The organism is Geobacillus sp. TFV-3, assembly GCF_009901865.1.
Classification (GTDB): Bacteria; Bacillota; Bacilli; order Bacillales; family Anoxybacillaceae; genus Geobacillus; species Geobacillus thermoleovorans_A.
The window spans coordinates 2,429,305-2,486,975 of the sequence record NZ_MPSP01000001.1; the positions used below are offsets into that span (position 1 = coordinate 2,429,305).

Annotated in this window: 52 protein-coding genes, 3 pseudogenes and 1 riboswitch (2 of these 56 only partly in view); of the genes and pseudogenes, 18 read left to right on the top strand and 37 right to left on the bottom strand. The window is 53.0% G+C overall.

The window, feature by feature from the left end; genetic code table 11:
- Positions 1 to 405: the 5' portion of a magnesium/cobalt transporter CorA gene (gene corA, locus BJQ97_RS12240; RefSeq protein ID WP_044736108.1), read on the bottom strand. It extends 594 nt beyond the left edge of the window; 405 of the gene's 999 nt are visible here — the first part of the coding sequence; the start codon lies at positions 403 to 405; its stop codon lies off the left edge, out of view.
- 189 nt (positions 406 to 594) lie between these two features.
- Between corA and BJQ97_RS12245 the strand changes: the two genes are divergently transcribed.
- Positions 595 to 822 (top strand): IDEAL domain-containing protein, encoded by a 228-nt coding sequence (locus BJQ97_RS12245; protein ID WP_044743265.1) that lies wholly within the window; start codon positions 595 to 597, stop codon positions 820 to 822.
- Between the two features lie 153 nt (positions 823 to 975).
- On the top strand, positions 976 to 2,133 hold the full coding sequence (locus BJQ97_RS12250) for an aminotransferase A (protein WP_160156791.1): 1,158 nt from the start codon (positions 976 to 978) through the stop codon (positions 2,131 to 2,133).
- Between the two features lie 238 nt (positions 2,134 to 2,371).
- Here the strand turns inward: BJQ97_RS12250 and BJQ97_RS12255 are convergent, their stop codons facing one another.
- The 13 genes and pseudogenes from BJQ97_RS12255 to BJQ97_RS12315 all read right to left on the bottom strand — a co-directional run bounded on the left by BJQ97_RS12255 (position 2,372) and on the right by BJQ97_RS12315 (position 18,544).
- A complete protein-coding gene (locus tag BJQ97_RS12255) occupies positions 2,372 to 3,346 on the bottom strand; it encodes a quinone oxidoreductase family protein (protein WP_160156792.1) in 975 nt (324 codons plus the stop codon).
- Positions 3,343 to 4,125 (bottom strand): 2-phosphosulfolactate phosphatase, encoded by a 783-nt coding sequence (locus BJQ97_RS12260; RefSeq protein WP_160156793.1) that lies wholly within the window; start codon positions 4,123 to 4,125, stop codon positions 3,343 to 3,345. The genes BJQ97_RS12255 and BJQ97_RS12260 overlap by 4 nt, the downstream gene beginning before the upstream one ends.
- 9 nt (positions 4,126 to 4,134) lie before the next feature.
- Entirely contained in the window at positions 4,135 to 5,193 is a 1,059-nt protein-coding gene (locus BJQ97_RS12265; protein WP_160156794.1) for a phosphotransferase family protein, read from the bottom strand.
- A gap of 102 nt (positions 5,194 to 5,295) precedes the next feature.
- Positions 5,296 to 5,880, bottom strand: coding sequence for a TetR/AcrR family transcriptional regulator (locus BJQ97_RS12270; protein ID WP_483867021.1), 585 nt, complete (start codon positions 5,878 to 5,880; stop codon positions 5,296 to 5,298).
- 91 nt (positions 5,881 to 5,971) lie between these two features.
- On the bottom strand, positions 5,972 to 7,591 hold the full coding sequence (locus tag BJQ97_RS12275) for a long-chain-fatty-acid--CoA ligase (protein WP_160156795.1): 1,620 nt from the start codon (positions 7,589 to 7,591) through the stop codon (positions 5,972 to 5,974).
- A 26-nt stretch (positions 7,592 to 7,617) separates the two neighbouring features.
- Entirely contained in the window at positions 7,618 to 8,400 is a 783-nt protein-coding gene (locus BJQ97_RS12280) for an SDR family oxidoreductase (protein ID WP_160157611.1), read from the bottom strand.
- 20 nt (positions 8,401 to 8,420) lie between these two features.
- Complete coding sequence (locus BJQ97_RS12285) at positions 8,421 to 9,632, bottom strand: acyl-CoA dehydrogenase (RefSeq protein WP_160156796.1); 1,212 nt, start codon at positions 9,630 to 9,632, stop codon at positions 8,421 to 8,423.
- Between the two features lie 189 nt (positions 9,633 to 9,821).
- Positions 9,822 to 10,712, bottom strand: a pseudogene (locus BJQ97_RS12290) (NAD(P)-dependent oxidoreductase); the annotation flags it as partial.
- 2 nt (positions 10,713 to 10,714) lie between these two features.
- Positions 10,715 to 11,500: an SDR family oxidoreductase gene (locus BJQ97_RS12295; protein WP_160156798.1), complete on the bottom strand. Its 786-nt coding sequence runs from the start codon at positions 11,498 to 11,500 to the stop codon at positions 10,715 to 10,717.
- Positions 11,501 to 11,601: 101 nt separating this feature from the next.
- The gene (locus BJQ97_RS12300; protein WP_160156799.1) at positions 11,602 to 11,820 is read right to left on the bottom strand and encodes a hypothetical protein; all 219 of its coding nucleotides are present in this window, start codon (positions 11,818 to 11,820) and stop codon (positions 11,602 to 11,604) included.
- A 119-nt stretch (positions 11,821 to 11,939) separates the two neighbouring features.
- A complete protein-coding gene (odhB, locus tag BJQ97_RS12305) occupies positions 11,940 to 13,202 on the bottom strand; it encodes a 2-oxoglutarate dehydrogenase complex dihydrolipoyllysine-residue succinyltransferase (RefSeq protein WP_160156800.1) in 1,263 nt (420 codons plus the stop codon).
- A gap of 31 nt (positions 13,203 to 13,233) precedes the next feature.
- Positions 13,234 to 16,086: a 2-oxoglutarate dehydrogenase E1 component gene (locus BJQ97_RS12310; protein WP_160156801.1), complete on the bottom strand. Its 2,853-nt coding sequence runs from the start codon at positions 16,084 to 16,086 to the stop codon at positions 13,234 to 13,236.
- A 481-nt stretch (positions 16,087 to 16,567) separates the two neighbouring features.
- Positions 16,568 to 18,544 (bottom strand): methyl-accepting chemotaxis protein, encoded by a 1,977-nt coding sequence (locus tag BJQ97_RS12315; protein ID WP_160156802.1) that lies wholly within the window; start codon positions 18,542 to 18,544, stop codon positions 16,568 to 16,570.
- Positions 18,545 to 18,694: 150 nt separating this feature from the next.
- Between BJQ97_RS12315 and BJQ97_RS12320 the strand changes: the two are divergent.
- Positions 18,695 to 18,877, top strand: a pseudogene (locus tag BJQ97_RS12320) (YbxH family protein); the annotation flags it as partial.
- Between the two features lie 181 nt (positions 18,878 to 19,058).
- Positions 19,059 to 19,739, top strand: a complete 681-nt coding sequence (locus tag BJQ97_RS12325) for a GNAT family N-acetyltransferase (RefSeq protein WP_160156803.1) — start codon at positions 19,059 to 19,061, stop codon at positions 19,737 to 19,739.
- Positions 19,740 to 19,801: 62 nt separating this feature from the next.
- Here the strand turns inward: BJQ97_RS12325 and ptsP are convergent, their stop codons facing one another.
- The 4 genes from ptsP to glcT all read right to left on the bottom strand — a co-directional run bounded on the left by ptsP (position 19,802) and on the right by glcT (position 25,001).
- Entirely contained in the window at positions 19,802 to 21,523 is a 1,722-nt protein-coding gene (gene ptsP, locus BJQ97_RS12330; RefSeq protein ID WP_160156804.1) for a phosphoenolpyruvate--protein phosphotransferase, read from the bottom strand.
- The gene (locus BJQ97_RS12335) at positions 21,523 to 21,789 is read right to left on the bottom strand and encodes a phosphocarrier protein HPr (protein ID WP_011230496.1); all 267 of its coding nucleotides are present in this window, start codon (positions 21,787 to 21,789) and stop codon (positions 21,523 to 21,525) included. The genes ptsP and BJQ97_RS12335 overlap by 1 nt, the downstream gene beginning before the upstream one ends.
- Before the next feature lie 103 nt (positions 21,790 to 21,892).
- A complete protein-coding gene (gene ptsG / locus BJQ97_RS12340) occupies positions 21,893 to 23,911 on the bottom strand; it encodes a glucose-specific PTS transporter subunit IIBC (RefSeq protein ID WP_160156805.1) in 2,019 nt (672 codons plus the stop codon).
- A 232-nt stretch (positions 23,912 to 24,143) separates the two neighbouring features.
- Complete coding sequence (gene glcT, locus BJQ97_RS12345; protein WP_160156806.1) at positions 24,144 to 25,001, bottom strand: glucose PTS transporter transcription antiterminator GlcT; 858 nt, start codon at positions 24,999 to 25,001, stop codon at positions 24,144 to 24,146.
- A gap of 376 nt (positions 25,002 to 25,377) precedes the next feature.
- On the opposite strand from glcT, the gene BJQ97_RS17965 reads away from it, so the two are divergent.
- Positions 25,378 to 25,506: a hypothetical protein gene (locus tag BJQ97_RS17965; protein WP_268892804.1), complete on the top strand. Its 129-nt coding sequence runs from the start codon at positions 25,378 to 25,380 to the stop codon at positions 25,504 to 25,506.
- Between the two features lie 315 nt (positions 25,507 to 25,821).
- Here BJQ97_RS17965 and BJQ97_RS12355 read toward each other — a convergent pair whose 3' ends face one another.
- From BJQ97_RS12355 to BJQ97_RS12375, 5 genes are all read right to left on the bottom strand, one after another.
- Positions 25,822 to 26,970: a cation:proton antiporter gene (locus tag BJQ97_RS12355; protein WP_160156807.1), complete on the bottom strand. Its 1,149-nt coding sequence runs from the start codon at positions 26,968 to 26,970 to the stop codon at positions 25,822 to 25,824.
- Positions 26,971 to 27,130: 160 nt separating this feature from the next.
- Positions 27,131 to 28,396: an ATP-binding protein gene (locus BJQ97_RS12360; protein ID WP_160156808.1), complete on the bottom strand. Its 1,266-nt coding sequence runs from the start codon at positions 28,394 to 28,396 to the stop codon at positions 27,131 to 27,133.
- Between the two features lie 57 nt (positions 28,397 to 28,453).
- Positions 28,454 to 28,699 (bottom strand): YueH family protein, encoded by a 246-nt coding sequence (locus tag BJQ97_RS12365; RefSeq protein WP_160156809.1) that lies wholly within the window; start codon positions 28,697 to 28,699, stop codon positions 28,454 to 28,456.
- A 66-nt stretch (positions 28,700 to 28,765) separates the two neighbouring features.
- Complete coding sequence (locus BJQ97_RS12370; RefSeq protein ID WP_160156810.1) at positions 28,766 to 29,515, bottom strand: SDR family NAD(P)-dependent oxidoreductase; 750 nt, start codon at positions 29,513 to 29,515, stop codon at positions 28,766 to 28,768.
- Positions 29,516 to 29,784: 269 nt separating this feature from the next.
- Positions 29,785 to 30,456 (bottom strand): hypothetical protein, encoded by a 672-nt coding sequence (locus tag BJQ97_RS12375; protein WP_160156811.1) that lies wholly within the window; start codon positions 30,454 to 30,456, stop codon positions 29,785 to 29,787.
- A gap of 171 nt (positions 30,457 to 30,627) precedes the next feature.
- Between BJQ97_RS12375 and BJQ97_RS12380 the strand changes: the two genes are divergently transcribed.
- From BJQ97_RS12380 to BJQ97_RS12390, 3 genes are all read left to right on the top strand, one after another.
- Entirely contained in the window at positions 30,628 to 30,822 is a 195-nt protein-coding gene (locus BJQ97_RS12380) for an abortive phage infection protein (RefSeq protein WP_160156812.1), read from the top strand.
- A 199-nt stretch (positions 30,823 to 31,021) separates the two neighbouring features.
- Positions 31,022 to 31,606, top strand: coding sequence for a cell wall hydrolase (locus tag BJQ97_RS12385; protein WP_160156813.1), 585 nt, complete (start codon positions 31,022 to 31,024; stop codon positions 31,604 to 31,606).
- Positions 31,607 to 31,810: 204 nt separating this feature from the next.
- Positions 31,811 to 31,993 (top strand): YkvS family protein, encoded by a 183-nt coding sequence (locus BJQ97_RS12390; RefSeq protein ID WP_160156814.1) that lies wholly within the window; start codon positions 31,811 to 31,813, stop codon positions 31,991 to 31,993.
- A gap of 29 nt (positions 31,994 to 32,022) precedes the next feature.
- Here BJQ97_RS12390 and BJQ97_RS12395 read toward each other — a convergent pair whose 3' ends face one another.
- From BJQ97_RS12395 to BJQ97_RS12430, 8 genes are all read right to left on the bottom strand, one after another.
- The gene (locus BJQ97_RS12395) at positions 32,023 to 32,706 is read right to left on the bottom strand and encodes an NAD-dependent epimerase/dehydratase family protein (protein WP_160156815.1); all 684 of its coding nucleotides are present in this window, start codon (positions 32,704 to 32,706) and stop codon (positions 32,023 to 32,025) included.
- A 53-nt stretch (positions 32,707 to 32,759) separates the two neighbouring features.
- On the bottom strand, positions 32,760 to 33,257 hold the full coding sequence (gene queF / locus BJQ97_RS12400) for a preQ(1) synthase (protein WP_025948364.1): 498 nt from the start codon (positions 33,255 to 33,257) through the stop codon (positions 32,760 to 32,762).
- A gap of 51 nt (positions 33,258 to 33,308) precedes the next feature.
- Positions 33,309 to 34,043 carry a 7-carboxy-7-deazaguanine synthase QueE gene (gene queE, locus BJQ97_RS12405; RefSeq protein WP_160156816.1) on the bottom strand — a complete coding sequence of 245 codons (735 nt, stop codon included), beginning with the start codon at positions 34,041 to 34,043 and terminating at the stop codon, positions 33,309 to 33,311.
- Positions 34,043 to 34,480: a 6-carboxytetrahydropterin synthase QueD gene (gene queD / locus BJQ97_RS12410; protein WP_160156817.1), complete on the bottom strand. Its 438-nt coding sequence runs from the start codon at positions 34,478 to 34,480 to the stop codon at positions 34,043 to 34,045. Before queD ends, queE begins: the two co-directional genes overlap by 1 nt.
- On the bottom strand, positions 34,477 to 35,142 hold the full coding sequence (gene queC, locus BJQ97_RS12415) for a 7-cyano-7-deazaguanine synthase QueC (protein ID WP_201451734.1): 666 nt from the start codon (positions 35,140 to 35,142) through the stop codon (positions 34,477 to 34,479). The genes queD and queC overlap by 4 nt, the downstream gene beginning before the upstream one ends.
- Positions 35,143 to 35,320: 178 nt before the next feature.
- Positions 35,321 to 36,433 carry a GerAB/ArcD/ProY family transporter gene (locus tag BJQ97_RS12420; RefSeq protein ID WP_160156818.1) on the bottom strand — a complete coding sequence of 371 codons (1,113 nt, stop codon included), beginning with the start codon at positions 36,431 to 36,433 and terminating at the stop codon, positions 35,321 to 35,323.
- Between the two features lie 26 nt (positions 36,434 to 36,459).
- Positions 36,460 to 37,545 carry a Ger(x)C family spore germination protein gene (locus BJQ97_RS12425; protein ID WP_160156819.1) on the bottom strand — a complete coding sequence of 362 codons (1,086 nt, stop codon included), beginning with the start codon at positions 37,543 to 37,545 and terminating at the stop codon, positions 36,460 to 36,462.
- An 11-nt stretch (positions 37,546 to 37,556) separates the two neighbouring features.
- Positions 37,557 to 39,071: a spore germination protein gene (locus BJQ97_RS12430; RefSeq protein ID WP_160156820.1), complete on the bottom strand. Its 1,515-nt coding sequence runs from the start codon at positions 39,069 to 39,071 to the stop codon at positions 37,557 to 37,559.
- Between the two features lie 141 nt (positions 39,072 to 39,212).
- On the opposite strand from BJQ97_RS12430, the gene BJQ97_RS12435 reads away from it, so the two are divergent.
- Positions 39,213 to 40,823: a methyl-accepting chemotaxis protein gene (locus BJQ97_RS12435; protein WP_160156821.1), complete on the top strand. Its 1,611-nt coding sequence runs from the start codon at positions 39,213 to 39,215 to the stop codon at positions 40,821 to 40,823.
- Positions 40,824 to 40,884: 61 nt separating this feature from the next.
- Here BJQ97_RS12435 and BJQ97_RS12440 read toward each other — a convergent pair whose 3' ends face one another.
- Together BJQ97_RS12440 and BJQ97_RS12445 are read right to left on the bottom strand one after the other, a co-directional pair.
- Positions 40,885 to 41,925 carry a YkvI family membrane protein gene (locus BJQ97_RS12440; protein ID WP_160156822.1) on the bottom strand — a complete coding sequence of 347 codons (1,041 nt, stop codon included), beginning with the start codon at positions 41,923 to 41,925 and terminating at the stop codon, positions 40,885 to 40,887.
- A gap of 110 nt (positions 41,926 to 42,035) precedes the next feature.
- On the bottom strand, positions 42,036 to 42,776 hold the full coding sequence (locus tag BJQ97_RS12445) for a FixH family protein (RefSeq protein ID WP_160156823.1): 741 nt from the start codon (positions 42,774 to 42,776) through the stop codon (positions 42,036 to 42,038).
- Positions 42,777 to 43,048: 272 nt separating this feature from the next.
- Here BJQ97_RS12445 and BJQ97_RS12450 point away from each other — a divergent pair, with 272 nt between their 5' ends.
- The 7 genes from BJQ97_RS12450 to hepT all read left to right on the top strand — a co-directional run bounded on the left by BJQ97_RS12450 (position 43,049) and on the right by hepT (position 50,066).
- The gene (locus BJQ97_RS12450; RefSeq protein WP_160156824.1) at positions 43,049 to 45,187 is read left to right on the top strand and encodes an ATP-dependent Clp protease ATP-binding subunit; all 2,139 of its coding nucleotides are present in this window, start codon (positions 43,049 to 43,051) and stop codon (positions 45,185 to 45,187) included.
- 174 nt (positions 45,188 to 45,361) lie between these two features.
- Positions 45,362 to 46,867 carry an IS21 family transposase gene (istA, locus tag BJQ97_RS12455; protein WP_160155207.1) on the top strand — a complete coding sequence of 502 codons (1,506 nt, stop codon included), beginning with the start codon at positions 45,362 to 45,364 and terminating at the stop codon, positions 46,865 to 46,867.
- Entirely contained in the window at positions 46,864 to 47,616 is a 753-nt protein-coding gene (gene istB, locus BJQ97_RS12460; protein WP_021322668.1) for an IS21-like element helper ATPase IstB, read from the top strand. The genes istA and istB overlap by 4 nt, the downstream gene beginning before the upstream one ends.
- A 284-nt stretch (positions 47,617 to 47,900) precedes the next feature.
- Positions 47,901 to 48,410, top strand: coding sequence for a hypothetical protein (locus BJQ97_RS12465; RefSeq protein WP_236567257.1), 510 nt, complete (start codon positions 47,901 to 47,903; stop codon positions 48,408 to 48,410).
- A 20-nt stretch (positions 48,411 to 48,430) separates the two neighbouring features.
- Complete coding sequence (locus BJQ97_RS12470) at positions 48,431 to 49,027, top strand: hypothetical protein (RefSeq protein ID WP_236567258.1); 597 nt, start codon at positions 48,431 to 48,433, stop codon at positions 49,025 to 49,027.
- 234 nt (positions 49,028 to 49,261) lie between these two features.
- A complete protein-coding gene (mntA, locus tag BJQ97_RS12475; protein WP_201451735.1) occupies positions 49,262 to 49,657 on the top strand; it encodes a type VII toxin-antitoxin system MntA family adenylyltransferase antitoxin in 396 nt (131 codons plus the stop codon).
- Positions 49,647 to 50,066: a type VII toxin-antitoxin system HepT family RNase toxin gene (gene hepT / locus BJQ97_RS12480; protein WP_160156826.1), complete on the top strand. Its 420-nt coding sequence runs from the start codon at positions 49,647 to 49,649 to the stop codon at positions 50,064 to 50,066. Before mntA ends, hepT begins: the two co-directional genes overlap by 11 nt.
- Before the next feature lie 27 nt (positions 50,067 to 50,093).
- Here hepT and BJQ97_RS12485 read toward each other — a convergent pair.
- The 4 genes and pseudogenes from BJQ97_RS12485 to BJQ97_RS12500 form a co-directional block, all read right to left on the bottom strand.
- Positions 50,094 to 50,309: pseudogene (locus tag BJQ97_RS12485) on the bottom strand (TetR/AcrR family transcriptional regulator); the annotation flags it as partial.
- A 163-nt stretch (positions 50,310 to 50,472) separates the two neighbouring features.
- Positions 50,473 to 51,528: an RNA-guided endonuclease TnpB family protein gene (locus tag BJQ97_RS12490; protein ID WP_160156827.1), complete on the bottom strand. Its 1,056-nt coding sequence runs from the start codon at positions 51,526 to 51,528 to the stop codon at positions 50,473 to 50,475.
- A gap of 177 nt (positions 51,529 to 51,705) precedes the next feature.
- Positions 51,706 to 52,056: a GNAT family N-acetyltransferase gene (locus BJQ97_RS12495; protein WP_236567259.1), complete on the bottom strand. Its 351-nt coding sequence runs from the start codon at positions 52,054 to 52,056 to the stop codon at positions 51,706 to 51,708.
- A gap of 97 nt (positions 52,057 to 52,153) precedes the next feature.
- On the bottom strand, positions 52,154 to 53,848 hold the full coding sequence (locus BJQ97_RS12500; RefSeq protein ID WP_160156828.1) for a M3 family oligoendopeptidase: 1,695 nt from the start codon (positions 53,846 to 53,848) through the stop codon (positions 52,154 to 52,156).
- A 301-nt stretch (positions 53,849 to 54,149) separates the two neighbouring features.
- Positions 54,150 to 54,330, top strand: a riboswitch (Lysine riboswitch).
- A gap of 97 nt (positions 54,331 to 54,427) precedes the next feature.
- Here BJQ97_RS12500 and BJQ97_RS12505 point away from each other — a divergent pair.
- Complete coding sequence (locus BJQ97_RS12505; RefSeq protein WP_160156829.1) at positions 54,428 to 55,852, top strand: amino acid permease; 1,425 nt, start codon at positions 54,428 to 54,430, stop codon at positions 55,850 to 55,852.
- A 123-nt stretch (positions 55,853 to 55,975) separates the two neighbouring features.
- Positions 55,976 to 57,671, top strand: the 5' portion of a protein-coding gene (locus BJQ97_RS12510; protein WP_160156830.1) for a S9 family peptidase. It continues 326 nt past the right edge of the window; only the first 1,696 of its 2,022 coding nucleotides appear in the window; the start codon lies at positions 55,976 to 55,978; its stop codon lies off the right edge, out of view.

Sequence of the window (57,671 nt, forward strand, 5' to 3'; positions counted from 1 at the left end):
CATGACGTGAAACGGCCCCTGCTGAATATCTTCTTCATGCTTCAACCGCTCCCACACCTCGTCGACGGCATGAATCGGCGACTTATGAAACGAAACGATGAAGTTTTGCCCGACAAACAAATCGACTTCCTCAGCCTCCAGCGTCATCCCGGCAATGGCATGAAGCACAACAAACAAGTAGCGGTCATAAAAATCGAGCTTCGGCCGCTGCACATATTCGAGACAGTCTTCAATCGCCAGTGGGTGAAAACGGAAAAAGGAGGCGAGCAGCGCCGATTCCTCATCCGTCGGCTCATGAAAGTCAACCCAATACCATGAGACGTCCGGGCTGTTGACAAGCGTTAAGTCAACATCATACAAAATCTCAAATTCTTTTGTCACGACACACGTGCGAATCATCGCCATCACCTTCGCCTTGTTCTCCTCTTATCATAACCGAAAAACTGTTAAGTCCCAACAAAAAACGGGTATAAAAATCATGTAGAGAAAAAATTGACAAAAAATATTTATCTAAATTTTCTTTACATTAGCATCAAAAACGACGATAATATAAGAAAGGGAACTGTTTCGTTCCCATATGGGAGGGACTGAATCATGTACGAAAAACAATACCCGAATGAAGGCGCCGTTTTGTTCAACCAACCGGAAGAAAAAAGCAGCTACGGGCCGATGGCCGAACAAGTGCTGAAAGAAGCGATCTTCCAGTTTCAAAGAAAAAAGCTGATGGAACAAATTGATGAAGCGCTCGCGGCCGGCAACAAGCCGTTGTTTTTCAAGCTTTCCGCCCAATATAACGACCTGTTGAAACAATACGGCGCGTAAAAGGAGCGAACGAAGTTGGAAAGTGAATCGTCAATGACCAAGTGAGCCTCATTTCCGTTTGTGGGAACCATCCGGACGGAAAGGGGCTCATTTTTGTTTTTTCGTTTTCCACGCCAATGGTACAATAGAAATAAAAAAGAAAGGTGGACAACCGTGAAACACCTCATTCAACCACGCGTTCAAGCCATTCAGTTATCAGGCATCCGCCAATTTTTCAACCTTGTCGCCGACCGCCCAGGGCTCATTTCACTTACGATCGGCCAGCCTGATTTCCCAACGCCCGATCATGTCAAAGCAGCCGCTCAGGAGGCAATCGCCGCCGATTTCACGACATATACAGCGAACGCCGGCCTGTTGGAACTGCGCCAGGCGGCTTGCCAATTCGTCGCTGACAAGTACGGCCTTTGCTACACGCCGGACGAAGTCATCGCCACCGTCGGCGCCAGCCAAGCGCTTGATGTTGCGTTTCGCACGATTTTGGAGGAAGGGACGGAAGTGCTTCTTCCCGCGCCAGTCTATCCTGGCTATGAACCGCTCATCCGCCTGTGCGGAGCGAAACCGGTGTACATCGACACAAGACAAAATGGTTTCCGTCTGTCGGCTGAGCTTATTGCGCCTTATATCACGGACAATACGCGCTGCCTCGTTCTTCCATACCCATCAAATCCAACCGGGACGGCGCTGTCGGCCAAAGAGCTTGAGAACATCGCTTCACTTTTGAAAGGACGACCGATTTGGATCGTCTCCGATGAAATTTACAGCGAGCTCGTTTACCGCGGACGCCATCGCTCGATCGCCGAATGGCTGCCGGAGCAGACGATCGTCATCAACGGATTAAGCAAATCGCACTCCATGACCGGTTGGCGCATCGGGTTTGTCTTCGCTCCGGCGTTCGCCGTTGAACAAATGGTGAAAGTGCACCAATACAGCGTCTCGTGCACGTCATCGATCAGCCAAAAAGCGGCGGTGGAGGCGCTGACCGCCGGCAAACACGACGCCGAGGCGATGCGCGCCGCCTACGCCGAGCGGCTTGAGTATGCCTACAGTCGTCTCACCGCCATGGGGCTGCCGGTCGAGAAGCCGGATGGAGCCTTTTACTTGTTTCCGTCAATCGCCGCCTTTGGCATGTCTTCGTTTGATTTTGCTCTCGATGTCGTCGAAAACGCCGGCGTCGCCCTTGTTCCCGGCAGCGCCTTTTCCGAATACGGTGAAGGCCATGTCCGCCTGTCGTACGCTTATTCGCTCGATGTGCTCAAAGAAGGGCTCGACCGGCTCGAGCGGTATATCCAAACGAAGCGCCGCAGACCGTAACGGTTTTCAAAAATCGTATCGGTTTAGGCCGCCATTCCCCCATAAGAAAAAGGCTGTTTTTCTTTCGTCTTTTGTTCACCATTGGCTTTAGGGGAATATACAAGAAAAGGGTGTCCCAAAAGGATCGGGACACCCTTTTCCATCCCCATATATGATCACGAAACAATGAATTATTGACAATATGTTGTATTTCGTTTAAGAGGAATGACGCTTTTGGGTCAACCCTCTCTTCTTTACTTTAGGGGACGAGCAACAGCTTGCCATGCGTTTTCCGTCCTTGCAAAAGCCGATGCACCTCGGCGGCCTGCTCGAGCGGATAAACGCCGCCGATCATCAGCTTCAGGCTTCCTTCCTGCACCCACGCGAGCAATTCCCGCAAACTTTGTTCGTACAACACCCGCTTTTTCATGATTTGCGGCAGGAAAAAGCCGATCACCAACCAGTTTTTCGCCATCAGCCGGACCGGATTGAGACGCGTCATTTCCCCGCTCGCCGCCCCATATACGACTAGGCGGCCGAACGGAGCGAGGCAATCGAGCGTCTGATGAAATACATCGCCGCCCGCCATTTCCAAAGCAACATCGACGCCGCGCCCACCGGTCGCCTCCATCACAGCCGCAGCCCAACTGTCTTTTGTATAATCAATGGCAACATCAGCGCCAAGCTGCTTGGCGAGCGCTCGTTTTTCCTCCGTGCTTGCCGTGGCGATGACTGTTTTGGCGCCGAACCGTTTCGCCAATTGGACGGCAATCGTTCCAACGCCGCCGGCTGCGGCGTGAACAAGCACCGTCTCCCCTTCTTCCAAGCGGCCCATCGTTTTGAGAATATGGTAGGCGCTTAGCCCTTGCACCGGCAAAGCCGCCGCCTGCCGGGCATCCATGCCAGCCGGAAGCGGCACGACCGCCCGTTCATCGACAGCGACAAATTCCGCATAGCCGCCCGATTCGATCAACGCGACGACGCGTTGCCCCGGGCGGACGGTTTGCACCTCCGGGCCGACTTCACGGACAACACCGGCCACTTCCGTCCCGGGTACGAACGGAAGCGGCGTCGGCACGACATAGCGGCCTTCCCGTCGGGCTGTATCCGCATAGTTGACGCCGATCGCTTCAGCTTCAATCACGACTTGCCGCCCCGAGGGCTTCGGACGTTCGCCTTCGCAAACACGCAAGACATCCGGTCCACCGTATTCAACGAATTGGACAAATTTCATGGCGATACCCCCTCTTTCGTTGCTTTTGTTGACGCCATATCGCGCAGTTCCGGGCCGAACGGCCCCAGCTCAAGTTTTGGAACGGCAGAAAGCGACCCGTGCCGGTTGATGTAGTCGATTTCTTTTTCCAAGCCGTACGCCGTCATCCAACGGCCGACGCGCGAGGCAGACAACACTTCTTTCGCCTTTCCTTCATCCGAATATTGCCGGTAAAAGAGCCATGCGGCCGTCGCGCTGTCGGACAGCTCCGCGGCGTTGATCCCTTGCTCGACCAAGCAGTGCACAAAGTAGCCGGCGCCATAAAAGTCTTCTAGGCAAAAACGGCCGGACGAGCCGGAACAAATTACAATGATCGTCTCTTCCTGATGTAAACGGCAAATATACTCGCTGACCGCCGGGCTGTTCAGCAAGCTCGCGGCGTACACCGCGCGAGCCGCTTGGGCTCTGCGAATCGCCACCGTTCCATTGGTCGTCGATAGCACGACTGTTTTCCCTGGACAAACCGTTTGCAAAAACAGCGGCGCCGGCGGATGAAAACCGTCGATCGTCCGTCCTTGGCATTCGCCGACGAGCTCATAGCTGCCCTCTGGCAAGCGAAACGCGATCTCCTTGGCCTCCTCGGCATCGCGCACCGGGATCACTGAACGAGCGCCGGCAGAGAGCACTGCTGTAATAGACGAGGTGGCAAGCAAAACATCAAACACGACAGCCACCTTTCGATCAGCAAGCGCCATCTCATCAATGTCTTCTTTGCGCAGCACGACATGCACTTTTGTCATCACGCCGCCTCACCGTCCTGTCGCCAGCTGCCATGCATGCTCAATGAGCGCTTCGACAAACTGGCCAAAATGGCGAAACCGCTCATCGTTCGTCTGTCCGCGGCGATAGCGGTAATAAATTTGCTGGCAAATGACTGCTAGTTTAAAGTAGGCAAACGTTAAATAAACGTGTATATGAGATACATCACGGCCGCTTTTTTTCGCATACGCCTCAATAAACTGCTCGCGCGTATAAAAACCGGGACGGACGGTGGCCGGCGCGCGGCCAAATCCATTTTTCACAAGCGGCGGATCATCTTCTTCAATCCAATAACTCATCGCCACCGCTAAATCGGCAAGCGGATCGCCGACGGTCGACATTTCCCAGTCAAACAAACCGACCATTTTCGTTACGTCATCTTTGGCAAACAAAGCGTTGTTCAGCTTAAAGTCATAATGAATCACCGTTGCTTCGCGCTGCGGTGGGATGTGGGAAGCGAGCCACTTCATCAGCGCCTCGGCTTCCGGAATATCATCCGTCTTGGCCCGCTCATAGCGCTGAATCCATCCGTGCACTTGCCGCTCCATAAACCCATCCGGCTTCACCATCTGCACAAGGCGCGTTTGGGTATAGTCGATTTGGTGGATGCGGACAAGCGTCTCGACCATCGTCTCGGAGATGCCGCGGCAAACCTCCTCCGTTGGAGTGATGCCGTCAGGAAAATCGCTGTCAATCACGACGCCATGCCGCCGCTCCATGACGAAAAACGGGCTCCCGATCACCGATTCGTCTTCGCAAAAATAGAACGGTTTCGGTGCGAGCGGGAACAGCGGATGGATTTCCGAAAGCCATATGCTCTCCCGCTTCATATCATGCGCTTTTGGCGGCACTGGGCCCAACGGCGGCCGGCGCAGCACCGCCTCCCACTCTCCGCAGCGGAGCAAATACGTCAAATTCGACCGGCCGGCGGAAAATTGCTGGATCTCAAGCTCCCCATCCGGCATGTCCGGCAGAACCGTGCGCAAAAACTTGGCCAGCTTCCCTGCCGGCAGTTCTTCCCCCTTGCGCACTGGAATAATCGCTGTCATCTCTCTCTTTCCCCCTTGGTCAACAATTCAAGCGCGCCATGCTGCCGCACGGACAGCGTCCATTGATCCCCCCATCGGCTCGGCACTTGTTTGTCTCTCTTGTCACTCGGTTTTCGAGACAGACGACGCGCTCATGCCATCAAGCAGAATCACCACCATCTGTTTCGCCACCTCGGCATCGGTCAGCTCACCGTCCGGGCGAAACCATTGGTAGCTCCAATTGGCCGCCCCAAGCACGGTAAGCGTGGCGATCGATGGCGACAAATCGCGGCGCAGTTCACCGCTTTTCATTCCTTCCTCAATTAACGCCTGCAACCGATGACGAAACAAATCGCGCTTTTCTTTTACTTTGTGTAAATGCTCCTCATTCAAATGTTTCATTTCGCGAAAAAAAATGCGCGCTTCCCGTCCTTGCCGTTCGACATTATGGATGAGCATGAAGATAATATCATATAGCTTCTCCCGCACCGAGCGCTGTTGATCGCTTATAATGCGCTCCTCTTCGTCAAGCAGCCGTTCAATGTAGCGAAGGTGAATATCCATCAACAGTTCTTCTTTGCTTGTAAAATAGTAATAAAACGTCCCTTTTGTCACCCCAAGGGCGTCAACGATGTCTTGGATCGATGTTTCGCTAAACCCATTTTGCTCAAATAGTTCGATGCTGACAGCCATAATTTTCTCCTTCACGTTTTTACACCTCTTGTCTAATATGGTTGCTGTCAGCTATTGTACCATAAAACGGCCAAGCCCGCTTCGGACTTGGCCGAAAGCCGCAACGTTATTGCGATCGGGACGCTTCTTCACGCAAGGCGCGGCGCAAAATTTTCCCGACGTTCGTCTTCGGCAGTTCGGCACGGAACTCGACGATGCGCGGCACTTTGTACGCCGCTAAGTTTTTCCGGCAATGGGCAAGAATCTCTTCTTCACTTGCCTGCATTCCATCTTTTAAGACGATGATCGCCTTCACCGTTTCGCCGCGGTATGAATCAGGCACGCCAACCGCCGCTGCCTCTTTCACCGCTGGATGTTCGTACAGCACTTCTTCTATTTCACGCGGATAAATGTTATAGCCGCCGGCGATGATCAAATCTTTTTTCCGATCGACGATTGTCACATACCCTTCCTCGTCGATTGAAGCCAAATCGCCAGTGTACAGCCAGCCGTCGCGCAACGCCGCCGCCGTTTCTTCCGGCATATTCCAATAGCCTTTCATCACTTGCGGTCCGCGGATAATCAGCTCGCCGACTTCGCCTGGCGGCAACTCTTGCGTACCGGTCGCCACGTCGACGACTTTGTACTCAGTCAGCGGCATGCCGATGCCAACCGTGCCCGGCTTGCGCGCCGCAAACGGAGGATTGCAATGCGTCACTGGCGAGGCTTCGGACAATCCGTATCCTTCAAGGACAACCGCTCCCGTTTTCGCTTCGAAATCGCGCATCAATTCAAGCGGCATCGGCGCGCTGCCGCTGTTGCATGTTTTAATGCTGCCGATGCCGTACTGCTCAACCCCCGGCGTATTCGTGATGGCGACATACATTGTCGGCACGCCTGGAAACACGGTCGGCTGCCTGTCGCGAATCGTCTCCAACACTTCTGTCAGATCAAAGCGCGGCAGCAAAATGTTTTCCGCCCCTTGGTAAATGGCCAAGTTCATTCCCGACGTCATCGCAAACACGTGGAACAACGGGATGACGGTCAAATATCGCTCTTTCCCGAACTCAAATGTCCCTTTGAAAAATTCGGCGCACTGCAAGACGTTAGCGAAAATGTTGCGGTGGGTGAGCATCGCTCCTTTTGAGCGCCCCGTCGTCCCGCCAGTATATTGCAACACCGCGACGTCGTGCGCCGGCTCGATCAGCACCGGGCGCACCGCACCGCTTCCTGCGGCAAGAAATTCGTCAAACGTGACATCTCCTTCATCCAGCGCAACGGATGGCGGCGCTCCGAAGCTGACGGTGACCGCCTGCTTGACGGCCGTCTCACCTCTGACGGCGGCAAGGCACGGATAAAGCGGTTCGTAAATGACGATCATCTCTGCTCCGGAATCGTTCAGCAAATAGGAAAGCTCACGTTCGACAAGCATCGGATTCACTTGGGTGACGATGGCGCCCGCCTGCAAAATGCCATAGTAAGCGATGACATATTGCGGGCAGTTCGGCAGCATGATCGCCACACGGTCGCCTTTTTGCACTCCAAGCGCCTGCAGACTCGAGGTGAAGCGGTTGACCGCCGCCTCAAGCTCGGCGTACGTCATCGTCTTGTCATAGAACGTCAGCGCCGGCTGGGAGCCGAATTCCGCCGCCCGCTCATGCAGTACATCGCATACCGTTTTGTCGGGAATATCCATATTGAACGAAATGTGCTCCGGATAAAGAGACAACGCCCGTTTCTTGCTCATTTGCGTTTCCCCCTTTTTTCATTTTGTTAAATGCCGGTCGCATGGCTGCCGCCATCAACAACTAACAGCGCCCCCGTGACAAACGCAGACGCCGGCGAGGCGAGAAACAAGACAGCCCCCTTCAAATCATCGTCTCCGCCAAAGCGGCCGAGCGGCGTATGCTCGAGCACTTTGTTCCCCACTTGTTCAAGAATGACTTTTGACATTTTCGTCGGGAAAAAGCCCGGCGCCACCGCGTTGACGCGAATGCCGTATCTGCCCCATTTGGCCGCTAAATCGCGCGTAAACGTAATGACCGCGCCTTTGCTTGTGTTGTAGCCGATCGTATTTAAAATGTCCGGGTGCGTGCCGCCAAGGCCGGCGACGGAAGCGATGTTGACAATGGCGCCGCCCGTTTGTTTTTCGATCATCACCTTGCCGACCGCCTGGCTCATGAGAAACGTGCCGGTAACGTTGACGTTGATCACCTTTTGCCATGCTTCAAGCGGCATTTCCTCGACCGGCGCTCCCCACGTCGCTCCGCTGTTGTTGACTAAAATGTCGATGCCGCCAAACTCTTTGACGGTCGTTTCGACGACATGTTTGACCTCCTCTGGATTCGTCACATCGCACTTTAGCGCCAGCGAGCGGACGCCGAGTTGTTCAAGCTTTTCTTTCACTTGCTCACACGCTTCCACTTTCCGCGAACAAATAACGACGTTCGCCCCGGCTTCGGCAAGGCCGACGGCGATTTGCTCGCCGAGCCCGCGCCCGCCGCCGGTCACGATGGCGGTTTTTCCTTCGATTTTGAATAAATCAAGCACATGCATAATGGCCACTTCCTCTCCCTTTATTGTTGATATGGCCGCAATTCAAGCTTGGCAACTTGCTCTTTATGCACTTCATCCGGTCCGTCGGCCAAACGAAGCGTGCGCGAGTTCGCCCACATGGCGGCAAGCGGAAAATCGTTGCTCACCCCGGCGGCGCCGAACGCTTGAATGGCGCGGTCGATGACTTTCAAAGCAACGTTGGGCGCCACTACTTTAATCATGGCAATTTCTTTGCGCGCCGCCTTGTTGCCGACCGTATCCATCATGTACGCCGCCTTTAGCGTCAGCAGGCGCGCCTGCTCAATCTCAATGCGCGACTGGGCGATCCAGTCTCGGATGACGCCGTGTTCAGCGAGCGGCTTGCCGAACGCCACCCGCGACTGTACACGCCGGCACATGAGTTCAAGCGCCCGCTCCGCCGCACCAATCAAGCGCATGCAATGGTGAATCCGCCCCGGGCCAAGCCGACCTTGAGCGATGGCGAACCCTTTTCCTTCGCCCCAAATGATGTTTTCTTTCGGCACGCGCACATGGTCATACGTAATTTCGGCATGCCCGTGCGGCGCATGGTCAAAGCCGAACACCGGCAGCATCCGTTCGATTTGCACTCCTGGTGTATCGAGCGGAACGATGATCATCGACTGTTGCTCATGTTTTGGCGCATTGGGGTTCGTTTTTCCCATCACGATGGCGACTTTGCAGCGCGGGTCGCCAGCCCCGGACGACCACCATTTCCGTCCATTGATGACATACTCATCACCGTCGCGGACGATCGAGGCGCGAATGTTCGTCGCATCGCTTGACGCAACGTCCGGCTCGGTCATCGAAAAGCAGGAACGAATTTCCCCGTTTAACAACGGGATCAGCCATTTTTTCTTTTGCTCCTCTGTGCCGTAGCGGACGAGCACTTCCATATTGCCGGTATCCGGCGCATTGCAGTTGAACACTTCCGGAGCGATGAGCGAACGGCCCATAATTTCGCAAAGCGGCGCGTATTCGACGTTCGTTAATCCCGCGCCGTATTCGCTGTCTGGCAAAAACAAATTCCACAGCCCTTCTTTTTTCGCCTTTTCCTTCAATTCTTCCATGATCGGCGGCACGCCCGACCATCTCGACTCTTGGGCGTTCAGCTGTTCCTCATACACCCTCTCATTCGGATAAATGTACTCCTCCATGAAAGCGCTTAATTTTTTGATCAGCTCTTTTACTTTTGGTGAATAGGAAAAATCCATATACTCCCCTCCCTTTATACCAACCGGTTAGTATGTTCTTTCTACTTCTACTATACCTCTATGAGAAGAAATATTCAATATTTTTAGATAAATACCCCCTGAATTTGCGCTCTCCTCTTTCCCTGCTTCCATTTGAGAAGCAGGCGGGACAGAACGAAGAGGATAAAAAAGGGCGAACAACCGCCCCGCCTACACCTCGATATACCGTTTGTACAGCGCTTGCGTGCCGCTGTTTTCCTCGCCGGCTTGCGCCAACTCTTCGTACAGTTGTTTCGCCAGCGAAAGTCCCGGCAGCGGCAAGTTCATCCGCTCCGCTTCCTCAAGCGCAATTTTCATATCTTTGATGAAATGCTTAATGTAAAATCCGGGCGCAAAATCGCCAGCCAGCATGCGCGGCGCCAAGTTGCTCAGCGACCAGCTGCCAGCCGCCCCTTTGGCGATGCTCTCAAGCACTTTGAACGCGTCAAGCCCGGCTCGCTTCGCATACGCCATCGCCTCGCACACCCCAATCATGTTCGTCGCAATGGCGATTTGGTTGCACATTTTCGTATGCTGGCCGGCTCCGGCTCCTCCTTGCCGCACGATGTTCGTGCCAAGCCGCTCGAGAATCGGCTTGCACGCCAAAAAGACATCCTCGTCGCCGCCGACCATAATCGTCAACGTTCCTTCGCGCGCGCCGATGTCGCCGCCGGACACCGGAGCGTCCAAAGCGTGAATCCCCTTTTGCTTGGCCGCTTCATAAATGGACTTCGCAAGCGTCGGCGTTGACGTCGTCATATCGATCACATATGTTCCTGACCGCGCGTTCTCCAAAATGCCGCCTTCGCCGAAATACACTTGCTTGACATCGTGCGGATAGCCGACCATCGTAATGACGACATCCGACTCCCGCGCCAAGGCGGCGACCGTTTCCTTCCACACCGCTCCTTCTTGAAGCAAGCCTTCCGCCTTTTCTTTTGTGCGCGTATAGACGAGAAGCGGATAGCCCGCCTTCAACAAGTGGCGCGCCATGCTTTTCCCCATGACGCCAAGGCCGATGAATCCGATCGTTTTCATCCGGTCTCCCCTCCTGTCGGTTTGCCTTAAAGCGCTCTCACCATGCCGCCATCGACGATGAGAGCTTGACCGGTGACGTACGAATTCGCTTCGGACAACAAGAAGACGACAACATTGGCAAACTCTTCCGGGGTTCCGTAGCGGCCGAGCGGAATAGCGCTTTTCATGCGCGCTTCCATTTCTTCTTTCGTAATGCCGAGTTTCTCGGCATTCACTTTGTCCAAAAAGGCAACGCGCTCCGTCGCGATCCGACCAGGAGCCACTGTATTGATTAAAATGCCATCCGGCGCCAGTTCCACAGCAAGCGTTTTCGTCAGCCCGACGATGCCGGTGCGGAACGTGTTGGATAAAATGAGCCCCGGAATCGGCTCTTTAATCGATGATGAAGCGATGTTGACAATTTTCCCCCCCTTTTTCTTTAAGTAAGGGAGCGTTTCGCGAATGAGACGAATATAGCTCAACAAATTGAGCTCAAACGCATATTGCCAGTCTTCGTCGCTCACCGTTTCAAACGTTCCCGCCGGAGGGCCGCCGGCGTTGTTGACGAGCAAATCGATCGTCCCAAACGTCTCGACCGTTTTGGCGACAAGCTGGCGAATGTCGTCGGCGTTGGTGACATCTGTGCGCGTATAAGCGACGCGCCCCTTATGTAAACTATTCAACTCTTCCGCCACTTCCCGCAGTTTTTCCTCGTTTCGGCTCGTGATCATGACGTTCGCCCCTTCAAGCACAAGCGCTCGCGCGATCGCCTTGCCAAGACCTTGGCTCGAGGCAGCGACAAGCGCCGTTTTTCCGGCCAATCCAAGTTCCATACGAATCCCTCCAACAAAAGAATGGTGTTAAGTAACCATATTCGCGCTCATTCGTCATTTTCCTTCTTTCGATCAGCGAAAAAAGTGATCCGCTGGGCGGATCACCTCTCTTCGAAAAGCGACCGAAACCGTTTCATCCCTTCCTCAACGTCAAGGCGATCAACGTGAAACGGATTCGGATTGGCTGCCTGCATCGGATCAGCGTCCGTCCGCACCCCAATCGCCTCGGCGCCATCGGCGGTCGGATCATTCAAGATGTTTTCGCGGGCGCCGTCGCGGTAAAACATGTGCGGGTGATCGTTTCGTCCACGCTCTGGCATCGAATCTGCTCCTTTTTTCCAGTAGTTTTCCGCAAGACAAGGAAAAGCATTCGCCAGCTTGCCATGGCCGGCGAAAAAGAAGGAGCCTGCACATCGCAGGCTCCCCTTTTCCTTTCTAATCAGCTTTCAAGCAGCAAATCTTCCGGATTTTCGATCAAGTCTTTCACCGTTTTTAAGAACCCTACCGCCTCTTTGCCATCGATGATGCGGTGGTCGTATGACAAGGCAACGTACATCATCGGACGGTTTTCGATCCGTTCCTCATCGACGGCGACCGGGCGCAGTTTGATCGAATGCATCCCTAAAATGCCGACTTGCGGCCCGTTGAGAAGCGGGGTCGACAACAGTGAACCGAACACGCCGCCGTTGGTGATCGTAAACGTGCCGCCTTGCAAATCGGCAAGCGACAACTTATTGCTGCGCGCCTTCGCCGCCAATTCAGCGATGTCGCGCTCAATTTCGGCGAAGCTTTTCCGGTCGCAGTCGCGCACAACCGGGACGACAAGCCCTTCGTCCGTCGACACGGCAACGCCGATATCGTAATATTTTTTCAGCAAAATTTCATCGCCTTGGATCTCCGCGTTGACGTACGGATATTTTTTCAGCGCGGCGACGGCTGCTTTGACGAAAAACGACATAAAGCCCAAGCGGACGTCATGCTCCTCGAAAAATTTATCTTTTTTCCGCTTGCGCAGATCAATGACCGCCGACATGTCAATTTCATTGAACGTCGTCAGCATCGCGGTCGTTTGCGTCACTTCAAGCAGCCGTTTGGCGATCGTTTGCCGGCGGCGCGACATTTTTTCGCGAATCACCGGCTTGCCAGCCTCGGCGGCTGGAATGGCGGCCGGCGTCGGCACGGCTTGTGGAGCCGGCTGCGGCGCAACGGCCGGTTGGGCGGCAAACGAAGCGACGTCTTGTTTCCGGACGCGCCCGAGCGGATCAACCGTTGGCACTTGTGTTAAATCGATCCCTTTTTCACGCGCCATCTTCCGAGCCGCCGGCGAGGCGATCGGGCGTTGGCCTGAGGCTTGGGCGACCGCAACCGGCTGCGGGGCGGCCTGTTCAGCTTGGTCGGCCGGAGCGGCCGGTTTTGGTTCAGCAACCGGCTGCGGGGCAGCTTGCGGAGCGGCAGTCGGTGCTGCCGCTCCTTCGCCGATAATGGCGATCGCTTGGCCAACCGCAACCGTATCGCCTTCATTGGCAAGCAGCTGCTGCAAAACACCCGACTCTTCCGCCATAATTTCCACGTTCACTTTATCCGTTTCAAGCTCGCAAATCGTTTCTCCTTTTTCCACGTAGTCGCCCGGTTTTTTTAGCCATTGGGCGATCGTTCCCTCCGTGATGGATTCTGCTAACTCTGGGACTTTGATCTCAGCCACGTTGATGCCCTCCTCAAATGTTCCGTAGTCATCATTCATGCTTTGTCAATGCACAGCGGATGATGCGCTCTTGCTCTTTTCGGTGGACGACCGGATCACCTTCCGCCGGGCTGGCCCGCCGGCGCCGCCCAATGTAGCTGACATCGACCCCCTCTGGAGCCAACGCCCGCAGGCGCGGTTCCATATACGTCCAAGCTCCCATGTTTTTCGGTTCTTCTTGCACCCAAATGAGCTCTTTGACGTTCGGATAGCGGGCGATGATGCCTCTCACCGCTTCTTCCGGGAACGGATACAGCTCTTCAATGCGCACGATATGCAACCAGTCGAGCCCTTCCATTTTGCCGATTTGTTCCGCCAAATCGATCATCAATTTGCCGGTGCCAAACACAATTCGTTCAACTTTGTCGGCGTCCGTTCCCAATCCTGGCTGCTCGAGCACCGGCGAGAACGCACCGTCGACGAGCACTTCCGCATCCGACGAGGCAAGCGGATGACGGAGTAAGCTTTTTGGCGTCATAATGATGAGCGGACGCACTTCTTCTCTTGTCAACAGCGCCGCCTGCCGCCTCAAAATATGGAAATATTGCGCGGCCGTCGATAAGTTGGCGACCGTCCAGTTGTTTTCCGCCGCCAGCTGCAAAAAGCGCTCGACGCGGCCGCTGGAATGTTCAGGGCCTTGCCCTTCGTAGCCGTGCGGCAAGAGCATGACAAGCCCGGATTTTTGCCCCCATTTCGCCCGGCCGGATGAAATGAATTGATCAAACATCACTTGCGCCATGTTGGCGAAGTCGCCAAATTGCGCTTCCCAAAGCACGAGCGTCTCCGGTGCATAGACGTTGTAGCCGTATTCATAGCCGAGCACGGCGGCTTCCGTCAGCGGGCTGTTGTACACGACAAACGACGCTTTGGCGCCGCTGATGTGGTGAAGCGGCACATACTCTTCTCCGGTTTTCACATCGTGGAGCACCAAATGGCGTTGGGCGAACGTGCCGCGTTGCGAGTCCTGTCCGGTCAAACGGATCGGCACGCCATCTTGTAAAATGGTAGCAAATGCTAAAATTTCCGCATGCGCCCAATCCACTTTGCCGTTTTGCGCAAACACGCCGCTCCGCCGTTTTAAAATGCGCTCGAGCTTGTTAAAGACGTTGAATCCGTCCGGAAACTGCAGCAATTCTTCGTTCACACGATGGAGCACGTCTTTCGCCACGCCCGTTTTCACTTCCGGCAGCCGATCGACGACCGGTTTGGGCGGATCCATGATGAAATCGAGCTCGTCTTCGTTTTTCGGCACCCGCTCGTAGGCGATTTTCAGCCGTTCGGCCACCTCTTGCTCCATTTCGTCGACTTCCCGCTCGGCGATGATCCCTTTTTCCATCAATTTTTGCGCATACAGCTGGCGCACGGTCGGATGCTGGTTGATGATCGTGTACATCGTCGGGTTCGTCGCCATCGGCTCATCCATTTCATTATGACCGAAACGGCGGTAACCGATTAGGTCAATGACAAAGTCTTTTTTAAACCGCTGGCGGTAGGCAAACGCCAAGCATGCAGCCGCCAAACAAGCCTCCGGGTCATCGGCATTGACGTGCACAATCGGCACCTCAAACCCTTTCGCCATATCGGAAGCATACGTCGTCGAGCGTGAATCGCAGCTTTCCGTCGTAAAGCCGATCATGTTATTGGCGATGATATGGATCGTCCCACCGGTCGTATAGCCGCGCAGCTGGCTTAAGTTGAGCGTTTCCGCGACGATCCCTTGTCCCGGGAACGCGGCATCCCCGTGAATCAAGATGGCAAATGACGCATCAGTATTTTGCACTGGCACGCCTGGTTTTGTCCGGTCTTCTTGCGCGGCGCGCGTGTAGCCAAGCACAACCGGATTGACCACTTCGAGATGGCTTGGGTTGTTCGCAAGCGTAATCCGCATCGTATGGGCGCTTTTATTGCGAAGGCGGCGCGCCGCCCCTAAGTGGTATTTGACATCGCCCGTCCACCCATACGTGATCGCCACTGCCCCTTCAGACGGAATAAAGTTTTTGCTTTCCGCATGCTGAAACTCGGCGAAAATCATTTCGTACGGCTTGCCGAGCACGTGAGCCAGCACGTTCAACCGGCCGCGGTGCGCCATGCCGATGTTGACGGCGTCGATTTCATGTTCGATCGCCTGGCGGACAAGCTCATCCAAAAGCGGCACCATAGAATCAAGCCCTTCGATCGAAAACCGTTTTTGCCCGACATACGTCCGGTGGATGAACTTTTCAAACCCTTCCACTTCCGTCAGGCGGCGCAACAAAGCAACCCGCTCTTTGTTCGCCAAGCTCGGGTAATACGCTCCGGACTCGATTTGCTGAATGAGCCAGTTCCTCTCTTCGAGATTATGTACTTGCGAGAATTCGAACGCGATTTTGTCTGTGTAAATTTTGCGCAAATGCAAGATGGCATCCCAGCCGTTTTTGACATGCGCCGGAGCGTGCGGGCAAAGAAATGCGACCGGAATGCGCTTTAAATCCTCTTCGGTTAAGTCGTATTCGTCAAGCTCCAAGCGGCGCAGCTTTTTCTCCGTTTTGACAAGCGGATTCGTATCGGCAGCCAGATGGCCATAATGGCGAATGCTGTCCGCCAGCTTGACGGCAGCGACAAGCTTGCTGAAAATCGTCGGCGTCTCCGGCAGCCGGAACGTTTGATGCGTTTTGGCTGCTTCGTCATCCGCAGGAGAAACCGGTTCTTCCAAGACCGGCGCCCCCCACTGTTCGAACAATTGTTTCAGTTCCGGGTCGATGCTATTAGGGTCATCGAGATACTGTTCGTACATTTCGATGACATAACCGAGGTTCGGCCCGTAAAACTGGCTCCACGGTTGAGCATAGTTCGTCTGTTTTGCCATCGTGAAAAAACCTCCACCTTGTTTTCGCATCGTTCGGGCTGGGCAACAGCTATGCATGAAAGTCCTCATTTAGCTGCCAGTATCCCCAAACGTACAGCAAAATAACGGTATAAACGTTTTCACTGTTTATTTTAGCACTATCGCTCACTAAAATCGACGAAGAAGCTGAAAAAATTTCACTTATTATCATTGTATGAATCAAAAAAAAATCGTGACCGCACGGCGGCGGAACATTCATGATTTAGGCAGTTCATCTTTCGGTTATTTTTTGAAACTGCCCCCTGCACAAATGAAACGCTATCCCGTCTACGCAATCGCTGAAGAGGAGGAGGGCGCCTGCCCTACGGCAGGCTGCCAGCCGAGCCATCCCCATGCGCCCCACCATTCCGTTGTTCCCGCTTGTGTCGTTGAAGTGGGGGCTTCTCGGTTAGTGAGGAAAATGATAAAAAGGCGCCCGTTGCAGTTGGGGCGCCTTCTGTTTTTATGAAATTTTAAATTTTTCCACCAGTTGTTTCAGTTTTTGGCTCATTTCGCTCAACGCCTCCGCCGATTCCGTCACCGTCGAAAGCGCCTGCAGCTGATCATCGGCCGAAGCGGCCACTTCCTCCGCCGCTGCCGCTGCTTGTTGGGCGATGGCGGCAATGTTTTGCATCGCTCCGACGACATCATCTTTGCTTATGTTCATCTTCTTAGCTTCCTCCAACACTCCAGCCAGTGCTGTCGTCAATTGTTCCATCATGCCGGTGATTTTCACGAATGAATCGCCGGTCGTATGCACCGCTTCTCTTTGTTCGTCGTACGCCTGCTTGGAGCGGCCGACTGCCTCCATCACCAGCCCGGCTTGCTGCTGGATGGCGGCGATCGTCGCGCGGATCATCTCCGTCGCTTTCGCGGATTGTTCGGCCAGCTTGCGCACCTCATCGGCAACAACGGCAAACCCTTTGCCATGCTCGCCAGCCCGCGCCGCCTCGATGCTGGCGTTCAACGCCAGCAAATTCGTCTGTCCGGAAATGGCCGTAATCGTTTGAATAACGCCGTCAATTTCATCCATCTTTTTCACAAGGTCGCTAATGACATTTTCGACAGACTCCAGTTCATTTTTCGCTTCCTCCGATTTTTTCTGCAAAATGTTTAAATGCTCCAAGCCGTCGTAGCTCGCGGTTTTCGTTTCATCGGACAGCGACTCCATGCCAGCCGTCGCATTCGTGACCGCTTCGATTTGCTGCGACAGCGCCGTCGTCCGCTCATTGATCGTATCAAGGCTTCCTGCTTGATCGGTCGTTCCTTTGGCGATTTCGCCTATGGCTTTTGCCACTTGTTCGCTTGTGGCCATCGTTTCTTCCGAGACAGCGCTCAAATGGTCAGCTGAAGCGGCCAATTCATTGACCGAGCGGTTCACCTCGCTGATCAACATCCGCATATGGTCGATCATGTCATTGAAGTGGCGGGCGAGGCGGCCAATCTCATCTTTGGCAGTGACACGCGCGTGCACCGTCAAGTCGCCGCCCGCCGCCTTTTCGACTTGCTCTTGCAGCGCAGCAATCGGCCTTGTGATCGAGCGCGCCAAGAAATAGACGGCAACAAGCGCCACAATGAGCGCAATAATGGTAATGACAAGCATGTTTACTCCAAGCGAGCGGCTCATCGCCGATAAGTCCTTTTCTTTATAGACGACGCCGACCTTCCAGCCGAGCTCTGGAATAGTAGTGAAGTAAATGACCCGCTGTTCGCCGTCTTGCTCATATTCGTGCATTCCTTTTTCATGCTCGAGCATATATCGGACCATCGCATTTTTCGCCATGTTTTTTCCTTTATATTGCGGGTGGACGACCGCCGTCCCTTTCGCGTCAAACAGCACCGGATAGCCGTGATAGCCGACGTCGCTTGCATTGACGATTCTCGTTACCGCATCGAGCGTCATATCGATGCCGATGACCGCAGCAATGCGGCCGTTTTCGCTCACTGCTTTGGCCAACGTCACAACGTGCTTGCCAGTAATGGCATCGACATAAGGTTCGGTCCACACGACTTCATCCGGCCGCTTCATCGCTTCTTTATACCACGGGCGGCTCGTCGGATCGTATCCGTCCGGGAGCTCTGTCATCGGCGTGATGTACATTTTCTTCTGCTCGGTGCCAATATAGATGAATTGCACATTCTCATGCAGGCGCAAAAACGTACGGAACTGCTTTTCCAGCCCGGACCAGGCGCTTTCGTCCCGAACCATTTGCAAAGCCAACGGCGATTCACTGAATTGAACTAAGCTGTTCTCTTCACTTTGAAAACTGTCGCGAATGTCGCCAAGCAGCCCGTCAAGCGCCGTCTGCGCCCGTTGTTTCACATCAGCGTCAACCATCCGCCGCATTTGCACAACCCCAACGAGTTGCGTCGCTGCCAAGGAAATAACTAACAATAAAGCCATCAAGACGATCAATTTGCTGCGCAATGTCCGGAACACTCGCTATTTCTCCCCTCTGTTTCCTCTTTTTGTCGCACTAATTTTCATTATACAGAGGACGATCGTCCCCCGTCTATAGGAGGACCTTCTTAATTCATACATAACGAATCGACGCACATGGGACAATAAACTAGAGGAAGGTGAATGACCATGGGCGCCATCGAACACGAAGGATATCGATTTGAGATCGAATACAGCGTCCTGTTGCAAAAAGGGGCGCTGCACGTTTACTGCAACGGGAAATTCATCGATGAAATTGTGTTTCCCTTTCGCGGCGAAAAGCCAAATGAACAGCAAATTGAAGCGCTTGTGAGCGAGTATGTCGAGCAAAAAGGGGCTGACCTAAAAGCGTCATTCCTCTCAAACGAAATGCAACATATTGCGCATGATTCATTGTTTCGCAGCGATATATGGTGATGAGCAAGGGTGTCCCGATCCTTTTGGGACATCCCCTTTCTTGCCATTTTTGCGAGTTTTCAGTTATGATGAGGGTAAAAAAGCAAGGGGGATCGGCATGTACTATAAACGTTTATACGTCTTTGACGGCAACACCCCGCGCGAAGCGGTCATCCGCAACTATACGAAAGACGACTTTGCTGATCTCATCCGCGTGCAGCAAGAAAGTTTTCCGCCACCGTTTCCATCGGAGTTATGGTGGAACGAACAACAGCTTCACAACCATGTCACCTTGTTTCCCGAAGGAGCGATTTGCGTCGAAGTCGGCGGGCGCATCGTCGGATCGATGACTGGCTTGATCGTTGACTTTGATCCAGCCCATACCGATCATACATGGGAAGAGATCACCGACGGCGGCTACATCCGCAACCACCGCCCGGACGGCAACACGCTTTATGTCGTCGACATTTGCGTCTCGCCGCCATACCGGAAGCTCGGCCTCGGCAAGTGGCTCATGCAGTCGATGTATGAAGTCGTCGTCCATCTCGGCCTCGACCGGTTGCTCGGCGGCGGGCGGATGCCCGGCTACCATCGTTACGCTACCGAATTATCACCCGAAGCCTACATCGACAAAGTAGTCGCCGGCGAGCTGAGCGATCCGGTCATTACGTTTTTGCTCCGCTGCGGGCGCACCCCGCTGGCGGTCGTCCACAATTATTTGGAAGATGAGGAATCGCGCAACTATGCCGTCCTGATGGAATGGCGCAATCCATTTAAGCAGACGACAAGAAAAAATTAACAGACACCAACCGAGCAGATGAAAAAGAAGCGCGGCGGACTCGAACATCGCCACGCTTTCGTTTAAGCAAAAGAAAATGTTTGTTTGACAAAGGCCACAACCTCTTCGGCTGTGCCGAGCGACAACACCGTCTCTTTGATGCGGGCGGCGTCTTCTTTCGACAACCGCTTCAGCTGGGCGCGCGCCGGCAAAATCGAGGTGGCGCTCATGCTGAACTCATCAAGGCCAAGAGCAAGCAAAATCGGAATGGCGATCGGGTCGCCGGCCATTTCGCCGCACATCCCGACCCATTTTCCTTCGCGATGGGCAGCGTCGATGACGTGGCTGATGAGCCGCAAAATCGCCGGATTGTACGGTTGATATAAATACGAAACCCGCTCATTCATCCGGTCGGCCGCCATCGTATATTGGATTAAATCGTTTGTGCCGATGCTGAAAAAGTCGACTTCTTTCGCAAACTGGTCCGCCATGACCGCGGCAGCCGGGATTTCCACCATCATGCCGACTTCGATCCCGTCGGCGACCGGGACGCCTTGGCGGAGGAGCGCGTCTTTTTCTTCAAGCAAAATCGCTTTCGCTTGACGGAATTCATCGAGCGTCGCAATCATGGGGAACATGATTTTCAAATTGCCGTGCACGCTCGCCCGCAGCAAGGCGCGCAGCTGCATGCGGAACATGTCTTGCATTTCCAGACAAAGGCGAATGGCGCGAAACCCTAAAAACGGATTCATTTCTTTCGGCAGCCGCAAATACGGAAGCTCTTTGTCGCCGCCAATGTCAAGCGTCCGGACGACGACCGGCTTGCCATCCATCTTTTCAAGCACCGTTTTGTAGGCCGCAAACTGTTCGTCTTCCGTAGGCAACTCCGAGCGTCCCATGTATAAAAACTCTGTGCGATACAGGCCGATCCCTTCCGCCCCGTTGGCTAACGCGCCCCTCACGTCGTCCGGCGTGCCGATATTGGCCGCCAGCTCAACGCGCACGCCATCAGCGGTGACCGTCGGTTGATCGACAAGCTTCGCCCATTCCGCTTTTTGCTCCTCATAGCGAGCCCGCTTCTCTTCATAACGCGCAAGCAACTCGGGGGACGGATTGACGACGACTTGACCGTCAAGCCCATCGACGATGACGATGTCCCCGTTTTGCACTTCCGCCGTAACCGCTTTTGTGCCGACGACAGCCGGGATTTCGAGCGAGCGGGCCATAATGGCCGAATGCGACGTCCGCCCGCCGATGTCGGTGGCAAACCCTTTGACATACTGGCGGTTCAGCTGCGCCGTATCGGATGGCGTCAAATCCTCCGCAATAATGACGACCTCTTCGGAAATAAGGCTTGGATTGGAGATCGTCACGCCAAGCAGATGGGCGAGGACGCGCTTCGTCACATCGCGGATATCGGCGGCCCGCTCTTTCATATACTCATTGTCCATGCCCTCGAACATCGAAATGAAAAACGATGCCGTTTCATGGAGCGCGTATTCCGCATTCACTTGTTCCGTTTTGATTTTTTCCTTAATCGGGTTCAGCAATTCTGGGTCGTCAAGCACAAGCAAGTGGGCGGCAAAAATGGCGGCTTTGTCTTCGCCAAGCTTTTCCAAGGCATGCTGCTTGATGGCTTCCAGCTCTTCTTTCGCTTTCGCGACCGCCGCCTCAAGCCGCGCAATTTCCGCCTCGACGTCAGCGACCGTTCGTTTTTCGGCCTCCAAATGAGGCGTTTCCAAGCGATATGCTTTGGCGATGGCGATGCCGCTTGAAGCGGCGATGCCCTGAATCATTTTTTCCATTATTCCGCAAGGCCTTCCTTTGCCAACGTATCGGTTAACGCCGCCATTGCTTCTGCCGCATCGGCCCCTTCTGCCGTAATTTTAATCGTCGCTCCTTTCGGAATTCCTAACGACATGACACCCATGATCGATTTCAAGTTCACCGTTTTGCCGTTGTACTCAAGCTGGATTTCACTGTTGAATTTGCTCGCCGTTTGCACCAAAATCGTCGCCGGACGAGCATGGATGCCGGAATCCGAAACGACTTTAAACGTTTTTTCTGCCATGATTCATCATTCCCCTTTTCTTCAATATTTTTCTTTGCCATCATATCAAATGCAGGGGCGGGGAGGCAACGGAAAACGCTTGGCCCCGCCGCGAATAAGCAACTTAGCTGATCGTAACAACAGCGTCTTCTCCTCGAGCAACCAAGCCTTGCTTGTTGACGTGAACCGTTTCGCCGGCTTTGAGATTCGTGAAAATCACCGGTGTGACGATCGATGGCGCGTTCTGTTTGACATAATCAAGGTCGAAGCGCAAAATCGGCTGCCCTTTTTTCACTTCGTCGCCTTCCTTCACAAGCGCTTCAAACCCTTGGCCGTTCAGCTTCACCGTGTCGATGCCGACATGGATCAAAATTTCATGCCCACCGGCTGACTGAATGCCAATGGCGTGCTTCGTCGGAAATACGTTGATGATGTTCCCATCAACCGGAGAGACGACCGTGCCGTCCGTTGGCATGACCGCGAAGCCGTCGCCCATCATTTTTTGCGAAAACACTTGATCAGGCACCTCAGCGAGCGGAACGACCTCTCCTGACATCGGCGAAGCAATCGTTTCGGACTTTGCGGCTTCCAGGGCCGCTGCCTTCGGTTTCTCTTCCGTCCGGGTCGGCGCTTTTCCTTGCATGATATCTTGAATTTGCCCTTTTAACATATCCGATTTCGGACCGAAAATCGCTTGCACGTTGTTGCCCACTTCAAGCACCCCAGCGGCGCCGAGCGCTTTCAACCGGTCTTTATCGACCCGGCCGATATCATGGACCGAAACGCGCAAACGTGTAATGCATGCGTCCAAATGTTCGATATTTTCCTTTCCGCCAAGGGCAGCGAGCACTTCATACGGCAGGTCGCCAGCGGCGGCTGCCTCGGCTTTCGACGCTTCCTCAACCGTTTTTTCCCGGCCCGGCGTCGCCAAGTCCCACTTGCGGATCGCAAAGCGGAATCCGAAGTAATAAATGACAGCAAACACCAAGCCGACCGGAATGACGAGCCACCACGCCGTCCGGTTCGGCAGAACGCCAAACAGCAAAAAGTCAATGACCCCGCCTGAGAACGTCATCCCGATTTTGACGTTCAACAAGTGCATGATCATAAACGACAAGCCGGCAAAAATGCAGTGGATGGCAAACAGCGCCGGAGCGACAAACAAGAACGAAAATTCGATCGGTTCGGTAATCCCGGTCAAAAACGATGTCAACGCAGCCGACCCCATGATGCCGGCAACGACTTTTTTGTTTTCCGGTCGCGCTTCATGGTAGATCGCGAGCGCCGCTGCCGGGAGGCCGAACATCATAAACGGGAACTTCCCGGTCATGAACGTGCCGGCCGTCAATTTGACCCCATCTTTCAGTTGCTCGAAAAAGATTTTTTGATCGCCATGAACCACTTGCCCGGCTTTATTGACATACTCGCCAAATTCAAACCAAAACGGTGCATAGAAAATATGATGCAAACCAAACGGAATGAGCGCCCGTTCGATCACGCCGAAAATGAACGCGGCCAACGTTTTGTTCGCATCGATCATATTGTGCGAAAACGCATTGAGTCCGTGCTGAATGGGCGGCCAAACGAATGTCATGATAATGCCAAGCACGACAGCGGACGCTGCCGTCACGATCGGCACGAACCGCTTGCCAGCAAAAAAGCCGAGATATTGCGGCAGTTCGATATTGAAGTATTTGTTGTACATGTACGCTGCCAAAATCCCGACGATAATCCCGCCAAAGACGCCGGTTTGCAGCGTCGGGATGCCAAGAATGTTGGCGTACGACGGGTCGGCGCCGATCATATCGGAAGTCACGCCTAAGATGACGCTCATCGTCACATTCATAATCAAGTAGCCGATGATCGCCGCCAAGCCCGCGACTCCGTCCCCGCCGGCAAGGCCGATTGCCACACCAACCGCAAACAAAAGCGACAAGTTGGAGAAGACGATGCCGCCTGCTTGCTCCATCACGTTGGAGATGAGCACGACCCAGTCGGCTTTGAGCGCCGGAATTTTGTCAGTGAGCGCCGGGTTTTTCAAGGCGTTGCCAAGCGCCAACAAAATCCCGGCCGCCGGCAAGAGCGCCACCGGCAGCATGAGCGCTTTTCCGACCTTTTGCAGCGTGCCAAACGCTCGTTTCATTTGGATGACCTCCTTTGGTTTTCTTTTCTTAAGTTTTGCAGCAAATAGACGATTCATGTGCCAAAAATGGGGCGGACGTTTCCGAAGGCGCCGGCGCAATAAAAAAGGCATGACTAAAGAGAGGCAAAAAGACCGCTTGCAACAGCGCACAGATGAACTCGCAACTGTTGCCGCCTTGTTTGCCCTCTTTACTCATGCCTGATCGAGTCAGTAACACGTAAAGCGAGACAACCTATGCAGTTGTATTGTTCTTTTTCTCCGCCAGCCGTTGCAAATGCAACGTCAAATAGACCGCCTCGGCATCGTCCGCCGGCAGATGAAGCGTTTGCTGCATCACTTTGACCAACTTCCATGCTAGATTATAGCATAATGGATACGCTTCCTTCAAGATTTTCGACAAATTTTTTGGTTCTTCGACTTTTTCGCCTTTTTTCATCCGCTCCATCGCATAGCGCAGGTGACGGACAAACCGCAAATAATGAACGCTCTCGCGGTCGATGTCAACGCCAAGCTGTTGCTCGACGATCTTGACAAGGTCAGCAATGAGCTGGGAATATCGATTCGCTTCCGACACGCTTTGTTTGGAAATCGCGCTATGAATATGAAGGGCGATAAAGCCTGTCTCCCCTTCAGGCAGGGAGGCTCCGAGCTTTTGTTCAATCATGCGGGCCACTTCATTGGCGATTTCATACTCCAACGGATACAAGCTTTTCGTCTCAGCCAAAAACGGGTTTTTGACATCTAATCCTTGTTCAAGCCGCTTTAATGTAAAAGCGATATGGTCCGTCAGCGCCACATGGATGTGCTCATCGAGCGGCGCGCCCACGCGTTGCTGAATATGGTGAACCACCTCGCTCATGAGGGCGATGAATTCTTCGCTCAATTCCGGAAGCAGCTTTTTGTATTGCTCTTGTTCGCTTTCATTTTTCAGCACGAAACATTTTTCAACAGCGCTCTTGGCAATCTCGTCCCCCCGTTTTTTGCCGAAGCCGATTCCTTTGCCGAGCAACACGACTTCTCCATATGCCGGATGGGAAGCGATTAACACGTTATTGTTGAGCGTTTTTTCGACGCGAAACGGCTGCTCCATCAGGCTTCCTCCTTTCCGTACCCATCGTCTTCCGCTAATCTATGCAGACTAAATTATAAACCGGGCGGGCCATCGCTCTCAATGACGTTTTTTTTGGATGGGACGCCGCTCTTCTCAACATACTAATAAGAGGGCTGGGAGGGAGGAAAGAATATGCCGTACGTATCGATCAACCGACGAGTCCGCCTTTACTACGAGGAAAAAGGAGAAGGAACACCGCTTTTGTTCATTCATCCCCCAGGAATGGGGCATGCCGTTTTTTGCCGCCAAGAACCGCTCGCCCGCCATTTTCGCCTTATTTTGTATGATATGCGTGGAAACGGGCGAAGCAGTTCGGCAGATGCACCGATCACCGTGGCCGAAAGGAGGGGATCGCATGTCGAACAAAGGGAGACAAAACAAGGTGAGCCAAGAAGCGGCCAACCCGACCGTCTCAAAGGCGGAGGCGGAAATGGCCAAAGACAGCGTGGATACGGCGAAACAAGCGAAACAAAATCGCTCGTAACAACAGCAAAGGGCTGCCTCATGAGGCAAGCCCCTTTTCTTCGTTCCCGTATTGACCTTTTGTTGCCGGCAATCTCCCTTATCGAAGCCATCGGGCTGTCGGATTGAACGCCCTCCCACCTACGCGTACGCTTAGAGGTGGGAGATTCTTGGGAGCACCTGCCCCACGGGGGGTGCATGTGCGCTCACACGTGGAAGTGGGGGATCTTCTCTTCCAAAGATGATAAAGATCACACAAATCGCCCTTCACGGCGCCCCCGCCTAACGGCCCATAACGAGTTAGTCAGTTTCCCGCGGTGTAGCGCCAAGCTGTTGGTTATATAGTCTGGCGCACCGGATGAAGACGGCTGAAAATCATCTTCAATAACGGCGGCGTCACAACAGTCGTTGCCAATACGACGATGATCATGACCGCAAACATACCCCCATCAAGCAGGCCGGCTTCCAAGCCGATGCCGGCGATAATGAGCGCCACCTCGCCTCGCGATACCATGCCAGCGCCGACCGCCAGCGAGCTCCCCCACGAAAATCCGGCCCATTTTGCTCCCAGCGCGGCGCCGACGAGCTTCGTCAAAATCGCGAGCGCACTCCAGCCGACAATGAGCGGCCAATGCTCGACGATGCCGGAAAAGTCGGCCGCAACCCCGATGGAAGTAAAAAAGACAGGGACAAACAAAGAATAGGCGATCGTTTCCACTTTCTCAAACACTTCTTCCCGATAGTCCGTAAAACTCGCGCCAAGCCCGGCAATATAGGCGCCGATGATCGCCGCCACCCCCATCGCCTCAGCAAAGTAGGCAAAAGAGAAACAGATAATCAACCCGGCTGAAATGACCGCCTCCATCACACGCAACGGGGCAAACCACTTTAATACAAAGGGGATCGCTTTCCAAGCGAGCAAAATGGCGACGGCAAAAAAGACGACTTTTTTCAGCACGACCGCACCAAGCTCGACGTCGCCGCCCGTTAGGCTTAATAAAAATGCCAAAGCAATGACGACCAACACGTCGTCGATGACCGCCGCGCCAAGAATCGCTGATCCTTCCTTCGATTGCAGCTGTCCCATCTCTTTGAGCGCCTGCACGGAAATGCTGACGCTTGTCGCCGATAGCAAGAGGCCAAGAAATAGAGCCGTTCCGGTTTCCATGCCGAACGCTGCGCCGGCCGCATACCCGGCGAGCAGCGGAACGAGAATACCGAGCACCCCGACCGCCACAGCAGCTTTTCCAGTGCGCCGAAACTGGTCCATATCCGTCTCAAGGCCGGCGATAAACATAAGCAAAATGACACCGATTTGACTTAACTCCTGCAAAAGATCGGTATCCTCGATCACACCGAGCACGCTCGGGCCAAGCACAATGCCGATGAGCAGCTTGCCGAGCACGGCGGGCTGGCCAAGGCGCACGGCGGCATCACCAGCAAGCTTGGCGGCAAACAAAATAACAGCCAGCTGAGCAATGAACATCCCGTCACCCACCTTCATGTTCTCCACCTTTTTCAAACTACGTTTATCATGCACGAAAGGTTTCATTTTTATTGAAACAAGGCTGGCCTCTGAAAACAAAACGGACGCCCCCGCATCACGCAGGAACGCCCGCATTCCTCTTATACCAGCGACCTTTTTCTCACACGTTTGCCGCGCTGGACGGAAACGTCAAATGAACAGTCGTTCCCTTCCCGACCTCGCTTTCGATCCGCATCGTTCCTTTGTGCTCTTGAACGATTTTCATGCTCGTTGTCAATCCGAGACCCATTCCTTTTTCCTTTAAGGTGAAAAACGGTTCGCCGATTTTCTGAAGCCGTTCTTTTGAAATGCCAATGCCGGTGTCGGCCACATCGACATAGATCTTCCCGTCCGCTTCCGCAACGCGGACGTGTAAATTGCCGCCATTCGGCATCGCTTCGATGGCATTTTTCATAACGTTCAACAATACTTGAACAATTTGGTTTTGATCGCCGTACACGCAAGCTTTCGGAGCGGTGTTATGGACGGAAATGGAAACGTTGTTCAACATCGCCTCATGGCCAATCAAGCTGATGACATACGAAAGGACCTCGCTCAACAAAAACGGCCGATAATCGTGGCTTTGCGGCTTGGCGAGCACCAGCAGCTCGCTGACAATTTGGTTGATGCGGCCGAGTTCACTCAACATGATGCGCATATAATGATCATTCACTTCGCGCGTTTCTTGCATCATCTGAATAAATCCTTTCATGGAGGTGAGCGGATTGCGGATTTCATGAGCAATGCCGGCGGCCAGCTCGCCAAGGACGGACAGCTTTTCTTTTTTCAAGAGCAGCTCCTCGGCCAGCTTTTGCTGGGTAATGTCGCGGCCGATCGTTAACAACCCTTTGCGCGCTCCGGTTTCGTCAAAGAGCGGCACTTTAATGACGTCAAACGTCTTTACTTCCCCATCCGTCGTCGCAAACGACTCCTCGCGGCGCGTCACCTTTCCGCTCTCCCACGCCTCGCGGTCTGATGCCATGCACTGTGCAAACGCTTCTTTAAAAAACGGAACAAGCTCGCCAAGCTCGCGGTCCGTCTTCCCGATATAATCGATCTGTTCGAGGCGGTACAGCCGTCGGCCGAAATCGTTGACGCGCAGCCATCGCCCCTCGCTGTCTTTAAAGCAAACGAAATCTGGCATCGAATTGATAAGCGTAAGCAGCTGCTGTTCATTTTCCTCTGTCTTTTCCAGCTGCTCGCGCTTTTTTAACAGCTGGTACAAAAAAATGGACGAGAGCAAAATAAACACGGCCCCTTTGGCGGCGCCAAGCGCCATATATACATCGCGGCTGATCGACAACATATTGAGCAGGGTGTCGGTGGCGGCAATCCATACAATGCTGCCTATGATATATACTGCGATTACTTTTGTTTTGTTGACCACGTTGTCATCGAACCCCTAACACGCAAAATCGCTGGGCGGCCACGGCCGCCCTTTAGACTACATTTCCCGTGCCCAGCCGAGCAGCCGCACGGTCAAGAGGGCGGCGCGCTCATGGTCAAGCCGCTTTTTGAGCGATGCCTCAAGCCGCTCGGCCACCGCCTCCGCCTCTTCCTCATAGGCGAACGAAAATGACCACTCAAGCGCCGGAATGGCAATCACGATATATTCTTCTTTTCGATTTTCGTAAATGTAGACATTAGCCGGAACTTGTCCGTCCATCACCGGCGTTTTGCGGATTTTCATTTTTCCGTCCCACCTTCTTCCTTAAAACCGTCTCCATTTTGTTTATTTTAACAAACCGCCCGCTCCCTACTCAATATAAATCATTTTCCTTGTCATTCCCCCGTCGATGACCAAATTTGCCCCAGTGATAAAATCGTTTTCCTCATCGCATAAATACAGACAAGCGCGGGCGATATCGTCCGGTTTGCCGACGCGGCCGGCCGGGTGCTGCCGGTGGTCAATGTCTCGCAGTTGCCCATAATCGCCCGTTTCAATCCAACCGGGGCTGATGACATTGACGCGAATGCGATCATCCGCAAACGACACCGCCAGCGCGTGGGTCAAAGCGACAAGGCCTCCTTTTGATGCAGCGTACGCCTCGGAATTCGGCTCGGACATGAGCGCCCTTGTCGAGGCAATGTTGACGATGGCTCCGCCTTTGGCATTGCGGCGCATATATTTCGCTGCTTCCCGAGAAGCAAAAAAAGCGCTGCGCAAATTCGTTGACAGTACGTCATCCCACTCCTCAACCGTCAGCTCATACGGCGACTTCCAGCGCGAGACGCCAGCATTGTTGATCAAATAGTCAATGCGGCCGAAGCGTCCGGCAGCTTCTCGTACAAACCGTTCAATATCATCCACCTTCCGCACATCCGCCGCCACAAAGATCGCCTTGAATCCGTCCGACTGCAATTGTGCGGCGATCGCTTCACCGTTTTGGACATCGCGGTCGATGATCGCGACGTTCGCTCCTTGTTTTGCAAATGCTCTAGCGATCGCCTTGCCGATCCCGTTCGCCCCGCCGGTGACAATGGCTGTTTTCTGTTCCATGCTCATGTGCAATCTCTTCTCCCTTCCTTTGCTCCGTTTGCTTTCGGGTGGGATCCAACCGAAAGTGTTAGGATTTATGCATAACCTTCCTCTTACAACAAGGAACATTTGTTCTATACACTCCCATTTTATACCTTTCGTTCTTTTGACGCAAGAAAAAGATGGATGAGGAAAGATACCGATTCATCCCCTACTTGCGCTCACACATGGAAGCGGGGGTTTTCTCGGCTCAAGATGCCAAAAAAGACCGCCATTCGGCGGTCTTTTTTGGCATCTTACCGATAGGGGCCATACGAGATGGGAAAGCCAGGCGCATATGGGGTTCCTCCGCCATAATATGGAGGCAGCAGCGCAGCAGGATAGCCATAGCCATACGGCATCACCGGGGCATACGGCGGCGCCATCGGTGCATAGTACAGCGGTGCATACGGATGTGCGCCGGGAACGAAACCTGGTGTTGCACCAGCAGCCATTCCAGACAGCGTGCCAGGAACAGCCATGGGAGCCGTGCTGCCAGCCGGGGGAACGTTCTCTGCATACGGGGCCGTCATGCCATACGGAATAGCGGCGCCATCCGGCGTCATCGGCGGCGTGTTTTCTTTCCCACCCATCGACCAAACGGAAGCATGGGCCATATTCGGCCCGGCTCCTAAACCGAGCGGCGGCGCCGGCGGCATCATATCGGAGCTGTCCGGACTGTCTGGACTGTCAAGATGGACCGGACTGACAAGCGGCGCTGGCGGCGCAACCGGTGGACACCAATAGCCATAAGGTGCTACCGGTGGATAATACGCCGTCGGCATCACTTGAGTCGGCGTCACTTCATTTGGCGTCGTTGCCGATAGCGGAGCCATCGGCGGCACGTTATGATCCATCCACCCGGCTTCATTGTCATGGCCGGAAGAGGTTGAAAATGGACCATTCATATACGGATCCCAATGATTCATTGTTCTCTCCCTTTCTTGCTTATATTCTCGGGGCGCGTACCCACCCATATTGTATGTCAGAACAAGCAAAGGGTGTTTGCCCGGCCAAAATATAGGTATTTAACCCAACAGGCGTCTGTGATACGATAAATAACGGTGACGATGTCGAATCAATGCTTGGGGGGACATGTGATGGATGAGGCGCTGGCGGCCAAGCAAATCGATGAATTGCGCAACGGAATCATCTCCGAACTATTGGTGAAAAAAGAGGATTTCCCTGTTTTTCGCGCCGTGCTCGTCAAACAGCCCGACTTCAAACGATTTCACGGCATCGCCCAGCGCGGCGGCCACGTCATTTATCACTATATGGATGCTCCACGCAGCTAAAAGCTCCTGTTCCCATGTCTTCACACCCGGCTTTCCGTCCTGGAAGCCGGGTGTTTTTGCTCACGGAAAATTTTCCATCCCTCCCTATGAAACTAGTCATTCCAATGCCTCGCGCGTTTTTTCCATCATTTCGATAATGACTCAAGGCGTGATCCTTGTTACTCTAGTAGCGAGTTTGCAAGACAAAGGAGGGATGTGGATGAAACAAGCAAAAGCATGGGTGACGGCTATGTTGTGCGGCATATTTTTCTTTGCCAGCCATGCCGATGCGGCGACGATCCACACCGTCAAGCGCGGCGACACGCTTTGGAACATCGCGAAACAATACGGTGTGCCGCTGAAACAACTGCAACAGGCAAATCGCAAAGGCGATTGGCTCTATCCTGGTGAAAAACTCGTCATCCCTGATGCCGGCATCACGGCGGCGGAGAAAGATTTGCTCGCTCGCCTTGTCCATGCCGAAGCGAAAGGGGAGCCGTACGCCGGGAAAGTGGCTGTAGCAACGGTCGTGCTCAACCGCGTCGACCATCCGGATTTTCCGGATACGATCCGCGCCGTCATTTATGAGCGCTCTGGCGGCCATTATGCATTCACGCCGGTCGCAAACGGATCGATTAACGAACCGGCCGATCGTGAATCATACCGCGCCGTTGAAGAAGCACTTGCTTTTCGCGGTTTAGGAAACGGCTCGCTCTATTTCTATAATCCGAAAACGGCGAAAAGCAAATGGCTGCGCTCGCGTCCAGTGACCGTCGTCATCGGCAACCACGTCTTTGCTAAGTAAAGTTGGGAGCAGGCCTGCTCCTGCTTTTTCTTTATTAGTTTTAGGCCACGGGTGATTTTGATAAACCATGATCAGCTCAGTTGAAGATCACCGATTTGGCGGAAAAAGTTGTTTTTCACCAGCCTTTTAGGAAAAAAACCCCCTTTACTTGCAGTGGAAAATAAGGCAAACTAGAACAAAAGACGATGAAAAAGGGGAATGATGATGACAAATAAAAAAGCGAAAGTCGGAGATATTATCGAGTTTAAAAATGGACTGCGCGGCATTGTGGAGAAGGTGAATGAAAACTCAGTCATCGTGGATTTAACGTATATGGAAAACTATCGTAAACTCGATTTGCAAGAACGAACGGTCGTCAATCATAAAAACTATAAGATCATCGAATAAAAAAGAGGCTGCCAAGAGCCTCTTTTTTGTTACGAAATGCGGGCGAGTTCATCACATTCATAGATATGGACGCCGCTCGCTGCGGACGCCGCCCGGTAAAACATCGCCAAAGCAAGCTGATGGGCGTCAACCGGCTTATACTTTTTCCATTTGCCGACGAACAAAAACGGAAGACGGCATAACAACCACCCGCCTAACGCTTCGCCGAGGCGGAACTCCCGGCGCTTGCCGACGAGCAGCGACGGGCGGAAAATATGAAGCGATGGGATGGAAAGCCGCTGCAGCGCTTCTTCCATCTCTCCTTTGACTCGCTGGTAGAAAAACGGCGAACAAGGGTTGGCGCCAACCGAAGAGACGGTCAAAAAGCTTTTCACACGGCACTTTTCCGCCAGCGCCGCGGCACGCAGCGTATATTCATAATCGACTTGAATGAACTGCTGCTTCGTTTTTGCCTTTTTCCGCGTCGTTCCGAGGCAGCAAAACACATCGTCCACATAAAAATGCCGTTCGTACGATTCCAGGCGCGCAAAATCGACGACGACTTGCTGCAGCTTTTCATGTTCCACCGGCAGCGTAGCACGGACGAAAATCGTCACACAGCGGTACAAATCCGACTGTAGCAACAGCTTCAGCAACTCTCCGCCGACCAAACCGCTCGCCCCAAGCAAAAGAGCTGTTCTTCGCTCCAACACCAAAACCTCCAAGGCAAACATTCATTGTCCATTATATAGGAGTTGGAGCGAAAAAACTACCTCTTTTTTCATCTCTAGCGGTTGTCGACTTTTTCTGGATACAAATCATGATTGAGTAGCCGGTATTCCGCCATTTTTTCGTATTTCGTGCCCGGGCGCCCCCAGTTGCAGTACGGATCGATGGAAATGCCGCCGCGCGGGGTGAATTTGCCCCATACTTCGATATAGCGCGGTTCCATGACTTTGATCAAATCGTTCATAATGATGTTGACACAGTCTTCGTGAAAGTCGCCATGATTGCGGAAGCTGAACAAATACAGCTTCAACGATTTGCTTTCGACGCATTTTTTGTCCGGGATGTAGCTGATGTAAATCGTCGCGAAGTCCGGCTGGCCGGTTTTTGGACATAGCGATGTGAACTCCGGACAATTGAACTTCACGAAATAATCCCGGTCAGGATGTTTGTTGTCAAACACTTCAAGAAGATTGGGATTGTACGTAAACGAATACGTTGTCCCTTGATGACCGAGCAGTGTCAAGTCTTTCAATTCTTCCTCTTTTCTTCCTGCCATTCCTTCATTCCTCCCTTTTGATCAATGCAAAGTGAGCCGCCGCGCCCGGCTTTACACACCGCGCTTGTTTCCCCAAAGAAGCGTATGCAGCTGCGGCAGGATGTGGACGTCTGCCAGCTCCTCCGACTCGGCAGCTTGTTCCACGAGCCATTCCAACCGACGGAGAAGCTTCGCGCGGAGTGCATCCACATCCGAATCCGCTGCATCGGCATTGCCTGTCTGCAAATAAAACGGAACGCCTGGGTAGCGGCGGTGCACCTCTTTGGCATACGCCAAATCGGCGTCATCAAAGACGACGACTTTCAAACTGATGCGCCGCGCCCGGCTTTGGTCCGCCTGCAGCCGTTCGATGATGTGATCAAGCACCGACCAGTCGGTGTCCATCCCCGAACTTGGCGGCTTCGGAGAAAGGGTGACGTCGTCAATGTCAAGCAGCCAATCCTGCCAGCGGCTCCCTTGCGTTTCAACCGCGACCCGCATCCCTTTTTCATGAAGAAGCGCGACGAGCTCCCCAAGAGCTGCAATCAGAAGCGGGTTGCCACCTGAAATCGTCACGTGGCGGAAGCGGCGGCCGCCAATGGCTTCAAGCCGCCGCCAAATTTCGTCTGCCGTCAGCTGCTCGATCTCGTCTTTCGCTGATCCGTCCCACGTAAACGCCGAATCGCACCAGCGGCAGCGGTAGTCGCAGCCAGCGGTGCGCACAAACATCGTCTTTCGGCCGATCACCATTCCTTCGCCTTGAATGGTCGGACCAAAAATTTCTAACACTGGAATCGTGCGTTCCATTACCGCTCACCCGCTTTCGGCCGGTAGACGACGTAGCTCGTCGGCGTTTCGCGGACAAACACTTGCAAACATGTCGGTTTGTGCGGCAGCGCATCCAAATAGCGCTGAATCGTTTCATAAATCGTGCGCGCCACCACTTCCGTCGTCGGAAACCGGTTCGGGTCGTGACCGTCAAACCAATCGCCATGATCGTTGAGCAACGTATGGTCGAGCTTGCGGTGAACGAGCTCTTTCAACGTTTGAAAGTTGACTAAAAAACCGCTCTCATCGAGCTCATCGCCGGCGACCGTCACATTGACGATGTACGTATGGCCGTGCACGTTTGCGCAGCTCCCGGCCGCTTCGTGCGGAATGAAATGGGCGGCGGCGATGTGCATATCTTTGTTCAGCTCATAGCGGTAATGGTGCATCACTTGCGGATAAAGCTGGTGCATCATCGCGCCTCCACCCCCTCTTTTTTCCGCAAATATTCATCCAACCCTCGCTTGCGTAGCACGCACGCCGGACATTCACCACAACCGTCGGCAATGATGCCGTTATAGCACGTCAGCGTCTTCGTGCGAATGAACTCGAGCGCCCCGAGCTCATCAGCAAACTTCCACGTCTCCGCTTTCGTCAGCCACATGAGCGGCGTATGAATGACAAATTCGTAATCCATCGCTAAATTCAGCGTGACGTTCAATGATTTGATAAACACATCGCGGCAGTCCGGATAGCCGCTGAAATCCGTTTCGCACACTCCCGTCACGATATGCCGCGCGCCCCGCTGTTTGGCAAACACGGCAGCGAATGATAAAAACAATAAATTGCGTCCGTCCACAAACGTCGTCGGCAGCTCGCCTTCCTTTTGTTCAATGGCGATGTCGCGCCGCGTCAAGGCATTCGGCGCCAACTGCCCGAGAAGCGACAAATCAAGCACTGTATGGCGGACGCCAAGCTCGTTGGCGATCGATGCCGCGACGTCAATTTCGCGACGATGGCGCTGACCGTAGTCAAACGTCACCGCTTCGACTTCCGCAAACCGCTTTTTCGCCCAAAACAAACACGTCGTGCTGTCTTGGCCGCCGCTGAAGACGACGACTGCCTTTTCTTCACTCATCTTCATCATGATCAACCTCCTTCTGAATCAGCAGAAGAAGAGGTTTCCAAAACAAAAAGGCCATACCCCTAGGATACAGCCGTCCCTAGTTTTTTATAGAGGGTTTTGCTAGAAACCTCTCCCGTACAAGCCGTACGGAATTGCGATTCTTCTGTTTTCTTTATTTACTATACCATAATCATGGCTTTTGTTGTAGCGCCTTTTTCACTTTTTCGGCCGTCCATACGTACACATACAGGAGCGGAACATACACCGCGACAAGATAAAACCCTGCCTTCGCTGTCCATTGCGTCAACCGCTCAATGTCTGTCTTCTCTTGGAAAAACAGCGTCCCGACAAACAAGCAAGCGAGCAACACTGGAAGCGAACGGCGTTGCTGAACGACAAACAGCTGTTTGATCACGCGCGTCGCCGCCCAAACAGAGACCGCAATGATCGGAAGCACAACGAGCACGTAAACCGAGATGACAATATACTCCATCCGCTCGATAAACGGCACTTCCGGAATTTTGGCAAGCGTCAGCGTCGGCCATGTAATATGCTGAATTTGTTCTTTGTTATAAAACACAATCGAAATCAACATCACAACAAGATAAATGAACATCGTGAAGGCATTGGCAGCGTGCGCCCACTTTTGCGAGGACGGAGCGTTTTTTAAAAACGGATAATACATAAGCAGCATTTCAAAACCTAAATATTGTAGCACCATCTCTTTCGATGCTTTTGCCAATTGCCCAAACGAATGGTCGAACACCGGCAATAAGTTCCGGTATTGAGCATACTCAAGCGGAAAGAAAACCATCGGAAAAATCGTCAACAGCGGAATCACGACCCCCCAAACGCATAAGCCGACAACGACGCGAAACCCGCCCGAGACGGCGTAATACGTCAGCAGCAAAAACACAAGGCTGAACTGCCACGCCCCCATCAACGGGAACACCCATACTTTAATGATTTCAATGTATGATTGAAGCACCATAAACGCCGCCAACGCGTAGTAAAAAAGAAGTCCAAGGCTCAGCACCCCGCCGATCCACCGCCCGAAGTGCTGTTGATGAAGCGACACCAAGTCTCCGCCGGATGGAGAATGCGACAACAGCCGATACATCAGCCAAATCAACACGTGCGCCGCCAGCCCAGCCAACAAGACAGCCATCCAGGCATCCTGCCCCGCCTCTTTCATCAGCGGACGCTGAAAATTGAGTGCCCCGACCCCAACTTGTGCAGCATGAATGACAAAAAACACAAGAAACGGGGAGATGAGAAACCGTTCCGGAATAGCCTGCTTCATCATAATCCCTCCTCATGTTCCCCGTCTTATTCGCCAATGCCTGTATGGACGATATCCACCGTGACGTGCGGGCGGATATCTAAATCCGGGTATTCGCGGTAAAACGCGTCGGAATCCCAATGTCTTGTCACACTGCGGACAAAATCTCCAATGCCGAGCGGGTCAATCCGTTTTTTCTGAAAATAACCGAATAACCGGCGCATATTATGCTCCAATTCGTTTTGCATCTTTTTCTTTACATCAGCAAACAAATCATCCCCCGGCTGATCGAGCCATGACGGGTAATCCCTCACCGACGCATGGATATGGACGAACACGTGAAGCACATGACGGCTTCCATCACGCTTCCATTCATATTTCGGCTTCGCCCACAAGTTTTGCAGCATCACCCGATCCTCGCCCTGTTTTCCGCGATTCCCAACCTTCAGCTGATAGACGCCGTTTTTCGTTTCCCCGAGCAAAATTTTCATCAAAAACGAATCACGCAAACTCACATGACCGACATATTTGTCGTCGCGAAACAAAGCGACCCCTTCAAGCTTGACGAAATCTCCTTTTTTCTCAAAATACGGCAAAAACGGATCGCTGCCTGGGGAAAAATACCGATACAAAAACAAGTGCAAATTCGTTTTCGGCAAGTTCATCGATTGCTCATTCTGCTCCACAAGATTCGGCAAATACAACGTATCGCTCAGCGTCGTTTTCGCCGTGATTTTCAGCAGCTCCCTGGCGCTTTCTTCCGCTACGCCAAGCAACAAATGGTTCCCGACTTTGTTGTTGCGCGCGAGGCTGTGCGTAATTTGCGTCACCCCCCGCCTAGCAAACTCCTTGCCGAACAAAATAAGGCGCAACTGTCCTTCCTCAATCGGCAGCGCCGATTTCGATGACAGGCGCGGAATCAAGTCGTAGATCGTCGGTGACGTCGTCGTCAGCATATTCGGCTTTGTCATCGGCCCTTGCTTGAACGTCGGGTACACTGCGGTGCCCGTGTAGCGGCCGTTTTCGAAATCATACCCCATCTGTTGGATAATTTGAATTTCGTCAATCGGCCGCGAACTGACGCAGCCGCCAAGCAACAGCAGCGCACCGATCCAGGCAAGCCCATGCCTCATCATGATCCCCCTTACTCATCAATATCGCGTTTTTGCTTCGCCGCATTCGGATCATAGCGAAACCGTGACCGCGGGCGAAGAAACATCGGCCGCTCCGCCGTCTCACTGTATGGCGAACGAACGAATGTATCGCGGAAGTTGCGAACACGAAGTGGATAAAACGGCAACAAATACGGATAGCCAAACGACTGCAACCGCCCTAAATGAATGAGCAACCCACACGCAGCAAAGATAATGCCGATCCCACCCCAGCCAGCGGCGAACAAAATGAATGGAAACCGGATGAACCGAATGGTGTTGGACATTTTGAAAATCGGCGTTGTAAACGAAGCGAGCGCTGCCAGGGCAACGACAATCAACAAAATCGTACTCGTCAGTCCGGCATCAACGGTCGCCTGCCCAATGACAATCCCGCCGACAATCCCAAGCGTTTGCGCGACTTTCGTCGGCAGCCGCGCCCCGGCTTCGCGCAACAGCTCGATCGTAACCTCCAAAAACAGCACCTCGAGCACAGGCGGAAACGGCACGTTCGAGCGTGAATAAATGATCGGACCAAGTAAATCTTCGGGGATCATTTCGTAATGATACGTCAACACCGCGACATAAATCGGCGACGCCAACACCGAAAAGGCAACGCCGAAAAACCGGATGAGCCGGAAAAACGTACCAAGCACCCATGGCAAATAATAGTCTTCCGGCGACGTAAAAAAATCGAAAAGAGCGGCCGGACCGATCACGGCATACGGGGAACCGTCGCAAAAAATGGCCACCTGCCCCGACACAAGCGCATAGATGGCTCGATCGATCCGCTCGGTCGAGATAAAAAGAGGAAACGGCGTCCGTGAATTGTCAGCGAGCAGCTGATCCAAAATGGCGTTGTCAAACACGACGTCAAAATGAATGGACTCAAGCCGCTGCGTCACCGTTTGAATGACTCCCGGATTAGCAACACCATCGATGTAGGCGATGACCACTTTCGTTTTCGACACCGAGCCAATCGACATTTCCCGAAACACAAGATTGGGCGTCACCACTTGCCGGCGGATGAGATGCAAGTTGACGCCGATATTTTCTACAAATCCGACTTTGGGCCCAACGACGCTGAATTCGTTTTCCGAATCATTGTTTTCCCGAAGCCCCAAATTTTCAGCCGCGGCGCTCATGAGCGCCGCTTTGCCCGGTTGCTCGCGGAAACTGACGGCGACAAATCCTTTCAGCACCTTCTCTGCAATCAGCGTTGCATCTTCGCTCACCTCAATACGCTGAATCGGCACGATTTGTTGCAAGTCTTCCAATCGGACGGTCGGATGCTTGGGAATGTCGTTTTGCAAATGGCAAAGAATATGCTCTTGCAATACTTGCGGATCGACGAGCGAATCAAAATAGTAAATCGACAGCTCCTTCCCCCCAACGATGAACGACAATTCAACGAAGTCGCTTGATTGCCGCAGTTTTTCCCAAAGCTGCGAAATGGGCCGCTGCGGGGGGCGTTTTTTCTTTTTTTTCCAAAACATGAACAAACCCACGGACATCCCCTCGCTCTTCCGTTTACAGCATAGTCTTCCAATCGATAGATATTTTTATGCATCCCCCTCTCATCCTATTGATTCGACAAAATATTCTATATATTATTGAGGATAGACAAAAACAAAAAAGGAGAATCGTCTATGAGCGAATTGACAAAACGGCGCCGGGCAAAACAGGCGTTAAAAAAAGCAACGGCAACGGCGGAAGCACTGCTGCGGTCAATCGACCGAACGCACCCGCTTGAAGAGCAGCTCGACCGCATCCGCGCCTTTTTAGACGACCGTCTCGGACATGACGAATATTTCGTCATCGTCGATGAAAACGGATACGGGCTCGTTCATACGAACCGCCTCCGTGAAGGGCGGGTGTTTGCCGACCCCGTTGGGCTTGCTGCCGCCCGCACGAACGAGCCGCTCTTGCAAGTGTACGAACGCGATACAGGCGAAGTGTTGATTGACGCCAGCTGCCCCCTTTGGACGGAGCCGGGCGGAAGGCGGATCAACTTGCGGATGGGGCGGCTCATGCACCGTCCGTATTTGCAATGGGTGTTCGCCAGCATCGCCGTCGCGACCGCAGCCGTTGGACTGGCCGCTTCCATCGCAGGGGCGCCGCCCGTTTTCGCCGCGCTGTGCGCCGCTGCGGTTGGGCTTGGGCTTGGCGCCGCCTGGCATCGGGCCATTGCCGCCGAGCTTCGCCATTGGTACAGCGTCGCCCGCACTGTCTCCTCGGGTCAATTGCAGGCAGAAGTGAAAACGACGGGAAAACGAGATGAATTTCATCAAATCGCCTACGAAATCAACAAAATGATTCTCGGCATCCGCACGATCATCAATGAGCTTGGCAAAGCGGCCAAAACGGTGCATGATGTCAGCCATGAGCAACAGATGGAAATGCGCCGCCTCTCTGAATCATTTGACGAAATCGCCGCCGCCGTCGAAACGTTCCGCGAAGGAGCGAAACAACAAACGGCCGCCGTCGAGCAAGCGGATGATGTCATCCGGCAGATGGTGGAGCGCGTGCAACTCATGCGGGATGCCGTTGAACGCGTCGTAAGACAAGCAAGCGACGCTTGGTCGTCAGCAGCAGAAGGCATCCGCCTCATTGAGGAAACGAAAACAAACATGGACACGATGCAACGCGGCATCGGCGAAATGACTGCCCTCATCGACAAAGCAGCCAATGAGGCAGCGCGCGTTCATGAGATGATCGCCGCCATTCGCACGATCGCCAAACAAACGAACTTGCTCGCCCTCAACGCCTCGATCGAAGCGGCGCGGGCAGGTGAAGCGGGCCGCGGCTTTTCCATCGTCGCCCAAGAAGTGCGGAAGCTCGCTGAAGATACAAACGTGTTCGCCGCTGAAATTTTCGCCTCGCTCGATGCCATGACGAACGCGCTCAAAGCAGCCGTGCATGCGATGCAAGGAAGCGGCCGCCACGTCGAAAAAACGAAAGACTCTCTTTGGAAAACAGGGGAAACGTTCACATCGTTTCAAGGCATGTTCGCCCAACTGAACGACTTGCTTCAGCAAAACGAATCATACGTCAACGCCATCACCGCCGACGGCGAGCAGCTCGGCGGACTGATGGAAGACGTACGCACCGTCGCCGCTGATTTTTCAAACATGGTGCAAGAAACAGCGGCTGGGCTTGAGCAACAAGCGCTCGCCCTTCACCAATTAGCACGGGAAGCCGACACATTGGCTGCGGCAGCGCGCGACTTAGAAAAAATGATCGCCCGCTTCCACTCATAACGAAACAAAGCCCTTTCGTCCCCCCTTCACCAAAGAAACGTCAGGGAACGAAAGGGCCGATTTATCGGTGCGGCAGCCGTCGGCGCCAAAGCAGCCACAATAATAGAAGACTCATGTAGCCAAACAGTGGATAGAGAAATGATAACAACTCCCCATAACGAAACGGGCTGACCGCCGCAAACAACAACACGAGCAGCACGCCCAACCATTTTCCGCCGATCGACACCCAAACGCGCACTTGACGGGCAAGCCCAAACAGGCCGCCGATGACCGAGGTAAAAATTTCTCCGTAAATGACTACAACATACAACCAATACAGCATGGCAAAAAACGTACGAACCACTTCGGCCATCGGAATGTCGTAATCATCCTTTTGTGGAAATGATAGCAACACGATATGGTTTAGAAGCAGCAACCCTGTCAATATCACTCCACCCAACATCGCCCCGCGCTTCACCGCTTGCTCACTGGTCGCCTCGCGGGCAACAGGCACAAGCACCGCTTGAGCCATCGCCAAGTTAAACGCGGCATAGGAAAACGGGGACAACACCGCCTTAAGCGAATAATCCGATGCCACCATATCCGGTCGGCATAAGTCGCCAACCATCGCCATTTTGATCAATACGGTGGCGCTAAATATCATCATCATCGGCACGACTAACACGTTGACGCCAAACAGCCCTTTGCGGTCAAACAACATGACAAAAAGCGCCAAACTGAGCGTCAGCGCAATCCCCGCCTGCCGCGGCCATCCAATCTGCTCTTCAAACACCGCGCCCGCCCCGGCAATCATCACCGCCGTCACCCCCGCGATCATCACCGTCATCACGAGCGTCACAAACGGACTCAACATTCTTCCGAACAAATAGCGATTCAATTCATCATATGACGCAGCTCCAAGGCGGCGCGCCATCACCATCAGGCGCGCGCCGCCCCATGTGAACAAAACGCCGCTGACCAATACGCCGACCGTTCCAGCCGTTCCGTAGCGGGTAAAAAATTCAATAATTTCCCTGCCAGTCGCAAATCCCGCCCCAATCACCGTGCCGACGTAAACAGCGGCGATTTGCCATGCTTCCGACCATTCCGCTTTCTTCTTCACTGACTGCCCTCTCCTTCTCCTTGTCCGCTGCTTCACTTTCATATATATGTCCGCAGCGGACAGGAAAGACGAATAGGCAAAAAAAAGGATGCCTTCCTCAGCATCCTTCGTTACTGAACCGTCACCTGTTTGACTTGATGTTCGTGCAATTGATCTGTTTCCACATGCACTTTCACCGAATACGTTCCTTTGTTGGCAAACGTGGCCACAGCCTCGTATTCGCCGTTTCCTTTTTCATCCGCATCCACAAATTCATGCTTGTTGTCCGCCTGCCAAATCTCAAAGCGAACGGCGGCGTTCGTAAACGGCTTCCCATCTTTGGTGAGATGAACGGTCAATGCCGCCGGTTTTCCGGCTTCGAACGAACGGGACGACAGCGAAATGGCGATGGCGCCATGATGGCGTTCTTCAGCACGGCCTTGGGAATGTTCGCGCGCACCGTCAGCCGTCGCCGCCTGTTCCGGGTTGCCGGCGATAATATCTTTTTTCGGCATGTTATGCATGTCGCGCGCCGTCACATGGGCGACGACCGAATAGGTTCCCGCTTGGGTAAACGTTTTTTCCACCGAGTAACGGCCATCGCCGTCATGCTTTGCTTCAAGCATTTCCCGCTCGTCGCTCCCATGCTTCCATACTTCAAACTTCACTTCGCTCGCATCCTCGACTTTTTCGCCGCCATACGTCACGACACAGGCGAGCTTGGTCGGTTTGTTCAAATCGATATGATCCGGCACATCGATTTTCACTTCAAGCACAGCCGGCGTCTCCGCTTGCTTGTTGTTGTTTGTGCATGCGGCTATGATCATTCCAAAAAGCACAAGGGCAAATGCGAAACCAACATATCTTCTCATCTTCACCTTTCTCCTTTTTCCTTCAAAATTCATGATAAACGTCGTTCAGTCGCCCATTGTCCGAGACGAGCCTTTTCCGCCTCTTTTTCTGTTTTTCACTTTATCATAGTTTTTTTGCACCTACATTAGTATTCACCATTTTTTCAAAAACATTTCATCGTTATCACAATTTTTTTGTACAAAACACTTGAAAGTCAAAAAAGGTCAAAGTATAATAAAGTCAGAAAGTCAAAGAAAGTCAAAGTCAAAAAAAAAGGGGGGGGGTATGCCTCATGCGTTGCCAAGCATGCCAACAACGTGAAGCAACGGTGTTTGTCAACTTGCAATGGAACGGTGAAAAACAACAACTTCACCTGTGCCATGAATGCTATGAAAAACAAAAACAACAATTGTCGATTCCGATGATGAACTTCGGCTTTTCGCCGTTTTCGTTTGATGACTTCTTTACTAGCCCGTTCACAGCCGCCAACGCGGGGATGAGCTCGCCGGAAACGATGGCGAAACGCCCGCAAAGCCATAGCGGCGGATTTTTGGATCAGTTTGGCCGCAACTTGACGCAAATGGCCAAAGCGGGCTTGATCGATCCGGTCATCGGCCGTGACAAAGAAATTGAGCGCGTTATCGAAATTTTAAACCGCCGCAACAAAAACAACCCGGTCTTAATCGGGGAACCGGGCGTCGGAAAAACGGCGATCGTCGAAGGGCTCGCGCTGAAAATCGCCGAAGGGAACGTGCCGGAAAAACTGTTAAACAAAGAAGTGTACTTGCTTGATGTCGCTTCGCTTGTCGCCAACACCGGCATCCGCGGCCAGTTTGAAGAGCGGATGAAACGGCTCATCGCGGAACTGCAAGAGCGGAAAAACGTCATCTTGTTCATTGACGAAATCCATCTGCTCGTCGGCGCTGGCGCCGCTGAAGGCTCGATGGACGCCGGGAACATTTTGAAACCGGCGCTTGCCCGCGGGGAGCTGCAAGTCGTCGGGGCGACAACATTGAAAGAGTACCGGCAAATTGAAAAAGACGCGGCTCTTGAGCGCCGCTTCCAACCGGTCATCGTCCACGAGCCGACCGTGGAAGAAGCGATCGCCATCTTGAAAGGCATCCAGCCGAAATACGAACAATTCCATCATGTCCGCTACACGGATGAAGCGATCGAAGCGTGCGTGAAACTCGCGCACCGCTACATCCAAGACCGCTTCCTCCCGGACAAAGCGATCGACTTGCTTGACGAGGCCGGCTCGAAAGCGAACTTGCGCCTCGGCCCAACTGACGAAAAACAATTGCAAGAGCGGCTGATGCAAATCGCGAAAGAAAAAGAGCAAGCAGCGAAAGAGGAAAACTACGAGCTGGCGGCGAAACTGCGCGATGAAGAGCTGAAGCTTGAGAAACAACTCGAGCAAGGCGTCACCCAAGAACGCCCTGTCGTCGACGTCGCCGACATCGAGCAAATCATTGCTGAAAAAACTGGCATCCCGGTCGGCAAACTGCAAGCGGATGAAAAAGAAAAAATGAAACATCTCGAAGAAAACTTGGCGAAAAAAGTGATCGGCCAAGCGGAAGCGGTGAAAAAAGTCGCCAAGGCGATCCGCCGCAGCCGCGCCGGCTTGAAAGCGAAACACCGCCCGATCGGTTCGTTCCTGTTCGTCGGCCCGACCGGCGTCGGGAAAACGGAGCTCGCCAAAACGCTCGCTGAGGAGCTGTTTGGCACAAAAGACGCCATGATTCGCCTCGATATGAGCGAATACATGGAGAAACATTCGGTCTCGAAGCTGATCGGTTCACCGCCAGGCTATGTCGGCTTTGAAGAAGCCGGCCAGCTGACGGAAAAAGTGCGCCGCAATCCGTACAGCATCATCTTGCTTGACGAGATTGAAAAAGCGCACCCGGATGTGCAGCACATCTTCCTGCAAATTTTGGAAGACGGCCGCTTAACCGACAGCCAAGGCCGCACCGTCAGCTTCAAAGACACGGTCATCATCGCGACAAGCAACGCCGGCATGACCGACAAAAAAATCACCGTCGGCTTTGAAAAAGAAGCAAGTGGGCAAACGAGCGTCCTTGACTCGCTCAGCGCCTACTTCAAGCCGGAGTTCTTGAACCGCTTCGACGCCATCATTGAGTTCAAGCCGCTCGAAAAAGAGCACTTGCTCGAAATTGTCGACCTAATGCTCGCTGACGTCAAAGCAGCGATGCGCGAACAAGGCATTGAACTCGAAGTGACGGAAGCGGCGAAAGAAAAACTGGCTGAGCTCGGCTACCATCCGGTCTTTGGCGCCCGCACGCTCCGCCGCGTCATCCAAGAGCATGTCGAAGACAACATCGCCGACTGCCTGCTTGACGCAAGCAGTCCCGTGCGCGCGATCCGCATCGATGTCGAAGGAGACTCCATCGTGGCAAGAATAGAGGAATGATTCATAACGAAAGCTCTGACCAAAGACGCGCTTGTTTAGTGCAAAATAAAAATACAGAGTTCTGCAACGAAACGTGCAGAGCCTAAGGCAAAGAAAAAAGGCTTGCCAGCCCCTAACATTTCCTCTACTGTGGAAGTTGTGAACACATAAACCAAACAGTGGAGGAGCGAAAGGATGCTGGCAATGCCCGAAATGAATCGTATCAGAAAACTGCGTGAAAAGAAAGGGTTATCGATTGCGGAAATTTCCCGCGAAACGGGATATAACTGGAGAACGGTCAAGAAATACGCGGATGGCGGCATTTCTGTCCAACCAACCATCAAACGCAAAAAGGGGATGATGGAGGAAGAAGGATACGGGCAAATCATTGATGACTGGTTGGAGGAGGATGCCAAGCTGCCGAGAAAACAACGGCGAACGAACAAGACGATGTTTGAAGCGCTTTGTCGTGACCATGGATTTCAAGGCTCGTATCGCACCGTTTGCGCGTACGTGCAAAAACGAAGACCGCAGCTCAAACTCGAGAAAGAACAGCGCTATGAACGACTTGAGCACCCGCCAGGCGAGGCGCAGGTGGATTTCGGGAAGATGACGGTGGTGACGAAGGAGGGGAAGGAAGAAGAACGATCGGTTTTGATCGTAAGCTTCCCGTATAGCAACGCTGCGTTTGCTTATCCGCTGCCGGCGGAAAACAGTGAATGCTTCCTCCATGGGTTGACGCAGCTGTTTCGTCAGGCTGGGGGAGTGCCAAAGGCATTGCGCATTGACAATTTGTCCGCGGCCATCGTGTCGATTCGAAAAGGGGGAGAACGCCAATTCACCGAGGCTTTTGAGAAATTTCAACTCTACTATCGGTTTGATGTACAAGTGTGCAATCCATACAGCGGACATGAGAAAGGAAATGCGGAGCGAAAAGTCTATTACACTCGCAACCTTTGTTTCGTCCCGGCTCCGTTGATCGAGTCGGATCCGGAGCTGGTGGAGTGGCTGCATCGCAAGATGGTCGAGGACCGAAACCGCCCTCATTATGAAAAGGGGCGGTTGATAGAGGAGCTATGGCAGGAAGAGCGGCCGGAGCTGTTGGCGTTGCCGGAACAAGATCTTCCGATCTTCTCCCTCGATCACGCTTACGTGAATAAGTACGGAGAAGTGATGGTGGATGGGAAGGCGTTCGTCGTCCATGGCCTGTCCGTCCCCAACCGGGTATTGGTGAAAAAAGAGTGGGATCGTTTCTTTGTGCTCTCTCCTGACGGAGGCATACATCTTGAGATGCCAAGGCCGTATACGAACGTGAAACGCGAGATCCCTTGGAAAGAGATTTTCGCTGAGTGGGAGACCAAACCCCGGGTTGTCGGGCATTCCCGATACCGGGCGTACTTGCCGGAAGCGATCCGAACGTATCTGGCTGGCACCCCGCCCCAGGTGGCGGCCCGTTTGAAAGGGCTGCGAGCGCTGTTGGATCGTTGCACGCTTTATGAAATCGCCCAGTGGCTCGAGGAGAGTCAGCGATGGGACTTGGCTCCTCATGAAATCGGGGTGTTGATGGAAGCCGAGCAATCCCATTACCCGGCCAAGTGGAAAGAATCGTACACCCCTTCCGTCCTGATCGACTATGAAACGGACTTAACGGTGTATGATCAACGTCTTCATCCTGTTCGGGAAGGGGGTGTCCAGGGATGAGAGCAGAGGTGAAAGAGATTTGTAAAGCACTGCATTTGGCCTATATCGCGGATCGATTCGAGGAGGTGATGTTCGAAACGAAAGAACAGTTTTTGCGGGATGTATTGGCGCTGGAGCTGTCGTGCCGCCAGCAGGCGAAACAGGCCCGGCTGATCAAGAAAGCCAAGTTTCGGGAGTTGAAATGGCTGAAGGATTACGAATGGTCGGATCACATCCACTGGCCGACCACGACATCGAAGAAGGAATTGTGTGACCTTCGCTTTTTGGAGCGAAAGCAAAACGTTCTGCTTTTAGGCTCGCCCGGGACAGGAAAAACCCATCTCGCCACAGCGCTCGGCATCCAGGCGTGCCAACAAGGCCATGAGGTTCGGTTTTTCCGCGTCGCGGATCTCGTCGCCCAGCTGGAAGAGGCATTGAAAAATGGCACGCTCGGGCGGCTGAAACGAAGCATCGATGCGTGCGAACTGTTGATATTGGATGAACTCGGCTATGTGCCGTTTCAAAAGCAAGGATCGGAGCTGTTGTTTCATATTATCGCCGACTGTTATGAGCGAAAAAGCGTCATCGTGACGTCGAATCTGGAATTTGGACAGTGGAATCGGGTGTTTGGGGACAACCGCTTGACAGCTGCGCTGGTGGATCGCTTGGTTCACCATGCCCACATCCTGGCCTTTACGGGAGAGAGCTATCGACTGCGGAACGCTCTCTCCGCGATCCAGCCGTCCTCTTCCCCCGGTCTGGAACCTTAAGTCTTGAGCTGGCAAGCCTATGTATTTTTTCTTGCACTTCTCTGCATTTTTTGCTTGCAAAAAACACGCGCTTGCGTTTTCGGTCAGAGCTTTTTTATAGAAGACACCTGCGAGCCCCCCTTCAGCCAAAGCAAGGAAAAGGATGTGTCCTTTCCTTCCGATAAAGCAATATGTCGAGTGTTCTGTGACGACCCCATTTCACACTTTTCTAAATATTTCACTTGACAGTTTTTTTTTTTTTTGATAAAAAAGATACAGAATTCAAAATATTGGGGGTATTTGTGATGATCAAAAAAACGATGCAAGCCTGTTGTTTACTTCTTTTAACAGGAGGCTTCCTCTTCCCTTCGGCCGAAAGAACAGGAGCAGAAATCAACCCGACCTATATTCCTTATGATGGATACGAGTACGTTCACAACATAGATACAAAAGGGCTGACCATTTATTGGACTCATACCCATGTAAACAACAAACCCACTGCTGATACCGTCTCTCACACTGTAACGAGGGAAGCGTACGCCACAGCCAATGTTTCCGCATCCTCAACATTTAAAGAGATGGTCATGGAAGTAGGAATTAGTACTGAAGTAGGTTTAGGAGCGCGGATGCAGAAAACGACGACTGTTACTTGGACCATTCCTCCATACTCTACCTATACTCTTCGATATGGAAGCCGCTGGGTGAAAGCCACCGGCAAGGAAAATTACTATAGCAGAGGAACATTAATTAGTTCCAAAACCGTCAGCGGGCAATGGACTTATGAAGGATACTCCGATAGCATTAAGCAAAAATAAACATTCTTGATGGTGATTTTATGATCAAAATGTTGTTCCATATTTATCTTGTGACCTGCTTTCTCCTGCTGGCTGCATGCGAGCATCAACATCATCCTTCTTCCCATCACCCGACAAAGCAAGTGGAGAAGGAAGGGGGAACAAAACAAACAGAAAGCAACCATTTATCATTAGAACAAAAATTTCTTCCCCCTCATTTTTTAGTCAATCAATTTGCTGCGAACGCAACAAGCCGATCCATTAAATTCACCATTCATTATACAATGTCTGAACAACTGTACCATTTGCTTGAACGGTATCAAGATTACTATTTTGTAATTCAATATCCAGAGGAGCTCTCTCGTTTGACTCGAATCGAACATTCACATGCAGTCAAGGGGCCTTTGCCTAGCAATGGCCAGCTGTCGTATGTCGTCACCATTTCCTCCACGTGGAAAAAAGACATCCCAAAGGACTTGATGGATCAAATCAATCATGGACAATTGCGGTACAATCTTCTGATCTTGGACAAAGAGCAATTCCCCGTTCATATCTTCAATGATGTCCAATGGTATCAATCCTTTGATCCGAATAAGGGATCGAATATCATTTCTGAAGATGGCAATACAAAAAGATGATGGATCAATCTAAAACATTCATATCGATTGGACAAATGAAAATGCTCATTCGTCAAACACCGTTTCTTACCAAATAGCGTTTGAGGGGAAATCAGTCAATCAGATGCGGTATTTCTATCATTCAAGGGGGCGTGTCATCGCCTTCCCTTTTCTTTTTCCCGCTTTTCGCCAAGAACAAGAAGATTTTGCTATAATGGAGAAAAACACAAGGAGGCATCGCGATTGCCAACCGAAATGGAGACGGTCATCATTCATACCCTTCGTCCGGTTCTCGACCCGTTCGTCATCTACCTCTTCGGCTCAGCCGCCCGCGGGGCGCTGCGCCCAGACAGCGATGTCGATATCGCCTTTATGAGCGACGGCGAACCGTGTGATCCGTATGAGTTGTTTCTGCTCGCAGGGCAGTTGGCTGACAAGCTGGGGCGCGACGTTGATCTTGTCGATTTGCGCCAGGCAAGCACAGTGTTTCAAGCGCAAGTCATCTCGACGGGAAAAGCCATTGATTGCCGCGACGAGCGGAAACGGGCTGAGTTCGAAATGAAAACATTGAAAATGTATGCGAAGCTGAACGAAGAGAGAGCGCCGGTGTTAAAACAAATTGCGGAAAGCGGGACCATATATGAAAAGTGATGTCATTTTAAACAAGATAAGCGTGATCGAACGCTGCTTGAAACGAATTCGCGAAGAATATAACGACGATCCAAAAAACTTACAAAATTATACAAAACAAGATTCGATCGTTCTTAATTTGCAGCGGGCGTGCGAGGCCTGCATCGACCTTGCCATGCATATCGTTGCCGAGCAAAAATTCGGATTGCCGCAGCATAGCCGCGATGCGTTCGCCCTTCTTGAAGAACACGGCGTGATCTCTCCTGCCGTAAGCAAAAAGATGAAGGCGATGGTCGGATTCCGCAACATCGCCGTTCACGACTATCAACAACTGAACCTTGGCATCTTGCAAGCCATCGTCGAACACCATCTTGATGATTTCAAACAGTTTGCAGAAGCCATCCTCCGTTATGCCAAGAAAAACAGCTAGGCCGGCTCCCGCGCGGAAGCCGGCCGTCTAGCGCCGCAGACCGTTCATCAATACATGAATCGTCCGTTCCATCTCCGCCTCATCGTCCCAATTGTGGTCAGGCAAAAGGAGAAAGCGGGCGGCCAAAAAGCCGGCGAGCGATGTGATCGTCAAGCGGATGATCGAATCAACCGGCAGCTCGGCCAACTCCCCTTTTTCTTGAAAATGGCGGACAATACGGGCGAATTTTGGATACACGTGCTCTTTGACACTCCACACGCCTAAAGGGCGTGGGATTCTTGGGTCGTTCGCGTCCTCATCCATTTCTGGTTCAGACAACGCCCAAGTTCAGGGGTGTGTCATCACCCCGTCCCATTGGGTTAAGTTGTACCCCAATGGGCGGCGCACCTGTGACCAGTGCGCGAGGTTAGGCGGCGAGGCCCGAAATCGCTTTGGCGATGTTGATCGCGCCATTCAAGTCGGCGTGGATGGTGTATCCGCACTTTTGGCATCGGAAGTGGATGCCGTTTCGGTTCGCTTTCTCCCGATGCCCGCATCGGCATGTTTGACTGGTATAGGTCGGATTCACCCACTCGACCCGAATGCCCGCCATTTCCGCCTTATAGGCAATCATCGTTTGCAGTTGATGGAACGCCCATGAATGAAGACTTCGTCCCGCTTCTTTGACCGAAGCGGCTCGTTTCCGAATCCCCGCCAAATTTTCCATCCGAATTACGCCAACACCGTTGGCAAGGGCAAAACGGATGATTTGACGGCTGATTTGATGGCTCATATCTTTCATCCAGCGGGACTCTTTATCCCCGATTTTGCGAATCATATGAAGCTTCTTGGCTTTGCCCAACGTTCGCCGCAAAGCCGCATATCGCCGGCGTATGAAGGCGCATTGGTTCCCTTTAAAGAACAACGATTTCGTTCCCACGCTGGCAACGGCGATATAGCGAAGCCCAACGTCAACCCCCATCACCTTTGTTTCGTGTCTAGGCTCCACTTCAAAGGTGATCGCGATCGCCAAGCACCATTTCTTTCGTTTTTTGTAGAGCTTGGCCGCCCCTTGTTTGGCGGTTCCATGGATCAGCCGATCCAGCCATGCTTCTTGATAGGGGCGCGTGACGACAGGCACGCCAATTCGCTTCTCCAGTGTGGGAAAGGAAACTGTGTAGAACTCTCCTTTCTTTTCCACCTTCACGTTTTGATTGTTAAAGCAACACCATAATGTTCGGAACTTCTTTATTTTCTGGTTTTTCTTTTGGGACTTCACTTCTCGAATCGTCTGATTCACGACGGCGGAAGGAAACCGCTGCGACGAAAACTCTTTAAACAGTTTGCTCGTCGCTTGATTCAGCTTGGGATGATTCAACAGCCAATTCGCAAAGGCGGTATTCACTTCTGTCATCCGTTCATACATGTCTTGTTTGACTTTCGTTGGGTTGTGCAGTTCCAGCCTGAGTGTGATCGTCGGCATGGATTCACCTCCTTGTGGCGATGACAGGATGCCATTTTTTCAGAATCATTTAATTATGAAGAAAACGGCTCGCTTTCATCCCACCTCTAAAGGAGTGGACTTTCCCGCTCGCGGGTCTGTAAAAACCACGCGACGGATTATCGGCAAGCACCCAAACGACCATCGAACGAATTCCTTTTATTCCAAATTGTTGACTAACACTTGAACGAGTTGTCGGCCGAACCCTTTTCCTTGCGCCCCTTTAAGCAAATAAATCGCGTACAGCTCCCCGTCATATTGTACTGCTGGTCCATTGCTCGCCCGGTTTCGTCCGCTGGAGGTGAATCCAACAACGCGCCCGTTTTCCTCGGCGACAAACACGGAATGATCCGATTGGCGGAGCACCTTCTCCCATAACGTTTGTTTTTCTTCCACTGTCAACGTCTCCAAGTACACGTCCGGTACAATGCCGCTGTATGTCGTCTTCCAACTTTCGACGTGGACCGAAGCAATGGCCGGTGCGTCAGCCCATGTGGCTTTACGGATCATCGTTCTCCCCCTTCGCCCCTAGTTTTACATAGTTTTTCCAATTTTAATAACGAAAGGGAGGACGGTGCCGTTCCCGCCCGCCTTCTTTGCTTCTTTATTACAATGCTTCGTCATCGACGCTGTCCAGCCACCGCTCGATATGGCCGACGACCGAAGCAACGGCCCCATCGGCAAACGGCGACTGGAGGTTGGCGCTTTTGACGAGCTCGGTAAACGGCCGGCTGCCGCCCAATCGACAAAGCGCCACATAGTCGCGCCAAGCTGATTCCCGATCTTCCTGTGCTCGCTTCCAAAATTGGAACGCGCACACTTGAGCCAATGTATAATCAATGTAATAAAACGGGTCGGTGTAAATGTGCCCTTGCCGCTGCCAAAAGCCGCCGCGCTCAAGGTAGTCATGGCCGCCGTAGTCTCTTGTCGGCAAATACGCTTTTTCGATGTTGCGCCAGACACTCTTCCGCTCTGCTGGCGTCATATCCGGGTTCTCGTAGACAGCGTGCTGAAATTCATCGACCGCAACGCCGTACGGCAAAAACAAAAGCGCGTCGCTCAAATGGGCGAACCGGTATTTGTCGGCGTCTTCGGCGAAAAAGAGCTCCATCCACGGCCATGTAAAAAACTCCATGCTCATCGAATGGATTTCGCACGCTTCAAGCGTCGGCCAGTTGTATTCCGGAATGTCGTAATGACGGCTTTCATACACTTGGAACGCATGCCCGGCTTCATGGGTGAGTACGTCAATGTCGCCGGACGTCCCGGTAAAGTTCGAGAAAATAAACGGCGCCTTATAGTCATCGATATAGGTGCAATAGCCGCCGCCCGCCTTTCCTTTTTTGGCGACGAGGTCCATCAATTCATGTTCGACCATATAGCGGAAAAACTCGCCTGTTTCCGGCGACAGCTCTTCATACATGCGCCGACCGTTTTCAACGATCCAATCAGCGTCTCCCTTTGGTGCTGGGTTGCCGGTTGGAAACATAAACGGTTCGTCGTAATAGTAGAGCTTCTCGACATTGATGCGCTGCCGCTGGCGTTCGCGCAGCTTTGACGCGAGCGGGACGATGTGCGTTTTCACTTGCCGGCGGTAGCGGGCGACCATGTCGGCATTGTAATCGGTCCGGCCTAAACGGGCGTAGCCGAGTTCCACAAAGTTTTGGAAGCCGAGCTTGCGAGCGATCTCCGTGCGGACGCGGACGAGCTCGTCATACAATCCATCGAGTTCTTTTTCATGATCGGTGAAAAATGAAAACCGCGCTTCGTTCGCCCGTTTGCGCATCGTGCGGTCCGGCGACTCAACAAACGGCTGCAGCTGGGCGAGCGTCCGCTCTTCGCCTTCAAACATGATTTTCGCCGACGCAATGAGCTTCGTGTATTCGCTTGAGAGTTTGTTCTCTTGTTGCAAGTCCTTGACAATCGCCGGCGCGTACGTTTTCAATTGCGTTTCCGCCAAGGCAAACAACTGTTTTCCCCACGCTTCTTCAAGCTCACTGCGAAACGGCGAAGCGACGAGAGCGCGGTAATAATCGTTGACAAGCCCCTTGACGACTGGCTCCGTTTCGTCGAAAAAGTCTTGCTCTTTTTTATAAAATTCATCGTTCGTATCGATCGTATGACGGATATGGCAAAGGTTCGCCATCGTGCTGTAGCGGCGGCGCAGCTCATTGATCCGCTTCATCGCCTCATGTTGCCCGGCGGCGCTCCCGGCGCGTCGGAACGAATCCAGTGCTTCTTGAAACGATGCCTGCAATTTTTCGATGTCCGGCCGCTCATAGCGAAACTCAGAAAATTTCATGCTCATCCCCTTCTTTTTTTCACCGAATATGATGATAGGAGAAAATCCATCCCCAGTGGAACGGATCTTTTCCACGTTTCACCGGCCAATTGTATATTCGTCGAACTTCAAAAATATCCTCCTTTTCCAACTCCTTAAACTCACTTCCATTTTACCCCACAAAAACCATACTGAGCAATAATCATGTATGGTAAATATGAACACCCAACGTCTTGATCCACTCTTTCCAACAAAAAGATATTGACGATATTTGTCGAATTAAGTAATATAATGTCGGCAACCATATACCCCCTCTCCACTTTAATGGGATAGAGGTCGCGGTGGACAAAAGTAGCGCTGCCGAGGCTCGGAGCAGTCCATGACGCAGCGGGAAAGGGTTCACCGCCGAAGTTTGCGGCGCGCTCCGGCGGCGCAAGCTGGGCCTGCGGCCGAACAGGCGCAGGACTGCCATCGCCTTTGGGCGATGGAGCGCTATCGCCATTCAGTTGGATGCGAACCGATCAGATCATGCACCCGCTGAAGAGGCGCGGGTGCTTTCTTTTATTTTTGCTTATTTTCTAAGGAAGGAGCGTTTTCATCTTGGACCATCAGCGAAAACTTGGCATTTGGGTGTTAACCGCGCTTGTCGTTGGCAACATGGTCGGATCGGGCATTTTTATGCTGCCGCGTTCGTTGGCGGAGGCGGCGAGCCCAATTGGCGTCATGTTCGCCTGGCTGTTGACTGGAGCCGGCGTCCTCATGACGGCGCTTGTATTTGGCAACTTGGCGATTCGCAAGCCGAACTTGAGCGGCGGGCCGCAAATTTATGCGAAAGAACTGTTCCCGAAAGGTTCGAACTTGTCGATTTTATCCGGTTTTATGTCGTCGTGGGGCTATTGGGTCGGCAACTTCGCCGGCAACGTCGCGATCATTACGACATTTGCAAGCTACTTGTCGACGTTTTTCCCAGTGCTGACAAGCGGTCAAACGGTGCTTGAGATCGGCTCGTTCGCGCTGAAGCTTGGGAATGTGCTGACGTTTCTCGTCTGCACGGCGCTTCTTTGGGGGATGCATGTCATCATTTTGCGCGGGGTGGAAGACGCCAGCAAGCTGAATTTTGTTGCCACCGCGGCCAAAGTGCTTGGTTTTTTCCTATTTATCGTCATCGCGCTGTTTGCCTTTGACAAAGCGGTCATTGGTCCGCTTGACGCTCCGCGCTATGGCGGGGACGGGCAGCCGATCGGTTTGCTTGGGCAAATCAACAGCGCCGCTTTATCGACGCTTTGGGCGTTTGTCGGCGTTGAATCAGCGATGGTGTTCGCTTCCCGGGCCCGCAAACAGGCCGATGTGAAATGGGCGACGATCGCCGGTCTCTTGATCGCCTTAGCCATTTATATCGGCATCAGCTTTTTGGTGATGGGCGTCTTGCCGCAACGTGAACTGATTCAATCGGAAAAACCGCTCGTTGATGCCATTGTCGCCATCGTTGGCCCGGGTGGCGGCTATGTGCTCGCTGCTCTCGGACTCATCAGCCTGCTTGGCTCAACGCTCGGCTGGATTTTGTTGAGCGCGGAAGTGCCGTATCAAGCGGCGAAACAAGGGATGTTTTTGCCGGCTTTTTTGAAGGAAAACAAAAAAGGGGTGCCGAGCTTCTCGCTCACATTATCAAACGCCTTGGCGCAATTGTTTATTTTCTCGACCGTTTCCCACTCGATGGCGGCGGCGTTTGACTTCGTCATTTACATCGCCACGCTCGCTTATCTCGTTCCGTATTTAATCGCTTCCGTTTTCCAGCTGAAACTCGTTATCACCGGAGAAACGTATGCGGAACGACGCGGGCGAATAGCGGACGGCATCGTTGCGGCGCTGGCAACATTGTATTCCATCTGGGTCGTCATCGCCGGCACATCAGACTTCAAAACGTTTCTTCTTGGCGTCGCATTGCTTGCGAGCGGCATCATCTTCTATCCGCAAGTAAAAAAAGCGGCGCGGCAGGCGGACGAAAAACAAAAACTGTCCGCATAACCATAAACCGAACGTCCTGCATTTGGGCGTTCGTTTTTTTTGTTTTTGGCAGGACCTTTTCTTTCGAAAGACGAAATATAAAATATGGCTCCACTTCACTCGAAGGAAAGAGGGGATCAGCTGATGAACTATAACGAACAACCGGCAAAACGCCGCGGCATGACGGCGGAAGATTTGCTTCGCCTCCGCTCGGTGCGCGACCCGCACTACGCCCCTAACGGAACGCGTGTCGTGTTTGTGGAAAAATCGATTGATGAGGAAAACCAATATCGCTCCCATTTGTGGATGTGGACATCAGACAGCGCCGTCCGCCAATGGACGTTCGGTCCGTGGCGTGACACGAAGCCGCGCTTTTCCCCGGACGGCGAAACGATCGCCTTTTTGTCCGACCGCTCTGGGCGCACGCAGCTTTGGCTGCTGCCGACCGATGGCGGCGAAGCGCGCCAGCTGACGTTTTTCAAAAACGGCGTGCACGATTACGTTTGGTCGCCGGACGGATCGTTTCTCGTCGCCTTGACGACGCTCGGAGCTGAAGAAACGATCGAAGACCGGGAAGAGACGAAAACGCGAGAACCAAAGTCAGCCGATCTGAAGCCGCGCGTTGTGGACCGGCTCTATTACAAGTCGGACGCATCCGGCTTCCTTGACGGCAAGCGGGCGGTGCTGGTGCGCATCGATGCGCTGTCTGGAAAAATGGAAGCGTTGACGGGCCGCGAAGAGGAAATCGGTTCGTTTGCGATTTCGCCCAATGGACGGACGCTCGCCTTTGTCGCCAACCGAAACGATGATCCGGACACAACCTTTACGCGCGACATTGTTTTGCTTGATCTCAAGTCGAAAGCGGAAACGAATTTGACGAACGGATGCGGCACCTTCGCTTCGCTCGCTTGGTCGCCGGACGGAACGAAGCTCGCCGCCATCGGCCATGATCTTGCTTATCTAGGGGCTACGCTTCACCGGCTTTACATCTTTGAGCTGGAGCTTGGAATGAAACGGGCGCTGACCGCCGATTGGGATGTCCATCTCGGCGATGCCATGGTCGGCGACACACACGCTGATGCGAACGGACCGGGGCCGATTTGGGCGAGCGACGGGAGCGGCCTGTATGTCACCGTTTCGGAACGCGGGCGCGTCAACTTGTATTTCGTCCCGCTCGACGGTCCGATCATTCCGGTGCTTGAAGGAGATTTCCATTTGTATGGCATCACCATCCATCCGCACAAACCACAAGCCGTCGCTGCCATGAGCGAGCCGACCTCCATCGGCGATTTGTATATCGTCTCGCTTGAAAACGGAATGAAAACACGGCTTACGCGCGCCAATGAAGCGCTTGAAAACGAAGTGGTGTTCGCCGATGCCGAACCGTTTACGTATCGATCGACGGATGGTTGGGAGATTCAAGGCTGGATCATGAAACCGCCCGAGCTTGGCGAAGGGGAAAGGGCGCCGCTTATCGTCGAAATTCACGGCGGGCCGCATGCGATGTACGGATTTACATTTTCCCATGAATTTCAACTGCTCGTTTCGCGTGGTTACGCGGTTTTGTTCACGAACCCGCGCGGCAGCCACGGATATGGTCAGCGGTTTGTCAATGCCGTGCGCGGTGACTATGGCGGCATGGATTATGAAGACATTATGGCCGGCGTCGACGCCGCGATCCGCCAATTCGACTTCATTGACGAGGCGCGGCTTGGCGTCACCGGCGGCAGCTACGGCGGATTTATGACGAACTGGATCGTCGGGCATACCGACCGGTTCAAAGCGGCCGTCACCCAACGCTCGATTTCTAACTGGCTCAGCTTCTCCGGCGTGAGCGACA

Coding starts and splice junctions, on each gene's coding strand:
- BJQ97_RS12245 (WP_044743265.1), top strand. CDS start 595: ATGTACGAAAAACAATACCCGAATGAAGGCGCCGTTTTGTTCAACCAA.
- BJQ97_RS12255 (WP_160156792.1), bottom strand. CDS start 3,346: ATGAAATTTGTCCAATTCGTTGAATACGGTGGACCGGATGTCTTGCGT.
- BJQ97_RS12260 (WP_160156793.1), bottom strand. CDS start 4,125: ATGACAAAAGTGCATGTCGTGCTGCGCAAAGAAGACATTGATGAGATG.
- BJQ97_RS12265 (WP_160156794.1), bottom strand. CDS start 5,193: ATGACAGCGATTATTCCAGTGCGCAAGGGGGAAGAACTGCCGGCAGGG.
- BJQ97_RS12275 (WP_160156795.1), bottom strand. CDS start 7,591: ATGAGCAAGAAACGGGCGTTGTCTCTTTATCCGGAGCACATTTCGTTC.
- BJQ97_RS12280 (WP_160157611.1), bottom strand. CDS start 8,400: ATGCATGTGCTTGATTTATTCAAAATCGAAGGAAAAACCGCCATCGTG.
- BJQ97_RS12285 (WP_160156796.1), bottom strand. CDS start 9,632: ATGGATTTTTCCTATTCACCAAAAGTAAAAGAGCTGATCAAAAAATTA.
- BJQ97_RS12295 (WP_160156798.1), bottom strand. CDS start 11,500: ATGGAACTTGGATTGGCCGGAAAAACGGCGCTTGTCGCTGCCTCGAGC.
- BJQ97_RS12300 (WP_160156799.1), bottom strand. CDS start 11,820: ATGCCAGAGCGTGGACGAAACGATCACCCGCACATGTTTTACCGCGAC.
- BJQ97_RS12310 (WP_160156801.1), bottom strand. CDS start 16,086: ATGGCAAAACAGACGAACTATGCTCAACCGTGGAGCCAGTTTTACGGG.
- BJQ97_RS12325 (WP_160156803.1), top strand. CDS start 19,059: ATGTACTATAAACGTTTATACGTCTTTGACGGCAACACCCCGCGCGAA.
- ptsP (WP_160156804.1), bottom strand. CDS start 21,523: ATGGAAAAAATGATTCAGGGCATCGCCGCTTCAAGCGGCATCGCCATC.
- BJQ97_RS12335 (WP_011230496.1), bottom strand. CDS start 21,789: ATGGCAGAAAAAACGTTTAAAGTCGTTTCGGATTCCGGCATCCATGCT.
- ptsG (WP_160156805.1), bottom strand. CDS start 23,911: ATGAAACGAGCGTTTGGCACGCTGCAAAAGGTCGGAAAAGCGCTCATG.
- glcT (WP_160156806.1), bottom strand. CDS start 25,001: ATGGAGCAGCCGTTTCGCGTCGAAAAAACGCTCAACAATAACGTGTTA.
- BJQ97_RS17965 (WP_268892804.1), top strand. CDS start 25,378: ATGTCGAACAAAGGGAGACAAAACAAGGTGAGCCAAGAAGCGGCCAAC.
- BJQ97_RS12355 (WP_160156807.1), bottom strand. CDS start 26,970: ATGTTCATTGCTCAGCTGGCTGTTATTTTGTTTGCCGCCAAGCTTGCT.
- BJQ97_RS12365 (WP_160156809.1), bottom strand. CDS start 28,699: ATGAAAATCCGCAAAACGCCGGTGATGGACGGACAAGTTCCGGCTAAT.
- BJQ97_RS12370 (WP_160156810.1), bottom strand. CDS start 29,515: ATGAGCATGGAACAGAAAACAGCCATTGTCACCGGCGGGGCGAACGGG.
- BJQ97_RS12375 (WP_160156811.1), bottom strand. CDS start 30,456: ATGAATCATTGGGATCCGTATATGAATGGTCCATTTTCAACCTCTTCC.
- BJQ97_RS12380 (WP_160156812.1), top strand. CDS start 30,628: ATGGATGAGGCGCTGGCGGCCAAGCAAATCGATGAATTGCGCAACGGA.
- BJQ97_RS12385 (WP_160156813.1), top strand. CDS start 31,022: ATGAAACAAGCAAAAGCATGGGTGACGGCTATGTTGTGCGGCATATTT.
- BJQ97_RS12390 (WP_160156814.1), top strand. CDS start 31,811: ATGACAAATAAAAAAGCGAAAGTCGGAGATATTATCGAGTTTAAAAAT.
- BJQ97_RS12395 (WP_160156815.1), bottom strand. CDS start 32,706: ATGTTTGCCTTGGAGGTTTTGGTGTTGGAGCGAAGAACAGCTCTTTTG.
- queF (WP_025948364.1), bottom strand. CDS start 33,257: ATGGCAGGAAGAAAAGAGGAAGAATTGAAAGACTTGACACTGCTCGGT.
- queE (WP_160156816.1), bottom strand. CDS start 34,043: ATGGAACGCACGATTCCAGTGTTAGAAATTTTTGGTCCGACCATTCAA.
- queD (WP_160156817.1), bottom strand. CDS start 34,480: ATGATGCACCAGCTTTATCCGCAAGTGATGCACCATTACCGCTATGAG.
- queC (WP_201451734.1), bottom strand. CDS start 35,142: ATGAGTGAAGAAAAGGCAGTCGTCGTCTTCAGCGGCGGCCAAGACAGC.
- BJQ97_RS12420 (WP_160156818.1), bottom strand. CDS start 36,433: ATGAAGCAGGCTATTCCGGAACGGTTTCTCATCTCCCCGTTTCTTGTG.
- BJQ97_RS12425 (WP_160156819.1), bottom strand. CDS start 37,545: ATGAGGCATGGGCTTGCCTGGATCGGTGCGCTGCTGTTGCTTGGCGGC.
- BJQ97_RS12435 (WP_160156821.1), top strand. CDS start 39,213: ATGAGCGAATTGACAAAACGGCGCCGGGCAAAACAGGCGTTAAAAAAA.
- BJQ97_RS12445 (WP_160156823.1), bottom strand. CDS start 42,776: ATGAGAAGATATGTTGGTTTCGCATTTGCCCTTGTGCTTTTTGGAATG.
- BJQ97_RS12450 (WP_160156824.1), top strand. CDS start 43,049: ATGCGTTGCCAAGCATGCCAACAACGTGAAGCAACGGTGTTTGTCAAC.
- istA (WP_160155207.1), top strand. CDS start 45,362: ATGCTGGCAATGCCCGAAATGAATCGTATCAGAAAACTGCGTGAAAAG.
- istB (WP_021322668.1), top strand. CDS start 46,864: ATGAGAGCAGAGGTGAAAGAGATTTGTAAAGCACTGCATTTGGCCTAT.
- BJQ97_RS12465 (WP_236567257.1), top strand. CDS start 47,901: ATGATCAAAAAAACGATGCAAGCCTGTTGTTTACTTCTTTTAACAGGA.
- BJQ97_RS12470 (WP_236567258.1), top strand. CDS start 48,431: ATGATCAAAATGTTGTTCCATATTTATCTTGTGACCTGCTTTCTCCTG.
- mntA (WP_201451735.1), top strand. CDS start 49,262: ATGGAGACGGTCATCATTCATACCCTTCGTCCGGTTCTCGACCCGTTC.
- hepT (WP_160156826.1), top strand. CDS start 49,647: ATGAAAAGTGATGTCATTTTAAACAAGATAAGCGTGATCGAACGCTGC.
- BJQ97_RS12490 (WP_160156827.1), bottom strand. CDS start 51,528: ATGCCGACGATCACACTCAGGCTGGAACTGCACAACCCAACGAAAGTC.
- BJQ97_RS12495 (WP_236567259.1), bottom strand. CDS start 52,056: ATGATCCGTAAAGCCACATGGGCTGACGCACCGGCCATTGCTTCGGTC.
- BJQ97_RS12500 (WP_160156828.1), bottom strand. CDS start 53,848: ATGAAATTTTCTGAGTTTCGCTATGAGCGGCCGGACATCGAAAAATTG.